Source organism: Streptomyces sp. NPDC006208 (assembly GCF_040613775.1).
Classification (GTDB): domain Bacteria; phylum Actinomycetota; class Actinomycetes; order Streptomycetales; family Streptomycetaceae; genus Streptomyces.
The window spans coordinates 1-46,915 of the sequence record NZ_JBEXSW010000058.1 but is presented as its reverse complement, the minus strand read 5'-3'; the positions used below and the strand labels follow the sequence as shown (position 1 = coordinate 46,915).

Sequence of the window (46,915 nt, the reverse complement as noted above, 5' to 3'; positions counted from 1 at the left end):
TCGCCGACGGCTCCGGATGCCAGGGCGGGGCCGGTGACGACGTCGCGGGCCTCGGAGCCGGCGTCGAGCAGTCCCACTCGCGCAGCGATCGCCCGGGGGCTTGCGGCAAACCTCAAAAAGCCCAGGTCAGAGCCGTCTTGCGGAGGCAGCCGAAAACGCCCCGCCTTCTTTCTCGGAACGCTCAGCGCATCATCGCAGCTCAGAGCTTTGCCGACGGCGAGTTCGGCTTCCGACGAAACGCGCCGGTCCCGACGGCAGCAGCGGATTGGATTCACGATCACGAGCAGTGCCTGCAGCTGCAGGGGCTATCGGCCACGTCGTGCACGGTTCCGGTGGTGTGGAGCAGGACCAGGCCGGTGACTCCCGCCCAGATGGCGTCGCACACGGTGCTTCCGGCGCACCGCACTCCCCCGAGCGGGACTCCCGCGGCAATGATGGGTGCGACCGCCTTGACCAGGGAACAGTCAGGCCGTCCGCAGACCCGGGCGGGGTGCCGGCCGCCGCCCCAGGAGCTCGGCCAGCCCGCGGCGGGTTGCGGCGAGGACGACACGGTCCTCATCGAGCGCGGCAAACAGAAGCACCTTTCGCTCGACCGGGATAGCACCAAGAATCTGGCGGCCCATCATCGCCCCGGCGAACTCGGGCGCGGCAAGTGTGGAAACGCTGCGACTGCGGGTGAGGGCGTTGGGGTGTGCCGCCCGCAAGGTGGACGGCGGTGGCGAAGTCGTCGTCGTAGCTTGGTGGATGCGTTGGCTCTACTTCGGTCGTTCCAGACCTGAACACACGGCGTCCCCGATCCGCATGCGGCGTGAGGGGCCGGTGCGGGGCGGCCTGCCGTCGGATTACAGGTGGGGTGCGATGGCGGGAATGAGGTCTTGGAAGGTGCGGCCGTTGGCAGGTGCGCCGATGGCGGCCATCTGCCAGCCGGTGTCGGAGCGGTGGACCTCGGCCATGATCTGTGCGGTGTCGTTTCCGCCGCCGGCGAGGGTGTAGCGGGCGAGTTCTTGTCCGGTGGTGTCGTCGATCAGGCGGCAGAAGGCGTTGCTCACCTCGGCAAAGGTCTGGCCGGTGAAGGAGCTGACCGTGAAGACGATCTGATCGATGCCCGTGGGGACGCGTTGGAGGTCGACGATGATCGATTCGTCGTCACCACCCTGGCCGGCGCCGCCGGTGAGGTTGTCACCGGTGTGGCGCACGGAGCCGTCGTTGCTGACCAGGTGCTGGAAGTAGACGACGTCGACCGGCTCCTTGTCGGCGTAGAGCACGGCGGAAGCGTCCAGGTCGATCTCGCGGACGATGAGCTTGGCGAGGAATCCCTTGCGGGGGACGGCTTGCCAGCCCAGCCCCATCCGGACGACGCTCAGCGCGCCCCCGCCGGATTTGCTCAGGCTGATCTGCTGGCCCTTGGTCAGGTTGATGGACATGTGCTGCCTCTTTCATAGCGGTTGATGGGTGGCCGCGGCGTCCCCGGCCTGAGGGCGGCAAGTTGACAGAGCGGAACCCATGGGCTGCCTACGGCTCGGGGTAAGCGACTCGCGGCTGAGGTCCACCTGATCCTCGGGGCGGTGGTTCGCCGCCTCGGGAGCAACTGCGTGGTTGGTGTAGACCGATCGGGGTGTTTCGGCCTGCGAAGGACTCGATCGTCCCCCTCAGGGGCAAGAGTGGCGGTTTGTGGGGATCTCTTCCATGAGCGTCATGACCACCGCGGTACGTGCAGTGCACGGGTGTGCGCTGGCGGCATGCGTGGCCTTGCTGATTCTGCTCGGCGAGGGAGTCGGTGCGGCGGAAACGCGGACGATGGACGCCCGGCCTGCCGCCGCGGCGTCCGAGATTGCGGGTGAGCAGCCGTCGGATGCGGCCGAGGAGCGGCGGAGACCGGGGCCAACCGGCCGGTGGCAGCAGCGCAGGACGGTGACTCCCCCTGCCGGTGCGGTGTGTGACGCCAGTTCGCCGAGCCGCATCTGCACGGTGTGCGGGGCCGAGGGGCGTCCCGTCCCTGCGGAGCGTGTGGTGCGTTGTGTGGTGTTGCGCTGCTGAGCGGCGGGGCGCGGTCCACGTCGGCCTGTCGGGCCGTCCAGCTGCCATCCCATCGACTACCACCTCTCGGAGATGCATCATGCCCATCGACGCCTACACAGCCGTGAACGCTCTCGTGCGCGCTGAAGTCGCCCGCTGCTGCACAGATGCGGCGCCGCAGCGAGGCGACCAGGCCCGTGACCCGCAGGACGAGCCCACTGAGGTGCCCGTGGAGCCGGGCAGCGCGGTCGTCGAATAGAACCGGCGGCCGACTCGCCTCCCCGTCGGCGTTGTCCTGGCGGTGGCCCCCCGGGGTGAACCGGGGGGCAACCGATGTCAGATGGCGACGCCGAAGTCGCCGGCGATACCGGCCAGGCCCGAGGCGTACCCCTGGCCGACCGCGCGGAACTTCCACTCCGCACCGCTGCGGTACAGCTCGCCGAAGACCATCGCGGTCTCGGTCGCCGCGTCCTCGGAAAGGTCGTAGCGGGCGATCTCCGTGCCGCCGGCCTGGTTGACCACGCGAATGAAGGCACCTCGGACCTGTCCGAAGCTGTGCCCGCGGTTCTCCGCATCGTGGATCGAGACCGGAAAGACGATCTTGACGATGTCGGCGGGAACGGACGCCAGGTCGACCTTGATGACCTCGTCGTCACCTTCGCCCTCGCCGGTGAGGTTGTCACCGGTGTGCTCGACCGACCCGTCCGGGCTCTTCAGGTTGTTGTAGAAGATGAAGTGCTTGGCGGAGGGCACCTTGCCCGATTCGTTGACCAGCAAGGCGCTGGCGTCCAGGTCGTAGTCGGTGCCGGTGGTCGTACGGACGTCCCAGCCCAGGCCCACCAGCACGGCGGTCAGGCCCGGGGCCTCCTTGCTGAGGGAGACGTTGCCGCCTTTGGCGAGGCTCACGCTCATGTCGCATCCCATTCCATGTCCGAGGACCGGGCGCAAGCGCCCGGTCTGCCGAGTGACAGAAACCGAAATCTACAGCACTGTAGAAGTTATTTCGGGCTCCTTGCGATGGTGCGCCGCTTTCCGGCCGGAGTGGTGGAGGCCCGACCGTATGCCGCTCGGCGTTCACCGGCAGGCGCCGTCTACGAGCGTGACGATGCTGCTGGGCTGCTCGTCCAGAAGCAGATGCCCCGAGCCGTTCAGGACCGGCGGGTCCACACCGAGCCGCCGGCGAGCCACCGGACCGAGAGTCGGCGAGGGGCGGCCTGGCCAGCGGTCCCGCAGGCGAAAGTCTGCCCATCGTTCTGCCCCGTGACGGCACACTTGGCCTGCAGTCGAGACGGGATGGCCGTGACGGTGGTGCACGCGAGCCCCTGGGGACGTTCCTGCACCCGGGGGCGGTGACATCGTGCTGAGTCACGGCGCGCCTCCCCACTTATCTTCTACAGAACTGTAGATTCAGGGAAGTCATCAACGGAGCTGACGGCGACCTCGACAAGGCATGGCCGTCGCCGCGAAGTCTGGGGAGAAAGCCGTCGACACCCGGCGCGCGCCTGCCGCCCCGGCCAACGGCCGCACGTACAGGCCTTCAACCTTCAACGCGGCCCCACCTATCACCGCACCCCCCTAGCCCCGCAAAGGCCAAGGCGCGTAACCCCTTTCAAGCTGCCACATCAGGAGGAACAAGAACTGTGTCCGTGAATCTGTCCAAAGGAAGCAACCTCTCCCTCACGCGCACCGAGCCCGGCATCGCCAGCGTGGTTGTCGGCCTCGGCTGGACCGTGCACAGTGGCCCCGGCGACATCGACCTCGACGCAAGCGCACTCGTACTGGGAGCCGACGGCCGTGTTCTGTCGGACCAGCACTTCGTCTTCTTCAACAACCGCTCGACGCCGGAAAACTCTGTCCGCCACACCGGCGACAACAAGACCGGCCAGGGAGAAGGAGACGACGAGCAGCTCGCCATCGACTTCAACCTGCTGCCCGCACAGGCGGAGTCAGTGGTGTTCGTCGTATCCGTCCACACCGAGGGCCATGGCGCGGCCGGCGCCTTCGGCAGGGTGCGCGATGCCTACATTCGCGTGGTACACCAGGCAACGGGACTGGAGATGTGCCGATTCGAGCTGACCGAGGACGCGCACGACCAGTCCGCGATGGTCTTCGGACAGCTATATCGGCGCGACGGGGAGTGGAAGTTCCGCGCCATCGGCCAGGGCTACACCACTGGTCTCACGGGAATCGCGAAGGAGTACGGCGTCAACGTATAGATGCCACCTCAGAAGGCCGGCCGGTTGCCCGGCTGTTGCCGCAGGCCAGCTCGGTGGCGCCTCCCCGGGCGGGCCCAAAGCGCATGGCAACGGCACGGGCACCGGCCTACCGCTCGATCCTCGTCGCGCCAGCCCTCACGGCACCACCGTCGAAGCGGAGTCAGGGGCTCTTACCGGCCGCCGTTGTCTGGCTGGCTCCCGGCGAGCTGCGATGCCGACGGAGTCTTCTGCGTGATCTCGACTCCTGCACCCTTGCCCGCGTGCTTGAAGCTTGTCACCGCCTTCTCGAACGAGCGGATGTCTGCTTCGCGCACCCGGCCGGTGCGGAGCTTGGAGCCGAGTTTCTTCAACTCCTCCATGCGCATGGTGATTGGGGCCACGGCCTCCGAAAGCAGCGGATCACCCTTCGCGTACCCAGTGGCCGCCTTCAGCCTGTTGTAGGTGAACGCGCCCGCAAGCCCCGCCTTGAAGAGAGCGGTGGTACGCCCATCCGCACCGTCTTTGAACCTGCCCTCGCGATAAGGCTTCACGATCCACTGGTACGTAGCGCCCGCTGCCAGGCCCGCGTTCGCCGCAAACCGCGCCTTGGCGTGCTTCTGCTCCTCCGCCGAAGCGGTACCGACGGGCGTGGCTCCTGAAACTTTACCCTGGTCACTGCGGCATCCCGCCAAGGTTGCCAACAGGGCACAGCACAACAGCAGTACGCCGACACCCTGGCGCGCTGGAGCGGGACTAAGCACGGTTTACCTCCTATTTGGGGTGATATGTTCTGTGGGCTCTGTGTACCCGTCCCCTCTCTCATCGCACCTGTCCGTCCCATGCGCCACTCGCACGGCGGCCAACGGGCAGGCAGATTGGGTGAGTACACCCCCGACATAACCAACGTCCCTCGCATTGCTGCATTCGGCTCGCACGCGCACGAAGAATGCTCACGCGGCGCGTGGACAGTCCTATTCGCGTCGCTACTGGGAGCGGCCTGAAGGCCGCGCTTCATCCTGCACTGGTGCGCGTGCGGGAGCGAGCGGGCTTGCGTGGGGCCGGAAACGGAGGTTTTCGCGGTGCTGTGTGCGGCGTCGGGCCCGGCGGACACGTCGTGGGTACAGGATCAGGTTGATGGCGGCCCGGCATACACGACCCGTGATCACGACCCTGTCCCGACCGCTGGCAAAGGTAGCGGTCACCCGGGAGGAGGCAGGCTGGCGCCTTCCGGTGGTCTCCCACCGCCAATGCACATTCTTGCTGGTCACTGGTGTGACACCGAACGACTCCAGTCCCCGGCTCTGGCACTGACTCACATGAGTGGCCATGAACCACCCACCCGGCAACCTGCCTGGGCAGGCGGCTCAAGGCCCGTGGTCCGCAGAGCCGCGCCGAGGGGCGAGCCGGTTACAGGTCGAAGTCGTGGGGCTGGAGGCCGAGGGCGTAGCAGGCTTCGCGGACGACAGCCTGTTCCGTCTTGTCGAAGTTTCCGTCGGCTCCCCCGATGACGATGCCGATCTGGATGACAGCACGGGCCTCGGCAGGCCTGTTCTTCGCCTTGGCGATGTCCTGCAGAACGCCGGCCCTGCCGAACTCGAAGTCGGCAGACAGCATGATGAGGTTGTCCTCGAAACGCCGGCGCAGGTCGTCAAAGGCGAAGTTCTGCAGCACCTCGTTGGTCGCGATCAACTGAGCCACACGCTGGCGCTCGGCCAGGTCGGGCGTTCCGCCGGCCGCAGCCACGAGCGCGCAACAGCTGGCCAGTGCCGTGGATGTGCCCGTACTCAAGGTCGGCAGACTTGAAATCGAAGCCGCGCTGGCCGAGGGTGTCCAGGACGGCCTCCTGGACAGGCAGGGGGCGAACCGTCAGCGGGTCCAGGTCTCCCCTGTCCTTTACGCCCGCCACGACCAGCTCGGTGCGCACACCGAGCCCGATGCCCAGCGGCTGACCGTACAACTCGGTGATCGGGACCTCCCACGGCAGGGCCGCCCTGAACGGAATGCTGCGCTGCTCGCCCTCGGCGAGGCGGATTCCGCCTGCGACGGTGAACCGTTCGAAGACGATTGCCGCTCCCGACGCCACCCCCACTCGGGCCACCAGTTCCAAAGTAACGTGTTCGATGTCGAAGTCAGCATTGTCGCCCTTGAGGTGGACCTGACCCGTGAGGCTGCCGCCGGGCAATGCGAGACCGGCGTCGCGGGCCGTGTCGACTGTGAGGCCGCCCACGCCGAGCGAGCCGAGCAGCTTCTTGAACACCATCGTGGCGTTCACTCCTTCATGCGCGATGTGCCTGCAGGAGGTGCGGGTGCCACAGACGAGCACCAGCCCACGGAACCGCACGGTGGTGCGAGGTCACATGGCTTCGCAGTTGAGCGCGACCAGTCAGGGCCTTGGGAACAGCAGACGCGCTCCGGCTCAGCCAGCTCTGCCAACGTGGTAACGCCGAAGGCTCCCTTCAGCTCGCCGTCAGGGTCGGACACGCCCTTCAGCGCGGAAGCTGGCGCCGCGAGGAGTCCGGACAGGCCCTTAGCCGCCCACGCCTTGTCCACGCACTTGGATGAGCCGCGCCCAGCCCTCACTACATATCTTCTACATGACTGTAGAATCATAGAGGCCGGTGGGCATGGCGTAAGCCCTATGGGGCCGCCTTGGCGCAAAGAGGCCGAAATTGACTCCATGGCTTGACCTTCAGCCTGGAAGGGCCGGCGACCGGGGTCAGCCAACGGGCAACGGACTGCGCTGGGGAGTCAGCTCACTTTGCGGCTCCGCCGAGCGAAACGAGCGCGAGCACAGGCGGCGAGTCAGTACGATGGGCGCCCGCGGTGGCGGGCGGGATCGGCATCAGGAGGCGGGAGGTTGACGGTATGACGGACCGGGACACGGGCGGTACCGGGCAGTCTCCGCGTCGGCGGGGCCAGGGCGAGCTGGAGGCGCAGGTGCTTGCCGCGCTGCGTCAGGCCCCGGGGCCGGTCACCGCGGCCTGGGTGCAGGACCGTCTGGGCGGTGACCTTGCCTACACCACGGTGATGACGATCCTGACCCGGCTGCACGCCAAAGGGGCGGTTGCCCGGGAGCGGGCAGGCCGGTCGTTCGAGTGGACGGCGGTTGCCGACGAGGCCGGGCTCGCCGCCCTGCGGATGCGGAAGGTCCTGGACGCGGAGGCGGACCGGGAGGCCGTGCTGGCGAGCTTCGTGACCGCGCTGTCGGCGCGGGACGAGCGGCTGCTGCGCGATTTGCTGGCCCAGGAACCCGGAGTTGGGGAACACTGACGTCATGGGGGTCTTCGTCTTCCTGCCGCTGGTCCTGCCCTTAACGGCCTGGCCGATCGCCCGGCTGGCCGAACAGCACCTCCATCCCCGCGCGGCGACCTGGCTGCTGACCGGCGTCGCCGGGGTGCTCGCGGTGTGCAGCACCTTGTGCCTGGCTTTGCTGATGGTGGTCGGGACCGCCCAACTGCCCGGCAATCCGCTGCCGGACGGGTGGTCGGATCCAGAGGTCCGTGAAGCGGTGCCCTACGACGAGGTCGCGGGCAAGGCCGCCATCCCGGCCCTGATCGCCGTGATCGCCTCCTGCGTGAGGGCGGCGTGGCGGCATCACCGTGTACTCCGCCGCGCGGAGCGTGCCCTTGAGGGGCTCCCTGCCACGACGGTGGCGGTGCTGCCTGACGGGATGCCGTACGCGTACGCACTGCCCGGCAAGCGGGACAGGATCGTGGTCACCACCGCGATGCTGGCTGGGCTGAACTCGGTTGAGCGCAGAGCCCTGTTCGCCCACGAGCGAGCCCACCTGACCCACCGGCACCACCGGTTTCTGCTGACCGTACAGCTCGCTGCGCGGGCCAATCCGTTCCTGCGCCCACTGCGTACCGCCGTCACCTACACCGCCGAGCGGTGGGCGGACGAAGACGCGGCCACCCAGGTCGGCAACCGGCGCACCGTTGCGCAGGCGATCGGGAAGTCCGCGCTGATCTCCAGGGACGCGCCGATCGCTACACTCGCGCACTTCGCGACGGCGGGTCCGGTGCCGCGCCGGGTCGCCGCCCTGCTCGCACCGGCCCCCGCCGGACGCATCTGGCCGCCGGTCTTCACCGCAGTGGGCCTGGCCGCCTGGGCGGCCGCCGCGGGCACCACGGCCTCAGCACTGTCCTCGGCGAACTCGGCCATCACCCTGTTCTTCATCCTGCACGCGGCCACCCCGATATAGCCGGGGCACTGCACCAACTGAAGGGCTGCCGCCGCCCACCGGCGACAGCAGCCCCTGCGCTGATTCGATCAGCAGCGCGTCTTGAAACACCCGAGGGCGGCCACACCCACGGCGGCCAGCCCGATCTGGATGAGCCATTCGATCCAGTCAACACCCTTGGTGTCCGCCACCCCCAAGCCGACGGCGATGCCGGTACCGGCCAAGGCAGCGACCATGCCGACGGCGATCGTCCACAGCACGCCGATACGCTGCCGGCCCGGCACAACCAGACGCCCCAGCGTGCCGATGACGATGCCGAACACGACCGCACTGATGATCCCTGAGATCTCCATACACATGCACCTCTCGGTACGCCCCTGGGATGCGGCCTTCCCGCCGCGGCCACCGCCACGCTCGAGGTGGGAGGGTCACGGGATGTCCGGGCGAATGCCTCCCAGATCGTGCCCTGGCCCGGATCGTGGGACCTACAGGTCGAACTCGTGGGGCGGCAGGTCGAGCGTGTAGCAGGCTTCGCGGACCACGGCCTGCTCGTCCTTGTCGAAGTCGCCGTCGGCGCCGCCGATGACGATACCGATCTGGATCACGGCACGGGCCTCGGCAGGCTTCTTCTTCGCCTTGGCGACCTCTTGCAGAACGCTGACCTTCCCGAAGTCGAAGTCAGCAGTCAGCTTGTCGCAGTTGGCCTCGAAGCGACGCTGCAGATCATCGGCCGGAAAGTTCTTTAGCACCTCGTTGGTGGCGATGAGCTGGGCCACCTTGCTGCGCTCGGACGGGTCGATGGTGCCGTCCGCGGCGGCGACCAGCGCGCACATCGCCATGCTGGCGTCCCGGAAGGCGCCGCTCTTGAGGTCGTTCTTCTTGGCATTGAGCTGGGTCTGCATCGTCGATGCGGATTCCTTTATGCGATCCCACAGGGCCATGCCAACTCCGTATGTCGTTGAGGGTTGCCCGGGCCGGAAGGGGGGCCGGCCCGGGCAGACTAATTTCTACAACACTGTAGAATCTAGCAGTCGGGAAGGCGCGCCGTTACGCCTCTTCGCCCTCGCCGTCCTCCCCGTCGCCTTCGAACGCGTCGCCGATCTCGTCGACGACTTCGGCGGCGACCATGCCGCCGACAACGCCGACCGCGAGTCCAGCGGCGCCTCCGGCGACGACGGTGCCCATGCCGGGCCCGGAGCGGTGGTGACCGCCGCTCTGGTCGTCACCACCGTGACCGTGATGATCCTTGTGGGCGTGGCTGCCATGCGGGTCGTGGTGACCTTGGGGGCTGTGGGTGCCGTGGGAAGCGTGATGCTCGACGAGCTGGCTGATCCAGGAGCCGACCACAGCGTTCCAGTCGCGGCGTGCTGCGCCCTCGTGGCTGACGACGTGCCGGTTGAGAGCGTCGTGGCCCCCGGAGTAGAGGCCGCCGCGCTTGTCGGCCTCCAGCACCACCTCCATTTCGCCGGGGTTCGCGAGGAAGGTCAGTTCGATCTCGCTGATCGCGTGCGCGTACTGGGGCGGCGGAGTGAGCTCGATCTCCTGATAGAAGGGCAGTTGCTGGCCGGTGCCGCCGATGCGGCCCAGTTCGAGGTCGGCGGACTTGAAGCCGTAGCCCAGCTGACCGAAGGCTTCGAGGATTGCTTCCTGGACGGGCAGCGGGCGCACGTAGAGCGGGTCGAGGTCACCCTTGTCCTTGGCGCCGTCAACCGCGAGTTCGGTGCGCACTCCGAACACGACACCCAGGCTCTGCCCGTGCAGTTCGGTGATCGGGGTCTCCCAGGGCAGCGTCACGCTGAACGGGATGCTGCGCTGCTCGCCCTGGGCGAGGCGGAAGCCGCCGCCGACGGTGAACCGGTCGAAGACGACGGCACCTACGTGCTCCCCGTCATGCGTCTCGGCCTCGACGCGGGCGACGAGTTCGAGGGTGATGTGCTCGATGTCGAAGCCGACGTCGCCGCCCTTGAGATGGACGTGCCCGGTCAGGGGCCGGCCGGGTGCTGCTGTGCCGTGGTCGAGGACCGTGTCCACAGCGGGGCCGCCCACGCCGAGCGAGCCGAGAAGCCGTTTGAACACCATCGCGGCCTTCACTCCTTCACATGTACGTGTGGTGCTTCAACCGCCGACCGGCAGGCCCCGAACGGGATGAGTCCACCGGCCGACGGGAGACGGTTACTTGGCAGAGATGTCCAGCGCAGCCAGGGCCTGCGCCCAGCGCATGTACTTCAGATCGGCGAGATCGGCGACCGTCTTGACGCCGAACGCCTCCTGAAGGAGCTCGCCGTCCCGGTCCGAAACACCCTTCAGCGCGGACACCGGCGCGGCGAGTATCTCCGGCAGGCTCTTGTCCGCCCACGACTTGTCCAGCACGTTGTTCAGGTCGATCGAAGCCACGACAGCCCTCCCAAGGGAATGAAGACGGATGGCGCGGGCGACACATCGGACGGGCGGCCGCGCCCGACGGCTGGCACTGTGCTCACCGGCGCGCCCCTCCCGGCCAAGTACGGTCGCCTGCGAGGCGGCCAGGAACGTCCCGACCCCCTTCTCGCATTTTCTACACGCATGTAGAAGCATAGAGGTCGGGCGCTCCGCGCGGGCGACATCCGGGCAACTCGCCAGAGAACGTCCGAAAAGCACCGGGGGCGCGCTGCGTGCAGCCCCATCGGGGAGTCTTTGCCGACCCTTTACGATGGGATCGAGGCGCTGCCGCCTCACCGAGTCGCCCAGGATCCGCCCGATCCGACGAGCCGAATAAGGAGTGAGCGACCCGCAATGGGTGAGCCTCCCAGTACCAGCCGTGCCGCTGCCTGCCCGCGCCGTATGAGCGAGGGATCGGGGGTGGCGCGGTGATCGAAGTCCTGTTGCTGCTTGCGGCCCTGGCCTTGACCCTGGCCTGTGCGGTGTTCGTCGCGGCCGAGTTCTCTCTGACCACCGTTGAGCGCGGCGCGCTGGAGCGGGCTGCCGCGGCCGGGGAGCGAGGAGCCGAAGGCGCGCTCAAGGCGGTCCGTCAGCTCACTTTCCAGCTGTCCGGCGCTCAGCTCGGCATCACCGTCACCTCGCTGGTGATCGGCATGCTCGCCGAGCCGTCTCTCGCGGCACTGTTGCGGGGTCCGCTCGAAGCCATCGGCCTGGGCGTGGCCGCCTCCTCCGTCGCCACCGTGCTGGGGGTGGCCGTCTCCACGGTCGTTCTGATGGTCGTCGGCGAGCTGGTGCCGAAGAACTGGGCGATCTCCCGTCCGCTGGCCGTCGCCAAGGTCGTGGCCGGCCCGCAGCGGGGCTTCACCGCCGCCTTCGGCCCGTTCATCCGGCATCTCAACAGTACGGCGAACCGGTTCGTCCGCCGCTTCGGATTGGAGCCCACCGAGGAGCTGGCCTCCGTGCGTACCCCTGCGGAGCTGGTCTCGCTTGTCCGGCATTCGGCTGCCGAGGGTGCCATCGAGGCGGACTCCGCCGAACTGTTCGTCCGGACGCTTCACCTGGCCGAGCTGACCGCCGAGAACGTGATGACTCCGCGGGTCGACGTCCGCGCGCTGGAAGCGCACGCCACCGCGGCCGACGCCGCGAACCTTACCTACGCCACCGGGCTCTCCCGGTTCCCCGTCTACCGGGACAGCCTGGACGAGGTCATCGGCACGGTCCACATCCGCGACGTCCTCGCCATCGCCCCGGACAAGCGAGCCGCAACCCCCGTCACCGACCTGGCGAGCGAGCCGCTGCTGGTGCCCGACACCCTGACCGCGGACCGCCTCCTGGAGCGGCTGCGCGCGCACCGCACGATGGCCGTGATCATCGACGAGTACGGCGGCACCGCCGGCGTGGCGACCGTGGAGGACATCGTCGAGGAGGTCGTCGGCGAGGTCCGAGACGAGCACGACCCCGCCGAAGCCCCCGACCTGCTGCCCGCCCCGCCGACCCCGGACGGCCGCGCCACCTGGGAGGCGGACGGCAGCGTACGCATCGACGAGCTCGCCCGGATAGGACTGATCGCACCCGAAGGTCCCTACGAGACCGTGGCCGGACTGATCGCGACCCGTCTGGCCCGCATCCCGGCCGAAGGCGACACGGTCGTCCTCGACGGATGGCAGCTGGACGTCCTCGACGTCGAGCACCACCGGGCCGACCGCGTCCACATCACCGAACCCGCACGCCTGCCCGGGCAGCAGCGCCACGAGGTTGCCCGATGACCGCCATCCAGCTCGCCATCGGTTTCCTCACCCTGCTGACCAATGCCTTCTTCGTCGGCGCCGAGTTCTCGCTGATCTCGGTGCGCCGTAGCCAGATCGAGCCGTACGCCCGCGACGGCCATGCGCGCGCCCGCCTGACCCTGTGGGGCCTGGAACACCTCTCGCAGATGATGGCCACCGCCCAGCTCGGCATCACCGCCTCCTCACTGGTGCTCGGCGCGGTCGCCGAACCCGCCATCGCCCACCTTCTCGAGCCGGCGTTCGCGGCAGCCCACCTGCCGCACGCCCTGGTGCACCCGGTCGCCTTCGTCATCGCGCTCACCGCAGCGACGTATGCGCACATGCTCATCGGCGAGATGGTCCCGAAGAACATCGCGCTCGCCGCCCCGGTGAAAACGGCCCTGCTGCTCGGCCCGCCGCTGGTGGCCCTCACCCGCGCCCTGCGCCCGGTGATCTTCGGTATCAACGCCTTCGCCAACCTCCTGCTGCGGCTGCTGAAGGTCGAGCCGAAGAACGAGGTCGCCTCCGTCTTCACCGACGACGAGCTCGCCCGGATGGTCCGCGACACCAGCGACGCCGGGCTTCTGTCGCCCGCGGACAGCGAGCGGCTGCGCGATGCCCTCGAGCTCGGCACCCGCCCGGTCGGCGAGATCCTCGTCCCGGCGCAGCAGATGATCACGGTCGACCACCGGATCACCCCGGCCCAGCTGCAGCGCACCGCCGCCGCCGCCGGATTCTCCCGCTTCCCGGTCGCCGGCCCCGCCGGTGCGGTCCTGGGCTACCTCCACATCAAGGACACCCTCGGTGTCGCGGAACGGGACAAGCCGTTCCCGCGGACGTCGCTGCACGCCGTGACCCAGGTGCGTATCGACACCCCGCTGGACGACACCCTGACCGCCCTGCGCGCCGCCGGCAGCCACCTCGCCGTGGTCACCGGCGCCGGGGGCACGGTTCTGGGCTTCGTCACGATGGAGGACGTCCTGGAGGAGCTGGTCGGCCCGGCTGCCGCCTGACAGACCCCAACCGCGCGACCGCCGTACCAGCAGCCTGTTGCCGCATTTCACCGATACTCGGGCCAGGTATCCCCTGCCCCTCACCCTGAGAAGGAGCACCCATCTTGTCCGCCAGACCGACGGACCCCGCCATGCCGGAGCGCAGTCCCCGCCCAACTCGCCGGACTGCCCGTGATCGTGGCATGCGGCGGGGTGGTGCCCGGTGAACGCTGTACTGGGCCTGCTGGCCGTCCTCGTCCTGACCGCCGGTACAGGCTATTTCGTCGCCCAGGAGTTCGCCTACGTCGCCGCCGACCGTCTTGCCCTGGCCCGTGAGGCCGAGGCGGGCGACAAGCGTGCCGCCCGCGCCGTGCAGGTCCTCGGACGGCTCTCCTTCATGCTGTCCGGTGCCCAGCTGGGCATCACGGTCACCGGTCTGGTCGTCGGATTCCTCGCCGAGCCGTCCGTCTCCGCACTGCTCAAGCCCGCGCTGGACGGCCTCGGCCTGTCCGACGGCACCGTCTCGGTCATCTCCGTCGTCCTCGCCTTCGTACTGGCCACGGTGCTGCAGATGGTGCTGGGCGAGCTGGCGCCGAAGAACCTGGCGCTGGCCGTCCCCGAACGCCTCGCCAAATCCCTCGCCTCCTCCACCCTCCTCTACCTGAAGATCGTCGGCCCGGTGGTGCACATCTTCGACGGCGCCGCGAACAAGCTGCTCCGCAAGGTCGGCATCGAACCGGTCGAGGAACTGCACCACGGCGCCACCCTCGAGGAACTCAGCCACCTGATCGGCGAATCCCACGAGCAGGGCCAGCTGCCCGCCGACACCGCCGAACTCCTCGACCACGCCCTGGAGTTCTCCGAGCGCACGCTGGACGAAGTGATGGTGCCGCGCGCGGACGCCGTGTTCGTACGCAAGGACGCCACCCTCGCCGAGGCCGTCGATCTGATCGCCAAGCACGGTCACTCCAACTACCCCGTGTTCGGCGACCACCCGGACGACATCACCGGTGTCCTCGGCGTACGGGACCTCATCCACCAGCCCGCCGCCCGCTTCGAGCACGCCACCGCGAGCGAGGCGGCCCGCCGCCCCCTGCTGCTGCCCGACACGCTCCCGCTGCCCCAGGCGGTCGCGCAGATGCGTGAGCGGGACGACGAGTTCGCGGTCGTCCTCGATGAGCACGGCGGCGTCGCCGGCATCGTCACCTACGAGGACATCGCCGAGGAGCTCGTCGGCGACATCGCCGATGAGACCGACACCGTCATCCATCTCGCGGTCCCGGACGGGGACGGCTGGCTGGTGGACGCCGGCCGCCGCCTCGACGAGGTCGAGGATGCCACCGGCATCGGCCTCCCCGAGGAGGACGACTACGACACCGTTGCCGGCCTGATCATCGACCGCCTCGGACGCTTCCCGGCTATCGGAGACCACCTCACCGTGGACCTCCCGGACAACGGTCAAGCAGGCATCGAGGTCCTTAGCCTCGATCGTCACGTCCCCGAGCGCGTACGCATCGAGCGCCTCACCACCGAGCAGGACCAGGCCCAGAAGCAGGAGCCGCAGGCATGAGTTTCCCGATGGCTCTCTTCGTCACCGTCCTGCTGCTGATCGGCAGCGGCTTCTTCGTCGCCGCCGAATTCGCCCTGGTCGCCGCCAAGCGGCACCGCATGGAGAAGGCCGCTGCCGAGGGGCAGCGCGGTGCCAAGGCCGCACTCGCCGGCATGCGCGAGCTGTCCCTGATGCTCGCCGGCGCCCAGCTCGGCATCACGATCTGCACCCTGGGCCTGGGCTCGATCTCCAAGCCCGCGATCTCCCACCAGGTCGACCCGCTCCTGGCAAAGCTCGGCCTGCCTGCCGGACTGAGCTACGGCATCGCTTTCGCCGTCGCCATGATCATCGTCGTCTTTCTGCACATGACCGTCGGTGAAATGGCGCCCAAGTCCTGGGCGATTGCCCACCCGGAACGCTCGGCGATGCTCCTCACCCCGCCCTTCCGCGCCCTCGTCAACGCCGTACGGCCGCTGATCTGGCAGCTCAACAAGGTCAGCAACGCGCTGGTACGCATGTGCCGCGTGCAGCCCCGCGACGAGCTGACCGCGGTGCACAACCGCGAGCAGCTCACCCACCTGGTCGAGGAATCCGAACGCCTCGGCCTGATCAACACCACCGACTCCGACCTGATCACCCGCTCCCTCACCGAACCGCAGACCCCCGTCGCCGACCTCCAGATCCCGGCACAGGACATCGTGACCGTCCCGGCCGACGCGGACCCCGACACGATCCTCGCCCAAGCCGCAGCCGCCGACCGCTCCCGCCTCCTGGTCCGTGACGGCGATCAGGTCCTCGGCTCGGTCCATGCCCGCGACGCGCTGGTCGCCCGCACCCGCCACCGCGTCCTGAACGCCCGCGACCTCGCCCGCCCCGTCCCTGAGCTGACATCCGGCGACACCGTCTCGCACGCGGTCGAACAGCTCCGCCAGCGCCGCGCCACACTCGCCGTCGTCCGCGACAGCAGCGGCAGGCTCACCGGTCTGGTCAGCCTCGACGACCTCATCGTCCGGCTCATGGGGCCGCAAACGGTGTGATCCCGGCCCATGCCCCGACTACCAGAGGGCCGTGCTCAGGGCGCGGCCGCGCTCTCGCCCTGGGTCTGCTCCTCGTCGCGGCCGCGCGGCTCGCCGTCCAGCACCCAGGCGGATGGTCATCGAAGTGGCACACGACGACGTGATCAGCCCTCCGCCCACCGGCCAGAGCACCCCTCACATGCACCGCGCCCGCTCAGGGAAGACATCCGCCAAGGCCGTCATCAGCTGGATCACTCACGGGATCCTGGCCGAGCGATCGCCGAACTCCTCCGACCTCACCTGGGTCGCGGAGAACACCGCGTGCCACAGACGGCCCAACAAGGTCGGGGAGCGGCCACCGTTTCATGCCGTGTCCTGACCGCAGGCACCCAGCCTGGACAGAGTGCAATCACGTCGCTTTGCCGCCGGGTGACCCTGGCGACGATGTGGATGCCGGGCATCTGCCCAGGATGATCACGTGGGCGGTCAGAATGGGGACGGCCGCTCTGATCCCTGACCGAAGGCAGCGGCCGGGGATCGGAGCGCACGTGGGGACATCACCCTCTCCGCCCCGTTGACCACGGCGGCACAGCGGGGCGCTCCTGGCACTCGCCTCCCTGAAGGGATCCGCAGCCTCTACCCGAAGGTACCCCCGGTCGCTCGTCCCGCCCCCGCAGAACGAGGGCCCGGTGAAGGCCGACATCGGTCGCCCGGGCACCCCGGCTCCACACCCCTGCCTCGGAATGCTGCCGCGTCGGCCTACGTGCCGGTTGAGGGCGGCAAGGGCATGCCAGGTCCACGCTTCTGATATCGCCCAGTGGAACGAAATACTGCAAAATCCCTTATAAGGTTCCGCGCATCGGCGTGGGCCATCGGGAAAGTGACCGGTGTGCTTGAGGTCCCACTCTGGTTGTGGGGGGCGTTCGCCGCGACGGTTGTGGTGTCGCTGGCGGTGGACCTGCTGGCCCACCGCACCGCGCACGTCATCGGCTTCAAAGAAGCAGCCGCCTGGAGCGCCCTGTGGGTGGGCCTCGCCCTGATCTTCGCCGCTGTTGTCTTCCTCGTCCTCGGCACGACAGCCGGCACGGAGTACACCACCGCTTGGCTGTTGGAGAAGAGCCTGTCGGTGGACAACCTCTTCGTCTTCGCCGTGATCTTCGCCTACTTCAAGGTGCCCCGCGCCTACCAGCACCGCGTGCTGTTCTTCGGCGTCATGGGAGCCCTGGTGTTCCGCGGGATCTTCCTCTCCCTCGGCGTCGCCGTGGTCAGCCGCTTCACCGCCGTGCTGTTCGCCTTCGCCGCCGTCCTCTTCTACAGCACCTACAAGCTCCTCAAGGACGAACAGGAGAGCTTCGACCCGGGCAAGAGCTTCGCCGTACGGCTACTGCGCAAAATCATGCCGGTCCGGGACGAATACGCCGGCATGAAGTTCTTCGTCAAGGAAGCCGGCCAACGCGTGGCCACCCCGCTCCTCGCGGTGGTAGCCGCGATCGAGGCAGCCGACCTGGTCTTCGCCGTGGACAGTGTCCCCGCCGTCCTCGCCGTCAGCGACGACGCCTTCATCGTCTACACCAGCAACGCCTTCGCTATCCTCGGCCTGCGAGCCCTGTACTTCATGCTCGCCGGCCTCCTGGACCGCTTCCACTACCTGAACAAGGGCCTGGCGATCATCCTCGCCTTCATCGGCCTCAAGCTCATCCTCCAGGCATCCCACAAGACGATCAGCACCAGCATCCCGGAAATCCCCTCACCGATCAGCCTCGCAGTCATCGTCATCGTGCTGGCCGCATCCGTAGCCCTCAGCCTGCGCCGACCCGCCCCACCCCGTACCGAGCCCGCCGCTCCGAACGACAAGGCAGCCTCCCCGTCCGACGCCGCAACCGCGAACCCCGGACTCGACGGCCACGCTGAGCAGGACCAGGAACCGGATGATCCGCCCCGCCCGGCGAGCTGATCAACGCCGCAGGATGCGCGCAGGTCGGCTATCCCCTTCTCCAACCGCAGAGCCTATTGTTAAAGAATGAGCAAAGCCGAGCATGAGACCAGTCTCCAAAGGACGCTTGTGTGCCCGGTCTGCAAGCACCCTCTGGAGACGACCATCAAGAGACGGCACAAGACTCTCGGAGTCGTTGTGCCGGTGTGGGGCCCGGGCCCCTGCCACAACCCCGACTGCCCCGACCACCTGGAGGAGCCGGTGCCCAACAGCCCCCAGGACACTGACATCAAGCCAGGACACCAGGCCGACGGACGTCGCTCGCGGCCGGGGATATAGCGGCTCGCCAACGACATGCTTTCTTCACCTGCACGGTGGCGGCAGCTCTCCTGGGCGGTCTGCTGCCCGCGCTGGCGTCGGCGGCGGTCGGCTCCCTGCTCCTCAACTACTACTTCACTCCGCCGCTGCACCAGTTGACCATTGCCGACCCCAAGAACATCGTGGCCATCGCGATCTTCGTCAGCGTGGCCGTGTCCGTGGCCTCCGTCGTCGATCTCGCCGCGCGCCGCACCCATCAAGCGGCCCGGCTGCGCGCCGAGTCCGAGGTCCTCTCCTTCCTCGCCGGCAGCATCCTTCGCGGCGAGGACTCCCTCGACGCTCTGCTCGAGCGCCTCCGTGAGACCTTTGGACTCCGTGGCCCTGTTGGAGCGCGCGAGCGAAGTGGATGCCTGGTCGACGACCGCCGCAGTGGGCACCCAACCGGTCACACGGCCTGAAGACGCGGACGTCGACATGCCCGTCAGCGACACCTTGGCACTTGCACTGTCGGGCCGGGCACTCCCCGCCGAGGACCGCCGTGTCCTCGGTGCCTTCGCCGCCCAGGCCGCCGTCGTACTCGACCGTCAGCGGCTCGTCGGTGAGGCGAGGAAGGCCCGCGAGCTCGCCGAAGGCAATCAGATTCCGCACGGCATTGCTCGCCGCCGTCAGCCATGACCTGCGCACCCCTCTCGCCGGGATCAAGGCCGCCGTCACATCACTCCGCTCCGAGGACGTCGAATGGTCCGAGGCGGACCAGAACGAGCTGCTCGCAGGAACCGAGGAGGGTGCCGACCGCCTCGACCACCTCGTGGGCAACTTCCTGGACATGTCCCGCCTCCAGACCGGAACGGTCACCCCGCTCATCCGGGAGACCGACCTCGACGAAGTCGTCCCGATGGCGCTGGGCGGCGTGCCGGAAGGGAGCGTCGACCTCGACATCCCCGAGACCCTGCCGATGGTCGCCGTCGACCGCGGACTGCTCGAACGAGCCGTCGCCAACATCGTTGAGAACGCCGTCAAGTACAGCCCCGATGGCCAGGCCGGCCACGTGGCCGCCAGCGCCCTCGCCAACCGCGTCGAACTGCGGGTCGTCGACCGGGGCCCGGGCGTGCCGGACGAGGCCAAGAACAGCATCTTCGAGCCGTTCCAGCGCTACGGCGACGCTCCACGTGGTGCCGGAGTCGGTCTCGGACTCGCCGTGGCACGCGGCTTCATCGAGGCGATCGGCGGGACTCTGACCGCCGAGGACACGCCCGGCGGGGGCCTCACGATGACGGTCACCCTGCCGACCACTGGCGACTCACAGCCGCCCGTGACCGAGCTCCCTGCGTCGGCCGTCACATGACGGAGCCGCCCGGGCGGGCAGCGCTGGAGTTCTGTCTACGACCGACCATGCCCAGCGTCCGGTGGGGGACGGGGCCTGGTGACCCGATGCGGACCACCGGGACGACGCGGAGCCGCCTGTCCGGGGCGAGCTCGAAATGATCGCGCACACCCCTGCGCACCGACGGGACAGAACGGACATCCCGCTTGGCACTCCCTATCCCGAGCGTGACCCCACCGCGCCTGCGACGGCCCAGATCGTCGCAGGTCAGCGGCCTGACCCCGCTCCCGAGCAATCGTAGTGCCTTATGGGGGCGCACCCCAGCAACACGATCCGCTAGGCCGTCAGCGGTCAGTCGGCTACCGGGTGTGTGCCAGGGAAGGTGTCCGCCAGGACATCCTGCCCATCACGTGCGCATGTCAGCTGACCAGGGCGTTTGACTCGCCGTGACGGGAATCCCCACTGAGGTTTCCGGCACGGTTTCCGTCAAGCCCCGATCGCCCGTGCGGTGGCGGGATGGTCACCGGTGATGAGGAGTGATGCCTACAGCCCGGCAGGCAGCCGGCGTTGCGGTCGCAGCGGCCTTCGGAGGATCGTTCAGCGCCACAAGGCCGAGCAGGCGAAGGTGCGTCTCGGCATCGGGACGTGCACCGGCGGGTCCTCGCGGTTGTGCTGGCACCGATGCCTCCCCTCCGGAGCCTCTCGAGCGCTTGGATGAGTCCGTCTCCCGCAGCCTGCACTCCACGCTGCCACCGCCGCTCATCCCGCGGAAGCCAGGAGTGGCGGTGTCGCGGGAACCGTGGCAGGTGAGCGGTGCGGACGGAGGCGAGCCGGGCCGCCGGGGCGTGGACGGCCGTGGTCGAAAGCATCGGATCGACGTCCCGCGCTGAGGCCAGCGGAGGTTACGGCTCGGAGGTCAGTCATGCGGTACGACAGCGACGGGGGTCGGCGAGTGGTGCAGAACCGCATGGGTGACGGCGCCGATGTGGGTGCCGATCCGTGAGCGGCGGTTTCTGCGGCCCACGACGACCAGCCGGGCACGGTGCGCGGCGTCGATCAGGTCCTGTGCCGGACGCCCTTGTTGGCACTGGCGGACGACGGGCACGGCGGGGTACTTCTTCGTCCAGGGTGTGAGCGCCGCGTCGAGGGCTTGGCCCCAGTCGTTCTCGAGTTCGGCCGTCAGCAGCGGCAAGGCGCCAGCCATGTCGGGGCCGTGCAACAGCGGCATCGCCCAGCTGTAGAGCACCCGCACTCGGCAGCTGTACCGGTCTGCGGTGTCGAAGGTGAAGGCGAGCATCTCGTCGCTGGGCCGGGATGCGTCCAGTCCGAGCAGGATGTAGCCGGCCGGGTCGTGTTCCTGGGGCACGGGGGCGGTCTGGGGGTGGACGAGGACGGCGGGGCGCCGGATGCGGGCCAGTACTGCGAGTGATACGGATCCGGCGAGGAAGCCGGCTATGCCGCTCAGGCCGCGAGAACCCAGCACGAGCAGCTCCGCCTCGTTCCCCGCGGTGCTCAGTGTGTCGACCGGGTCCCCGGGGATCCACGTCGTTTCCACGTGCAGCCCGGGGTGCCTGCGTTGCAGACGGTGCTGTGTGATGTGGAGGGACCTCTCGCCCCATCCACGTGCTGTGTCCAGACCGATGCGGCGGGAGCGGTTGTCGTGGTCGCTGTCCCACGCCGCCAGCAGCCGCAGCGGCAGGCCGCGGCTGAGCGCCTCGCGGGCGGCCCAGTTCGCGGCCGCCAGGCCTTCTCGGGATCCGTCGAGACCTACGGTGACAGTGCTGGACATGCTTCGCTCCTGACGGGGTGTGGTGGGCCGACACCTCTCAGACTGGTCGGCTCGCCCTGTATCCGAGAGGGGCCACAGGGCCCCGGCTCGGGGACGGTCGGCCCTCGGGACCGCCGTTGATGCAGTTGTGTTCCTGGAGGTGTCGTGGCCGAAGGGGGTACGCATGTCGGGCCGAGTGGCCCTCCTCATGCAGCTCCGGCTCGCTCATGCTGGGAAGAGCGGGGCCGGCTGAGTGGCCGTGCCCGTCGAACCCGTATGGAGGAAGCCCCATGAGGCGAGCCGTCGTTGCAGGAGTGGACGGATCCCCGGAGAGCCTGGCCGCGACCGACTGGGCAGCCCGTGAGGCCGCGCTCCGCGGCGTGCCCCTGCGCATCGTGCACGCCTGGCTCTGGCAGCCGCTGGACGTACCGATCGTCCAGGACAGGGAAGTGCAGACCCAGTCGGCCAACACCGTGCTGCGCGAGGCCGAGACACGCGTGTCCGACCGGCATCCCAACCTGTCGGTCACAGCCGAAGTGGTGCCGGATACAGCGGTTTCCGCCCTGCTCGCCGAGGCCGACCGGGCCGGCATGCTGGTCCTGGGATCACGCGGGCACGGGGCCATCGCCGGCTTCCTGCTCGGCTCGTACGGCCAGCAGGTCGTCGCGGCCGCGACATGCCCCGTGGTCTCTGTCCGAGCCCGCGGCACGGTCGCGCGCGAGGCAGAGGATGGCGGCGAGGTGGTGGTGGGCCAGCAGGGCGGGGCGCAGGACAGTGACGCCGTGCTCGATTTCGCCTTCGAGGCGGCTGCCGCACGGGGCGCGACCGTACGAGCGGTGCGGGCCTGGAGCCTGCCGCCCATCTTTGCCTACAGCCCGGGTTCGATGCGCCTTGCCGACGAGGCGGGAGGGCTGGAACCGTTCGAGAGGAAGGCTCTGGAGCAGGCGCTCGCTCCCTGGCGGGAGAAGTTCCCCGCCGTGCCGGTGATCGAGCACGTGGAAATCGGAAGCGCGGGGCAGGTGTTGCTGTCGGCCGCCGCCCGGGCCCAGTTGCTCGTGCTGGGCCGCCGGGTACGCCGCTCCCCCATCGGCACCCGCATCGGATCGGTGGCCCATGCCGCTCTGCACCATGCCCCCTGCCCCGTCGCCGTGGTGCCGCACGCCTGAGAACCGCTCGGCCCGCGCCGGGACGGGACCTCCCGGGAGGTTCTGCAACATCCTCCCGGGCCTGGCCGTCCGACGCCGGCCGGCCCCTGCGTCAGACGGCTGACACCCCGGTGCCGAGAGGAACCGGGGTGTCAGCTACTCGCGCGGGACGCGGACCGGGCACGTCACTTCCGGTGCGCGGCACCTCAGTTGCGTGAGCGGGCCTCATACGCCGGGGAGGCTGAGCCTGCTAGGCCCCCGTTGCCGCCCAGTGCCTGCGTGGCGATGACGGCGGCCTGAACCCGCCGCTCCACACCCAGCTTGGCCAGCAGCCGGGAGATGTTGTTCTTGACCGTCTTCTCCGCCAGGTAGAGCCGCTTGCCGATCTCCCGGTTGGTCAGGCCCTCACCCACGAGCGCCAGGATCTCCCGCTCCCGGTCGGTCAGCGCGGGCAGCCCCCGCTGCTGCTGTTCGTCCTGCGGCGCGCCGCCTCGCAGACGTGCCATCACACGGGCCGTGGCGCCGGGATCCAGCATGGACTGGCCGGCGGCCACTGTCCGTACCGCGGTGACGAGGTCGGTGCCGGTGATCTGCTTGAGGACATAGCCGGACGCCCCGGCCATGATCGCGTCCAGCAGTGCCTCTTCGTCATCGAACGAAGTGAGCATCAGACAGGCCAGATCGGGCATCTGGGAACGCAGCTCGCGGCATACGCTCACGCCGTCCCCGTCCGGAAGCCGCACGTCCAGTATGGCGACCTGCGGGCGCAGCGCGGGCACCCGCACCAGCGCCTGTTCGGCGGTGGCCGCTTCGCCGACCACGGTCAGGTCGGGCTCGGCGTCCAGCAGATCGTGCACACCACGTCGCACCACCTCGTGGTCGTCGAGGAGGAACACCCTGACCGGGTCCTTTTCGTTGAGGCCGCCACTGCTGTCCGTCATCACACACTCCGTATCCGCTGAGTCTTCGTCCGCCGGGGCGGACCTCTGCATGGTGACCTCAAAAGGGCCGAACGGCCAGGGCCGAACGTCCCCACACTGCCCATTGTGCAGGGCCGCTCGGTCGGTCGCGGGGGCCGCTGTCCCTGAGGTCCTGTCACGGCCCGGAAGGCCTTCGGCGGTGGGCGGGGGCCTGGGGGTTCGCCGTCAATGGCGGTCGCATGATGGCCTGTCGGGCTTCGGCCGAGCTGCCAGCCTGTTCGTCCGCGTGCATCAGCGTTGCGTCGCGACGGGCGGACGAACACAGAGCCTCTGGCAGACGGGCCCCGGAGAGGTCCGTTCGGCCCTGTCGCCGCACAGGCCCCTCGGGGACGCTGGCTGTCAGGGCAGCGGGCTGCTTCGAGGCACGATGCAAAGAGCAGAGGGTGGGCATGATGAACAACGAAGCCACGCCGCGGACGGGGACCAGCCGCGCCGTCACGGTGGCGCCCCGGCGTATGACGCGGCTCGACCGTGCCGAGGCTCTGCATCTGCTCGGCACCGTCTCGCTGGGACGCATCGTCTTCACCGAACAGGCCCTGCCCGCTGTCCGCCCCGTCAACCACCTCATGGACGACGAGGACATCATCGTCCAGCTTCACGAAGGCGCGACGCTCACCTCGATCGTGGCGCCCACCGACGAGGCGGGTGTCGTGGTGGCCTACGAAGCCGATGCCATCAACCCTGAAACACATCTGGGTTGGAGCGTCGTCGTCACCGGCTACGCCTGCCGGGTCACCGACGAGGCGGAACTCACCCGATACGCAGCCACGCTTCGCCCGTGGACGGAGCACTCTGCCCTGCCTGCCGCTCTGCGCATCCGGCCGGATCTCGTGACGGGATCACGGCTCAGCGTCTGATCGTTCAGCGTGGCTCCCCGTTCGCCGTCCCACTGGGGACGCTACCCGGTCACGCCCGCGATTCGGCTGCGAGAGGCGCCCGCCAGATGAGTCGGCTGCCGCCCTCGGCCGGCGTGTGGATGTCCAGGGTGCCGCCCACACTGCGCGCGCGTTCGGCGAGGTTGCGCAGGCCGCTGCGCCTGCCATCGGCCGGGATGCCCCTGCCGTTGTCCGTCACAGTAAGGATGACCTCGTCCGCGGTGGCCTGGAGGGACACTTCCACCCGCGTCGCGCGCGCGTGCCGGGCCGCGTTGCTCAGCGTTTCACCGAGGGCTGCCATGGCATGGTCGGCCACCGCCGGTGGTACGTCCGTGTCCAGCAGTCCTTCCATGCTCAGGCGCGGCGGGAAGCCCAGCGTCGTACCCGCTTCGCCGACGGCACGGGCGACGCGGGCGCGCAGACTCGGTCCCGTTTCGTCTTCCCGGGCGCGCAGTCCGAAGATCGTAGAGCGGATGATCTTGATGGTTTCGTCCAGGTCGCCCACGGCCCGCTGGACGCGTTCCGCGGCGCCGGCGTGCTCGACGAGGCGTGCGGCACTTTGCAGGGTCATGCCGGTGGCGAACAGCCGTTGGATGGCCAGGTCGTGCAGATCGCGGGCGATGCGGTCGCGGTCCTCCAGCAGGGCGAGCTGCTCGGCGTCGTTGCGGCGCTCGGCCAGTTCCAGGGCGAGCGCGGCCTGTCCGGCGAAGGCGAGCAGCGGCTGCAGTTCCTCGTCGGTGAAGACCGGGGCTCCAGAGGGGCGCGCCAGCAGCAGGACGCCTCGGGTGTCCTTGGCCGCGGTGCCCAGGGGTACGGCGACTGCCGGCCCGAGGCCTTCGGGGCGCGGCGGCCCTGCTGGGTAGCGGTCATCGTCGGCCAGGCCTGCCGTGCTCACCGGCGTACCCGCTTGGTAGGCGGCTCCCGACAGGGTGCCTTCGGCCGGTATCACCAGCCCCCGGCGCATGCCGTCGTCCGCGCCGATGGCCAGCTCGACGACCAGGTCATCGGTACTGGACAGGGGCACGGAAACATCAGCGACCAGCGCGTCGGTTATCTCCCGGGCGCGTCGGGCGATCAACTCCAGGACTTCCAGCCGGGGTTTGCCGGAGAGCAGGCCGTGGGTGATTTCCGCGTTCGCCTGCAGCCACCGATGCTGGCGCTGCGATGCCTCGTACAGCCGGGCGTTGTCGATGGCCACGCCGGCGGCCACGGACAGGGTGGATATCACCGACTCGTCCTCGGCGTCGAAGTCGTGGCCGCCGCGTTTGTCGGTGAGGTAGAGGTTGCCGAAGACCTGGTCGCGCACCCGGACCGGGACGCCGAGGAATGTGCGCATCGGCGGATGGTGGGCGGGAAAGCCGTACGACGCCGTGTGTGCGCCCAGATCGGTGAGACGCAGCGGCTCGGGGTTGCGGATCAACTCACCCAGCAGGCCGTGCCCGGCGGGCAAAGGGCCGATCTTCGCGACCTCCTCGTCGGTCAGCCCGACTGTCAGGAACTGCGACAGTGTCCGGCCGTCCGGCCCGATGACGCCCAGCGCCGCGTACTGTGCGTCGACCAGCTGCGCCGCAGCCTCCATGATGCGCTGCAGAACCTGCGCGAGGTCCAGCTCGCGGCCCACCGATACCACCGCCTCCAGAAGGCTGTGGACCCGATCCCGCGTTCCACGGGCCGCATTGATGCGGGCTTGCAGCTCCTCCAGCAGCTCATCCAGCCGCATCTGAGGCATCCGCGACAACGGCTCCTGCACGCCCACCGGCCCCCTCCTCCGTCGATCACGCGTACGGGCCAGCCTATCGGCGTACGCAGCGGGCCGAAGGGCCACGGTCCGGCGCAGCAGCCCCGTCCGCAATGACATATCGCACCCGCTACTTCATAAGCGGCTGGAAACTGACTCCGAAGCAGGCCGAGAACTTCGTGTCGCGAGGGAGTCTGCGATGGGAGGCGCTCTGGATCCCTATGCGGCTCTGGCGAGGCTCTTCGTTTCCGGTCGCTTCCGGGGAGATCGACGCACGCGAGTTCGAGTCCAGGTTCCGGGACCTCTTCCAGAACCTGCGGGACATTTCCGAAGAGGACTTCGCAGTGGTGAACGAACTCTTCTACGTGGAGGACTACGTGTCCGACGAGACCGCGCGGGATCCCGGTGCCGTGACGGAGGCCCAGCTGCTCGAGGGCACTCGCCTTCCTCACAGCGTGCCGTAAGTAGCGAGGGCGCCCGGACGTGGCCCGCACGAGCGATGGCGCTTTCTGGTGGTCGCCGCAACACGTGGTCGGTTGTCCGGGCCGCGAGCAGCTTGAGCAAGCGCTCGGCTGGGGTTTCCCAGCCGAGCGCTTGCGTGGGCGGCTGTTGAGTTCGGGGAAGACGTCCTGGAGGGGACTCGTCGGCCCCACCCCCGCGGCACCGTGACCGCTCGGGTACCCAAACGGCCCTGCAAGCAGTGTCGTTCGGCCCTTCGTCCCGCGGCCCAACGGCCCCAGCGGCTGCACCACGGTGCCGGGACAGTGAGAGGCGTCAAGCAGCGCCCCGACGTCCCCACCCTTGAAGGGATCACCAGCATGGCCGTGAACGAGCATCCTCAGGCTCCCCGTCGCCCGGGATTCCGCCTCCCGTCCCTGCGCGGGAACAGGACCGCAACCGCGTCCGCTTCCTTAGCGTCCGCGGATACGAAGGCCCCGCATACCTACGCCTTCGCGTCCCTGCGCCTGCTGACCGGGTTCGTCTTCCTGTGGGCGTTCCTCGACAAGACCTTCGGCTTCGGGTACGCCACCCCGTCCGGCAAGGGCTGGGTCGACGGCGGTTCCCCTGCCGAAGGCTTCCTCGGTCACGTCGCCGCCGGGCCGATGGAGTCCACCTTCCACTCCTGGGCGGGTGACACATGGGCGGACTGGCTTTTCATGCTCGGGCTCCTCGGCATCGGTCTCGCCCTTGTCGCAGGTATCGCGCTGCGCCTCGCCGCGGCCGCCGGCACCGTGATGATGGCTCTGATGTGGGTTGCGCAGTGGCCGCCGGCCCAGTACCTGTCCGACGGCTCCCCGAGCATGTCCACCAACCCGGTCGTGGAGTACCACGTGATCTACGCGGCCGTCCTGATCGCCCTCGCACCGGCCTCGGCCGGGGACACCTGGGGCATCGGCCGGATCTGGGCGAAGTTGCCGGTCGTACGCCGCAACGGCTGGCTGCGCTGACCCGGCGCGGGCGGAGCAACGCAGGAAGGGCGGGCCACCGGTCCCACACCGGGACCGGCGACCGCCTCCCGCCGCCAATCGCGCCCCCGGTCCCGCCCCCCGTGCACCACGCCGCGGCGCCTGTCGCGGTCGTCCCGCACGACTGACCGGCTCCGGCGGGCGACGATCGCGGAAGCCCCAGCCGCCCGTGTCGGCGGCACTCCGCCTGCCCGGTTGTCGTACGCAGCGGGCGTGAGCGGCACTCTCCGTTCACAGGCTTGCCGCGTGGTCGGGGACATAGGTCTGCAGGTCACGCGGCGGGCGTACATAGCCGGTGGAGGGCGGCCTGGACGGTAGTTCAAGGGTCGGCGGGGACACATCGTGGTAGGGAACGGAGGCGAGCAGATGAGCGATCATGTTGATCCGCGCCCGGCGCTTGTCGTCGCTCTCGACGACGTACCACGGCGCCTCCGCGATGTCCGTGTGGACCAGCATCTCGTCCTTCGCCCGGGAGTACGCCTCCCAACGGGTGAGCGATTGAAGATCCATCGGGGAGAGCTTCCACCGCCGTACCGGGTCCTCCAGCCGTCGGCGGAACCGCTCCTCCTGCATGGCGTCGCTCACCGAGAACCAGTACTTGCGCAGCAGGACCCCGTCCTCGACCAGCATCCGCTCGAAGATCGGGCACTGGTGGAGGAACCGCTGGTGCTCCTCCTTGGTGCAGAAGCCCATCACATGCTCGACACCGGCCCGGTTGTACCAGCTCCGGTCGAACAGCGCGATTTCGCCTGCAGCGGGAAGATGCGCGATGTAACGCTGGAAGTACCACTGGGTGCGCTCGCGCTCGGTGGGCTTGGGCAGGGCCACGATCCGAGCGACCCGGGGGTTGAGATGCTCCGCGACCCGTTTGATGGTGCCGCCCTTGCCTGCCGCGTCCCTGCCCTCGAACACCACGACGAGCCGGGCACCCTCGGCCTTCACCCACTCCTGGAGCTTCACCAGCTCCGTCTGCAGCCGCAGCAGCTCCCGCTCGTACTGCGCCCGCGGCAGCCTCTCGCGTTCCGACATGCCGCCTCCACGGTTCGACAACGATGCCCATCGACGACGTTACGGAGTCACCCATGCTCAAGGGCAAGCGCCAGAACAGCACCGTACTGAGCGACCAGGAGCTGCGCACCCTGGACGCCCACTGGCGGGCCGCCAACTATCTGGCGGCGGGCCAGATCTATCTGATGGCCAACCCGCTGCTGACCGAGCCCCTGCGCCCCGAGCACATCAAGCCCCGGCTGCTCGGACACTGGGGCACCTCGCCGGGGCTCAACCTCGTCCACACCCACCTCAACCGCGTCATCAAGGCACGCGGCCAGGACGCCCTGTGCATCTGGGGTCCCGGGCACGGCGGACCGTCAGTGCTCGCCAATTCCTGGCTGGAGGGCAGCTACACCGCGACGTACCCCGACATCACCCGTGACAAGGCGGGCATGGAGCGTCTCTTCCGCCAGTTCTCGTTCCCCGGCGGAGTGCCCAGCCACGTCGCCCCGGAGACCCCGGGCTCCATCCACGAGGGCGGCGAGCTCGGCTACTGTCTCGCCCACGCGTACGGCGCCGCGTACGACAACCCTGGCCTGCTGGTCGCCTGTGTCATCGGCGACGGAGAGGCCGAGACCGGACCGCTCGCCGCCTCCTGGCACTCCAACAAGTTCCTCGACCCTGTGCACGACGGAGCGGTGCTGCCCATCCTGCACCTCAACGGCTACAAGATCGCCAATCCTAGTGTTCTGTCCCGGCTGCCCGAGTCCGAACTCGACGAACTGCTGTGCGGCTACGGCCACGAGCCGATCCATGTCACCGGCGACAACCCGCTCCAGGTCCACCGTGCCATGGCCGAGGCGCTCGACGGGGCGCTGGACCGCATCGGGCAGTTCCAGCGCGCCGCCCGCGAGGACGGCATGAGCGAGCGCCCGCACTGGCCTGTCATCGTGCTCCGTACGCCGAAGGGCTGGACCGGACCCGCCGAAGTCGACGGCCAACCTGTGGAAGGAACCTGGCGCGCGCACCAGGTGCCGCTGGCCAACGTGCGCGAGAACCCCGAACATCTGCGGCAGTTGGAGGCATGGCTGCGCTCGTACCGGCCCGAGGAGCTGTTCGACACCGACGGCCGGCCCCGCGAGCAAGTACTCGCGTGCATGCCCGAGGGCGACCAGCGGCTCGGCGCCACCCCGCACGCCAACGGCGGCCTGCTGGTAAGGGAACTGCCCATCCCGTCCCTCGACCGCTCTGCTGTACCCGTCGACAAACCGGGCGCCACCATGCACGAACCCACCCGGGTCCTCGGCTCGCTCCTCGAACAGATCATGGAGGCCACGCAGACCCGCCGAGACTTCCGGGTGGTCGGCCCCGACGAGACCGACTCCAACCGGCTCGGGGCCGTCTTCGGCGCCACCGGCAAGGCCTGGCAGGCCGAGGTCCTGCCGACGGACCTGCATCTGTCCCGGCACGGCCGGGTCATGGAGATCCTTTCCGAACACCTCTGCCAAGGCTGGCTGGAGGGCTATCTCCTCACCGGACGCCACGGACTGTTCTCCTGCTACGAGGCCTTCGTCCACATCGTCGACTCCATGGTCAACCAGCACATCAAGTGGCTGAAGACCTCCCGGGCCCTCCCCTGGCGCGCCCCCGTCTCCTCCCTCAACTACCTGCTCACCTCACACGTCTGGCGCCAGGACCACAACGGCTTCTCGCACCAGGACCCCGGCTTCGTCGACCACGTGCTCAACAAAAGCCCCGAGGTCGTACGGGTCTACCTCCCGCCGGACGCCAACACCCTCCTGGCCGTCGCCGACCACGCCCTGCGCAGCCGCGACTACGTCAACGTGATCGTCGCGGGAAAGCAGCCCTGCTTCGACTGGCTGCCCCTGGACGAGGCCCGGGTGCACTGCGCACGCGGCGCCGGGATCTGGGACTGGGCCGGCACGGAGAACGGAGGCGAACCGGACGTGGTCCTCGCCTGCGCGGGAGATGTGCCCACCTTGGAGGTGCTGGCCGCGGCCCAGCTGCTCCGCCGTCATCTGCCGGACCTGACTGTCCGGGTCGTCAACGTCGTCGACATCGCCCGGCTGATGCCGCGCGAGGAACACCCGCACGGAATGAGCGACTTCGAGTACGACGGACTGTTCACCCGCGACAAGCCAGTGATCTTCGCCTACCACGGCTACCCGTGGCTGATCCACCGTCTCGCCTACCGCCGCACCGGCCACGCCAACCTCCATGTCCGCGGCTACAAGGAGAGGGGTACCACCACGACCCCCTTCGACATGGTCGTCAGCAACGACATGGACCGCTACCGCCTGGTCATGGACGTCATCGACCGCGTCCCCGGCCTCGCCGTCCGCGCCGCCGCCGTCCGCCAGCGCATGGCCGACACCCGCACCCGGCACCACGCATGGATCCGCGAACACGGCACCGACCTGCCCGAGGTCGCCGACTGGACCTGGACCGACTGAAACCCACCACCTCGACTCATCAGCCGGGAAACGGCAGCCACAGCGAAGTCCCGCAGAGGCAGCACCGCCTGCACACCCACCATCGTGGAGTCGGGCCCTGAAGCTGTGCACGCTTCAGGGCCCGGCGGGCACGCGCCGCCGGGGACGGTGGCAGACGAGCGCCGCCAGGATGAACGACCGACCGGGCAGATAGTCACCTGCTCGCTCCGCGGTCACCGCCCTGCCACGGCGGCATTGCCGTGACGGCCCACAGGCCGGGAATGACCCGGCCGGCTGCGTCCTGGACGAGCGCTGCCGGCCGGTGGCAGGAGACTGCTACTCCATGGGGTCCATGCTCTGTCCACCCCTACGGCAGGTTCGCCCGTCTGGAGCGGGACCTGACCGCCGAGGCAGCAACGGTGCCCGGCCCGCGCAGCCCGAGGGGACAGGCCCCCCGCCCAGGCATGACGCCCACGGTTGAGGAAGAGCGGTGGGGACGTTCTGCTCGGTGGCGGTCTGCTCGTGGGTGCGCACACGCTCCAGCAGGGCCTTCGTCGCCGCGACCGATCCTGCGTGGGCGCGGGCGGCTGCCGCAATAGGCGGGGCTACTGTCCGAGGGTTTCGAGCGTGGCGTTGAGGTCGGTGGTGCGGGGCTGGTTGTGGGGCAGTTTGGCCAGCAGGGCGGCCATGCCGCAGGTGTTGGTGGCGGCTGAGAAGACCAGGCCGCCTCCGATGGCGGCGGACAGCCAGCGGGCGGGCCGGTAGCGGGTACCGAGCGCGAGGCCGGCCATGACGAGGGCTCCGGCGGCGAGGCGAACCTGGCGTTCCATGGGCCAGGCGGCCTTGGCCGTCTCGTCACGCTGGACGGGGTGGCCCTGGCCGGCCCAGGCGGTGGTGCCGCCGGTGAGAGTGGTGGCCGGAACGTCGGCGGCGGCGAGCTGTTCGCAGGCGGTGGCGGAGCGGTTGCCGGAAGCGCAGACCATCAGCAGCTCACCGCGGGCGGCTGCTGCCTCGAGGGCGGGCAGGGCGGCGTGGAGGTGGCCGAGGGGGACGTTGTGGGCGCCGGGAATGTGGCCTGCGGCGTATTCGCCGGGGGTACGCACGTCGACGATGGTGTAGCGCGGCAGGCGCTCGGCAGCCTGGGCGGGGTGGATGGCGGCGGGGGTGCTCATGCGGATGGGGTTCCCTTTCGCTTTCTTCGTCCGGGGCTGGGCGTCCCGAATGGACTAGAATACCCTAGGGGGTATCCATGGAGGAGGAAGTGTGGAGCTGGAGATGGCGGCCGATGAGCTGAAAGGCGTGCTCAACCGGTTGCGGCGGGCGCAGGGGCAGATCGCCGGAATCATCAGGATGATCGAGGACGGCCGGGACTGCGAGGAAGTGATCACGCAGCTCGCGGCGGTCTCCCGGGCGCTGGACCGGGCCGGGTTCGCGATCATCGCGACGGGGTTGCAGCACTGCATGACTGACGGGGAGCAGGCGGCCGGGGACCGGGAGCAGATGCGGGCGAGGCTGGAGAAGCTGTTCCTGTCGCTGGCCTGAGCTGCGGATCATGTGAGGGCGTCGGCGAGCATGAAGGCGGCCACGGCCAGCAGTACAAGGGCAAACAGGCGTTGCAGGCGGGGGCCGGATACCTTTGCGGTGAGGCGTTTGCCGTCCCAGGCGCCCAGGATCGCGGTTGCGGTGAACGGCCCGATGACCGCCCAGTCCAGGTAGACGGCGGCGCCGGAGCGGGTGGCCAGCGAAGCCAGGGAGTTGGCGGAGATGACCAGAAGGCTGGTGCCGACGGCGGCCTGCATCTCGAAGGCCAGGACGGTGACCAGGACCGGGACGGCGAGGAAGCCTCCTCCCACTCCTAGCAGCCCGCACCCAGCCCCGCCCCGGTCCCCGCCGCCTTCCCCGGCCGCACCGCGCGGTCATCGGCCATTGCCGTGGCGGCAGGTCGAAGCATCCGGGTCGCCGCCAAGGCACCGGTGGCGGCGAACGCGATGGTGAGGACGGCCTGGGGCAGCCGGGCGGCGGCGGCTCCGGCCAGGGCCGCGGGCAGGATGCCGGCGGCGGCGAATGCCGCTCCCGCCTTCCAGCGCACATGTCCGGCCCGCGCGTGTGCGTACAGGGCAGTCAGGGAGGTGGCGGTGACGATGAGCAGGCTTGCGGTGGTGGCCGCGGCGGGGGTGAAACCGAGCAGGTAGATCAGCGCCGGCACCGCCAGGACGCTGCCGCCTCCGCCGAGCACACCGAGCGCCAGACCGACCACCGCCCCCGCGATCAGGGCCAGGATCAGGGCGCTCACGCTATCGAGCCGCCCTGCCCGCGCTCGTCAACCACCGGCAGCCCGGCCTTCGCCCAAGCGGTCATGCCGCCGATGACATCGACGACGTCGATGCCGCGCGCGGCCAGGAGCTTGGCGGCCTGCTGCGAGCGGTGACCAGAACGACAGATCGCCACCACCGGCCGGCCCTGCGCTTCGGCGGGTAGGACGGCGCCGGCCAGCAGCCGGGTCAGCGGCAGATGGAGGGCGCCGGGCGCATGCCCGGACTTCCACTCCGGCATCTCGCGCACATCCAACAGCACCACAGTGCCGTCACCAGTGCGCATGCGGGCCCGTTCGGGGGTCAGGCGGTCTTGACCGCGTCGGAAGAGGAACATCACGTGCCTTCGCTTACAGGTGAGGGGTGTCAGGAGCGGGTGACGGTCAAGCCCGCATCGACGGCGGCGTCGAAGCCGTCGTCGACCGCGACGACCCGGCGTCCCGTGGCGTCCAGGAGGGAGGCGGCGATCGCCGCGCGCATCCCGCCGGCGCAGTGCACCCACACCATGCCGCCCGGGACCTCACCGATCCTGCCGTGCAGCTCGTGAATCGGAATGTGCACCGAGCCCTCGACGTAACCTGCGGCGCGTTCGGAATCGCGGCGCACATCAAGCACCACAACCTCCTCGCCCCGCTCGCGCACCGTGGCGAGGTCGGTGAAGGTGGCGCGCCCGAACGAGGCGAGCGCCTCACCCTCGCGGGTCCAACTCGCCGGGTCGCCCGCGGCTGCGGAGGCCGGGCGGTCGATGCCGACCCGTGCCAGCTCCCGCTGCGCATGCGCGATCCGCTCCGGGGTCTCGGCGAGCAGAGTCACGGCCTTGCCCCACTGGATCAGCCAGGCCAGATACGTGGCGAGCTTGCCCTCGCCCTCGAAGTTGAACGACCCGGCCACGTGCCCTTCGGCGTAGGCGACGCGGCTGCGCAGGTCCACCACCCACTCACCTGCGGCCAGCCGCTCGGCAATCCGGTCGGCGTCGGCGGGCTCGGGCGGGGTGAGGTCGACGGGTACGGGGCCGGCGGCGTTGGCCGGGCCCATGTGCGCGTAGTAGGCGGGCACGTCCTCCAGCCCTGCCAGCATCCGTTCCACGAAGGTGTCCGCGTCCAGGGTGAGCGCGTCGTTGGCAGTACGTTCCTTGCCGATTGTGGTGGCGTCCCCCTCGGCCTGCGAGGAGGAGCAGAAGCTGCCGAACCCGTGGGTGGGCAGCACCGGCACCGCGTCGTCCAGCTCGTCGGCGAGACGGTGGGCGGATGCGTGCTGGGCGCGGGCCAGCTGCTCGGTCAGCCTCGGCTCGACCAGATCGGGACGCCCCACCGTGCCGATCAGCAACGAGCCGCCGGTGAAGGCGGCAACCGCCTGACCATCGTCCTCCAGCACGTAGGAGGTGTGGTGCGGGGTGTGACCCGGGGTGGCGATCGCCCGCAACAGCCAGACCCTCATCCACCGCGACCGTCTCGCCGTCAGCGATCGGGGTGCGGGCGAAGGCCACGTTCGCCGCGGCCGGAACCAAGTAGGCGGCGCCGGTGACGCGGGCCAGCTCCAGACCGCCGGTGACGTAGTCGTTGTGCACGTGCGTCTCCGCCACATACGCGATGCGCACCCCACACCTCGCCGCGGCGGCGATGACCTGGCCGATGTCGCGCGGCGGGTCGACCACGACCGCGACGCGGGCGCCGCCTGCCAGATAGCTGCGGTTGCCCAGGCCCTCGAACTCCAGGGTGTCAACGAAGAACACGACTACGGCTCCTCCATAGGAAGGATGTACCCCCGGGGGTATCTGTCATTTACTCTAACAGGAATACCCGGGGGGGTATTCTTAAAGGTGGGACAGCCCGGACCGGCATTGCCTCCATGCCGTCGGGTACCCGGCGGGGTATCAAGAATCCGGTCCTCCGCACCACCGAAGGGTGAGCACCCACCATGTCCTACGACCGCACCGTCAGCCTGGCCACCGTCGACTTCGACACCGCTGTCGCCAGGGTCCGCCAGGCCCTGGCCGAGCAGGGCTTCGGCATCCTCACCGAGATCGACGTGAAGGCCACCTTGAAGGCCAAACTCAGCCACTACATGGAGGACTACCTGATCCTGGGCGCCTGCAACCCGCCTCTGGCCCAACAGGCTCTGGAAGCCGACCGCTCCATCGGCCTGCTCCTGCCCTGCAACGTCGTCGTCCGCCGCGAGAGCGATCATGTCCTCGTCCAGGCTCTGGACCCCAACACCATGGTCGCCCTCACCGGCCTCGACGCCATGAAGCCTGTAGCCGCGGAAGCCACCGCCCGCCTCGATGCCGCCCTGAGCACCCTGGCCCCGGCCGCAGAAGGGCGCTGACAGCCCGTCGGCGCCCGGGTCACAGCCGCCCCGGCATCAGACAACGCCACGCCGCACTCCGCCCCGGTCACCTACGGCTCCGAGATCTGGCAGCCCCCTGCCAAGTGATGCCTGGACGCTCCCCCTGGTCTTCAGCTACGCGCCCTCGATCGACCCCGGCCTCGAGCTGGAAGTGGGCAGAATCGAGCCGGATCCTCGGCGATCTACTGCTGCCATGGCGACACAAGTGTCCCGGGGTGACAGTGGTGGAGAAGTCCGTCATCGGTCCGGCGGCGACACAGCTGCTTTGAGGTGGCAGCGGTTGGCGCAGGTCTGGTGGTCGCCGCGAGACACATCGGGAAGTCGCACCTGGGCCCGCGCATCGGTGACCATCACCCACGCGGTGATGCACCACTCCACCACGCCGGTGGCCGTGGTCGTCGCCCACCACTGACCTGTTTCTGCAGGAGGTTCCCGTGTCTTCACGCCCGCCTGACACGGCAACGGTGGCGGAAGTGGTGGAGGACGCCACGACCGCTCCGTCGATGCACAACGCACAGCCGTGGAGTTTCCGCTTCCTACGCGACAGCGGAGTCCTGCAGCTGCGCGGCGACCCCTCGCGCACCATGCCAGTGGAGGACCCCACGAATCGTGCGCTTCACCTCGGATGCGGCGCCGCCCTGCTCAATCTGCGCGTGGCGGCGGCGCATGCCGGGTGGTCAGCGGTCACCAGCCTGCTCCCCGATCCGGCAGACCCCTGGCTGTTCGCCTCGGTGGACCTCTCCGGGCCCCCTGGAGCCGACGAGGAGCTGGCTCTCCTCCACCCGGCCGTCCGCCGCCGCCACACCAGCCGTTTCCCGTTCACCGATGAGGAGATCCCGGAAGCCCTCATGGACGGGCTGCGGGGTGCCGCTCTGTTGGAAGAGGCGAGATTGACCTTCCCCCACGCCTGGCACGTGAAGTCGTTGCTCGATCTGGTGCACGACGCCGAAGGACGTGAGGCGCTCACCCCCGAGGTCCGCGAGGAAGTGGCCCGCTGGACGCAGACCGCAGACGGAAGCGACGCTACGCGGCCGGAGGGAATTCCTGCCGAGGCGTTCGGTCCCCGTCAGTGGGGCGCGAACGTGCCGGTACGGGATTTCGCCGGACGCCGAGCTGTACCCGGGCGCGAAACTGCCAAGTTCGAGAAGTGGCCCCGTCTCGCGCTGCTGGGCACGTCCACCGACCATCCGATGGACTGGCTCCGGGCAGGTCAGGCCATGGAACGCGTCCTGCTCCAGGCAACCCAGGACGGATTGGTCGCGTCCCTGACCTCCCAGGCACTGGAGTGGCCCGAACTCCGCTGGGCCGTCAGGGACCCGAGCTCGGCGGTGGGCTACGTGCACATGGTGATCCGCCTGGGATACGGGCCTGTCGGTCCGGCCACTCCCCGCCGGCCGGTGGGTGAGGTTCTCGACGTCGTATGACGCCGACCGCCTACGTTGCGGCTTCCGGCCAGCCGTACGGCGACCCGGGGCGGCCGCTGCGGTTCATCGGGTTCACCGACTTGATATCACGGTCCGCCACCTGCATCAGCTGACCGGCGAGATCGCTCATGGCGCGGCCCGCCGCGAGTTCGTCACCGATCTCGGGTATGTCAACGTCCTCCGGGCTGCACCGCGCACTGCCGCGGCCTGTGAGCATCGCATTGCCGGTGTCGAGCGAGGCCCGGGCCTTCGTCGTGCCGTCCTCCTCGAACAGGTACAGGCGGACCTTCCATTCCAGCGTCCGTGTCATCTCGTACCTCCTCGTCGGCGAGCGGTGGCGACCGGCCTCCTCGGCCGGTCCCCACCTCAGGATCCTCCCGTCCGCCCGTGACCGCGCGCCACTCAGACCCCGCCCGAATGAGGCCGGTGCGGCGGGACCGAGAGGAAGCACCTGGCGCGCGCCGGCACAGGGGCCATCAGCCCCCTGGTCGGGCCCGGTCGGCCCTGTCCGCGGCGGCCCTCGAATGCCACGCTCGGAGTCACCAAGCATCTACAGCGGGAAGGAACGGTCAGACGCACCGGGCCGTTGGTGGCGAGGCAATCCACGCGGCGGCCGTCATGAGACGCGACGCCCCAGGCCGCCGAGCGTCGGACCCGCGGTGCACTGGCGCCCGCAGGACGAGGCAAGAACCAACGAGTCCGGATGGTGGCATCGTGTCCGAGAAGCAGTCGGTTACGCAGGCGGAAACAGTGCGCACAGGCTGTGGCCGTACGATCAGCGTCTCCAGGTTCGTGTCCGAGGGGCTCCCTGCCGAGATGGGGCGAGTGGTCCTCGATACCGTGCGCGAACCGTATGACAGAAGTGAGGTCTGGGCTTCCCTGACGCCTGAAGAGGCCAGACGGATAGCCGGACTTCTGCTGTTCCAGGCCGAAGCGGTCGATCGCCCGCCAGCGGGCAGGGCGGGACACGCGGAGGTCACCCCGATCTCCGGCGATGCCTATGAAGTCACGATGCGAGGCCACGTACTGACGGTTGACCAGCCTGTCCCGGACGGTGGTCATGACACGGCGCCGACGCCGGTGGAACTGTTCGTGGCGGCTGTGACGTCGTGCGTCGCGCACTACGCCGGGCGGTTCCTCGACCGCCACGGCATTGCGCGCAAGGGGCTCCGTGTCGCCTGCGACTACACGATGGCTTCAGAACCCCCGCCGCGCGTCGCTTCGCTGAGCATCTGTGTCGACGTCCCCGAGTTGCCACCGTCCCGTGCCGCGGCCATGCAAGCGGTGATCTCACACTGCACCGTCAAGAACACGCTCGAGGCCCCGCCCGAAATCACCTTCACGCTGAGCGGGTACCGGGACCCCGAGTCTGCCGCACGGGAGTCGGGGGTCGGCCTCACGCGGTGACACTCACGCACCGCTGAGGTGGTCGATCACTGCGGTCACGTCGTCGAGAGCCTTGATCTGCGCAAGGAGCCGTGGCACATCGGCCTCCGCCATGTGGCCACTGAGGTCGACCACGCCGTTGCGTACGGTGACCTCCACGGCGCTTGGGGCGGCGGCCGGGAAGTGTTCGGCGAAGATCCTGGACTCGATCTCCTCTCGGATTTCGGCGTCATCACGTATCAGGGCGTTGAGCAGGGCGTTCCTGTGCACCACACCGACGAGGCGTCCGTCGTGGTCCGTCACCGGCAAACGCTTGAGACGGGACAGGGACACCAGCCAGGCCGCTTCGGCGACCGTTTGGCCGGGGTACACAGTGACGGCCGGCGTGGTCATCAGCGTCTCGGCGGTCTCGCCGCGTGCCTTGTCGTGCAGCCGCCGTTCCCTCAACCGTCCGAGCGCGCCCGGACGGTGCTCCGACGCCTCGACGGCGGCTTTGGCCAGCAGATCGGACTCCGACACCACACCCAGCACATGGTGCTCGGCGTCGACCACCGGAAGGCACCCGACGTGTTCACGGGTCAGATGCCGGGCCACGTCCACGAACGGCACGTCTCCGCGCACCGATGCGCCCGGTACGTCCATGACCTCACGGACCAGCAGGGGCGGGGGTTCAGCGCCGGCTGCGTGTGCCGAGGCCTTGCGCGCCGGCTCGGCGGGCACCGCCCCTGAGGCTGTGGGTCGCGGCGCCGCAACCTGTTTCGCGGAAACCGAGGCCACCGCGCCGAGGTAGCGCAGCAGCAGTTCCTCGCGCCGGGGCTCGTCAGCCCTCAGCGCCTTGCCCGGTACCGCCCGGCGGGCTTCGGCTCCTGCCGCGAAGTTCTCGCGCTCAGTCACGACGGGCTCCTCACTCCGGCCGAGTGGCTTACTCTCCTGGTCTCCCGCTGCCGGTTCTCAGCGGTCCTCGTAGGCCGATGGGGGCACGGTGGCCACCGGGCAGACGGCCCTGTGCAGCAGACCGTGCGGAACGGAGCCGAGCCGCATGCCGGTGAAGCCCTCCCGGCCACGGCGGCCGACGACCACGGCGAGGGCATGCTCGGCGGCCTTCGCCAGCGCCTCGACCGGGTGCCCCCGCAGCACCGTATGGCTCAGCGGCACGTCCCGGTAGGCAGCGGATCGCCCCGCGGTTGCTTCGTGCAGCTGCCGGTGGCACGACTCGAGTGCGGCCTGCTCGTCGAGGAATCCCAGCAGCGGGCGTTGCCACGCCCACACCGCGCGTACCGAGGCACCGCGCGAGGCGGCGGCTTCCAGGGCATGGTCCAGGGCTGCGTCGGCCGACGGGCTCCCGTCCACCCCGACCACGAGGTACGGCGGCTCCTCCACCGTGCGCTCGGTGTCCGGCACCACGACCACCGGACAGGCGGCGTTCGCACTCACCGGTACGGCCGTTGAGGCGGCGCTGAGCACCTCCGCCAGCCGGCCCAGTCGACGCGAGCCGAGAACCATCAGCCCCGCGTGCGCGGACTGTCGCACCAGCGCCTGCGCCGGATTGGCGTCCGTGATGAACGTCGTCACCTCAAGATCAGGCTGCCGTTCATGGGAGCGAGCCATGGCCTTGTCGAGTGCCTCGTCACCCAGCTGCCGCAAGGCCTTGTGATGGGCGGTCTCCTCAACGCCGCGCACGTGATGGGTCACCGGCAGCACCGCGTGGACCAACTGCAGTGGCACCCCGCGGCGGGCGGCTTCGTCGATCGCCCAGTCCAGGGCGGCATTCCGGTTTACGGCGTCGACGCCGAAGACGATCGGGAGTACACGGGTAGGTGCCATAGCTCCTCCACCGGTCTGCATCCCAGGTGGCGGCAGCCACCGGCTGCGGCCGGCTCATATCAACACGCTACGCCGGGGAGTTCAGCGCGGCAGGACCGAGTGGTCCCCTCTTCGCGGAGCCGTTCGCCCGTGAATCGGCGAGCCTGGGGACCTTCGGCCCCCGATGCTGCCCGTTCGACCCCTGCGATCTTGAACCTGGTGCGGTGGACTGGACATGCAGTATCCGCGATACCGAGGAGCCTGGTCATGGCTGTACTCGCACGCAAGCAGAAATTCCCGTTTCCCGACCTGCCCGACTGGTTCGAGGCTTTCCCCGCTCGATTCACCATGCCGGCCATGGCGGACCTGTACACGATGAGGCTCGAGGAATACACCGAGGGAAGCCGGTACATCGTCCGTGCCGAACTCCCCGGCATCGACGTCAAGGATCTCGACGTAACCGTCGAGGACGGCGTCCTCACCATCAAGGCCGAGCGCACCGAGCGCGACGTCGACAAGCACCGCAGCGAGATCCGCTACGGATCGATCACCCGCAGTCTCACCCTGCCCAAGAGCACGGACGAGAACGACGTCCGCGCCGAGTACGCCGACGGCATGCTCACCGTCAGCGTCGGCCTCGTCGAAGAGAAGCCGGAACCGAAGCACATCGAAATCACGCACACCACATGACGCGCATCCCTGGACGCCTGGGCGGACTGCGGCACATCCCGCCCAGGCGCCTCCCTGCAGGGAGCTACCTCCTCGTGGTCGTGAGCAGGTTCGTTCGGCCCCCGCGGGCGACTCTCGGCCTCTGCTGTCACCGCGCGCTGCTGGTGACGCTGGGAGGGAAGCCGCACACATGGCCCCGAAGGAGATCAGCACCATGACCCGTCATCTGACCGCCGGCGTGGACGGCTCGCCCGAAAGCCGCTGGGCGGCGGCGTGGGCCGCCGACGAGGCCGCGCTGCGCAGCCTGCCGCTGCGCCTCGTCTACGCCGAGGACTGGCCCGCATCGGTCACCATGCCGGTGACCGGCCCCGAGAAGCAGCAGCGTTGGTCCGACGACATGCTGACCGAGGTCGCGAACGACCTGCGGAAGCGCCATCCCGGGCTGGAGATCACCACCCGGAGGCTCTCCGCACGGCCCCCGGCGGCCCTGTCCGTCGAGGCGGGCGAGGCGGACCTGCTGGTCCTCGGTTCGCGTGGGCTCAGCCGCATCACGGGGTTCCTCATCGGCTCGGTCGGCCTGCCCACGATCAGCGCCACCGAGCGGCCGGTCGTGCTCGTACGAGCGGCCACGCGGGCGGACGACGTGCCGCCGCCCGCCCGTACCGGCCCCTACCGCGACCTGGTCGTCGGTGTGGACGTCCACCAGCCCTGCGACGCGCTCCTGGCCTTCGCCTTCGACGAAGCCGCACGGCGCGACTGCACGCTGCGCGCCGTGTACGGCTGGTCGCTCCCCCTGGTCGTCGCCCAGGATCCCCTGCTCGATCATGGAGTCCGCCGGGAGGCAGCCGCGGAAGTCGACCGCGCGCTCGCCGACCTGCTGATGCCCTGGCGGCAGAAGTTCCCGTCGGTGGACGTCGTCGAGCAGGCCCTTGTGGGCTCTGCTGGAGAACAGCTGATCCACTGCGCCACCGACGCCGATCTCGTGGTCGTCGGCCGGCACATCCGCAAGTCCCCCCTGGGAGCTCACATCGGCCCGATCACCCACGCGGTGACCCACCACTCGCCGGCGCCCGTCGCCATCGTCGCCCACGACTGATCGCCGTGCCCGACAAGAGGGTTTCCTGCGCACGGCACTCGGCACGATCGCCGTGGAATCCGCGGATCCCTCGTGGAGGACACGACGACGGCGGGCACAACACGGCATGCCCCGACCTGCCACGGACCAAGGCCGCATGGGTACACAGCGGGGACCTCCTGGCCCAAGTGCGAGGCGTGCCGCTGACGCAGCCTGGAGGCGTGGACTGCGACCGCGAGCAGGGCAGGCGGTCCCCCTGGGGATCATCCGGCCCGGGCGGAGGTGGGCACGCCGTGTGAAGGTGGAAGCCGTTCCTCATATTCGAGGGCTGCTCCCATGGAGGAAACGGCTGCGAACAACACCACAGCGCGCCGCGACCGGCGGTCCAGACCGGCGGTCCTGACCTTCCTCGGCGGCGTGGGCACCGTCACCGGAAGCAAGTTCCTCGTCGAGAGCGACCACGCCCGCATCCTCGTCGACTGCGGGCTCTTCCAGGGCCTTGCCGACCTGCGGCGCCGCAACTGGCGAACGCTGCCCTGCGATGCCGGGGACATCCACGCCGTGGTCGTCACCCACGCCCATCTCGACCACTGCGGTTACCTGCCCCGGCTCGTCCGCCATGGCTTCCGCGGCCCGATCCTGACCAGTGCGTACACGGCCCGGCTCGCGGAGATCGTGCTGGGACAGCGCGCGCCTCCAGATTGAGCAGGCCCAGCACGCCAATGAACGGGGCTGGTCCAAGCACCGGCCCGCCAAGCCGCTGTACGACGACAATGACGTCGACACCACGCTCAAGTACTTCGATCCGGTGCCGATCGACACCGAGATCGAGATCATGGCCGGGACCCGGCTGACACTGCGCGGTGCCGGCCACATCCTCGGATCGGCCTGGGGCCGCCTCACCCTGGAGGGCGGGCACACCCTGGCCGTCAGCGGCGACCTCGGCCGCCCCGGGCACCCGCTGCTCCGCCCGGCCGAGCCCTTCTCCGGCGCGGACATGCTGCTCATGGAGTCGACGTACGGCAATCGCCGGCACGACGACGAAGCGGGACGCGCCGGTTTCACCGCCGTACTGACCCGTGCGCTCAGCCGCGGCGGCACTGTGATCATCCCCGCCTTCGCCCTCGACCGCACCGAGGTCGTCCTCCACGAACTCGCCGGACTGCGCCGGGCGGGAGTTCTGCCCGCGTCGGTGCCCGTGTACGTGGACAGCCCCATGGCCTTGGCCGCCCTGGACGTCTATCGCGACGCGATCCGGGCGCAGGCGCGAGAGCTACGTCCCGATGTCGCCGCGCACGGCACGGCCGTCCTCAGCCCCGAACCCTTCCTCGCCACCCGCACGGTCCAGGAGTCCATCGAGATCAACCACGCCCAGGGTCCGGCCGTGATCGTCTCCGCGGCCGGCATGGCGACCGGCGGACGCGTGCTGCACCATCTACGGCGTCTGCTGCCCGATTCCCGCAACGCCGTGGTGATCGTGGGATTCGCTGCCGAGGGCACACGGGCTCGGGATCTGGTGGACGGCGCACGCACGCTCTAGATGTTCGGCGAGTACGTGCCCCTGCGCGCCGAGATCGCGAACGTCCCGCACTTCTCGGCGCACGCCGACGCCGGCCAGCTCCTCGACTGGCTTCGCGGGGCTCCCGCACCGCACACGACGTACCTGGTGCACGGCGAGCCCGACGCCGCCGCAACGCTGCGCGAGCGCATTGACCGGGAGCTGGGCTGGACCGCGGTCGTACCCCGCTCCGGTGAGGCGGTCCTCGTCCGCTGAGACGTGCCGCCCGGGAGTGAACACGGTGCGGTCACCAGCGCGCGTGACCGCTTTCCCCAGGGCCGGAATGCATCAGCCACGCCACGGTGCGGCTGATGTCCGATGCGGAGAGGATGCCGATGAGCCAGGTGCCATCCAGCACCAGAACTCGGTGCGCGGCACCCGGCTGCATGCGTGGCAGAAGATCCGTGAGCGCATCGTCCGGCCGTGCCACGGCGACCTGGGACAGGGGCAGCATCACGTCGCCCACCGTCACGACGCTCTGCCGCTCCCCCTGCACCGCTCTGGCAGCGTCCAGTGTCACCAGGCCGACCGGGGCTCCGCCGTCCCCGGTCACCGGGAACGCGGAATGCCGGAACCGGTACAGCGGGTCGGCCAGGAACCTGTCGACGGGGAGACCGGCCGGTACCGAGACCGGATCCGGGGTCATGGCCTGACGCACCGGGACGCCGGCGAGGGTGGCGCGCAGCTCTGCCTGCCTCCCCTCCAAGGTGGCCGCCGCGACGAGGAACCAGCCGATCACGGCCAGCCACAGCCCGGCGAAGGAACCCGTCCTCATCAGGAGAAGCAGTCCCAGCACGGCAAGGAACCAGCCGAAGATCCGACCCGCCGTCGCCGCCCCCGCCGTCGCCCGCAGCCGGTCCCCCGTCCGCCACCACAGGAAGGCCCGCAGCAGCCGCCCTCCGTCGAGCGGCGCTGCGGGAACGGCGTTGAACACGGCGAGCAGCAAATTGATGCCGGCCAGCCACACCATGCCCTCCACGGCAAGACCTGACGCGGATGCCCGGGCGAGCAGCCACGCCCCTGCCGCGAAGAGGCCGCCGAGCACGAGGCTCACGAGGGGGCCGACACCCGCGATGCGCACCTCGGCGGCAGGGCTGGACGCCTCCGACTTGAGCCGGGCCGCTCCGCCGAGAAACCACAGCACGATGTCGTCGACTTCGACGCCGTTGCGGCGAGCCACAACGGCGTGGGCGAGTTCGTGGGCGAGCAGTGAGGCGAAAAAGACCACGGCCGCTGCCAGCCCGGTCAGCCAGTACACGACCGGGGCGTGTCCGGGGTGCGTCTCCGGCAGCCGACCCTGCGCGAGACCGAGCGCGATGATGGCGAAGACGAGGAACACGCTCCAGTGCACTCCGATCCGGACGCCGGCAATGCGTCCCAGCGGAAGCGTCGCGCGCACTGTGTACTCCCAGCTCGACCGTGTCGGCACAGAAACGGCGGGGAGGACCATCCACTTCTCGTGGATCCTGATTGCACGGTGCGCGGTCTCGCTCCGCTGCTCCGTGGCCTCGTCCTGTCCTCCTCGTCAATTCCAGTGAAGCGCCACCGGCCTGTGCGGCACAGGCCCACAAGGGGCACATCGCAGGGACCATTCGGCCCTTCCTGGTGGGGCCGCCCATCCTGGGCCCTAAGGCCTGGCCGCGTATGAAGGCGAACGAGGTCGAGCACCGATGTCCCGCCGTGTGACAGCCGGCCGTGCACGGCCGGAACTGCCGAACCCGCTACGGCCGGCGGCAGGAACGCGGCCACGCCCCCTGCCGGTTCCGGCCGCACTGGCCACGTTGGAGCTCGCGGTCCGCCCGCTGGATCTTCGGCAGGCGGCCAGGCTCTGGGGCATCGACGATTCACGGCTTGCGCTGCTCGTGCACGCTGTCGTGGGAGGAGCCCCCGCATACCGGTACGAGTTCGTCTCCGACGACACCCCGACAGGTCCGGACGACTTCGACGGCTCTTCGACGCATTGGTGGTAGCACCGGACTTCGCCCAGATGTGACGGAACTGGGCTGCGGAATTCGCCGCACCTGACACTTTCGGGGCACCTGCCGGAACCGTGTCCCACGGTTCCATTCCGGGTCCGCAGGGTTCCACGGCATTCGACATCGAGGGGGTCGTGCGCGCTGAGTCGGACCACCGGCCGGGCGCCCTGCTGTCGGTCGGACAAAGCGCACTGGAACGAGATCATGGATCTCGACAACCTGGAACGTCTGCGCCACGTGTTGGCACTATTGCCGACAGCGGCGAAGACGTCGGCCGGGCAAGGCCTGCGTGCTACAGCGGTGCCGGTTTCAGCCCTGAACTACGCGCGGCGGAGGCCCGCGGTGAGGTGCTCCTCGTCGGCCTCGATCGCCTGTACCACGGTGCGTAACCGTAGCGAGCCATCAGCCTTCGACGGGCCGTGTCACGCGGGAATGCGTGCTCGGGAGCCGTGTTCCGCTCCTAGCGGCCTCGCCGTTGGCCGTCACAGCGCCGATCGTCCCCGGCAGGCAGCAACGAGGACTCGGCGCGCCGCCCGGCAGCGGCCCCCAGCCAGTGACTGACATATCTGCGGACCGAAAACGGGTCGGACCTGGTCTTCAAGCGCCGCCCTGACAGGGCCGCATCGCCCCCGATCCTCGTCGCCCGCCCGCACGGGGTGAGGTGCCACACCGGCTGCGGCGCGGAGACCGGACACGTACCGCTGGTGACGTACACGATCGCCGTCTCTTCGAGCAGCATTGGGGCGTCGCCACTGGTGGTCACTTAGCAGAGCAAATGACGGGTGAGGCTTGGGGTGCGGGCGTGCGAGTGAGGGAGGTGCGGTGAGCGGTCTGGTGGTCGTGGGAGTGGATGGCTCGGCGTCAAGTCTTGCCGTGGTGGAGGCGGCGGCGGGAGGGCGGGTTGTGCATGCGTTCATCTGGCCCACGATGCATCTACCCCTGGGGCCGTCGACGCCGGGCAGGCCCGAAGGCGGGTTGCGGAACGTGGTCGAGCAACTGGTGGCCGAGGCGGTGGCGCGCGCCAGGACGGTGACGCCGGAGGTGGACGTCACCCATGCCGTGGTGAACGGTGGTTGACGGTGCTGGAGGCACAGTCGCGCGGAGCGGAGTTGGTGGTCGTCGGGTCCCGGGGCATGGCGAGCAGCAGCCGGGAGATCGACGACGAGATCCTGGACGAGACATTGGGGCTCTTCCCAGGCGCGGTCCAGGTGCATGTGACCAACGGTGTGGTCACGCTCAAA

General features: G+C 69.4%; 44 protein-coding genes and 8 pseudogenes. 28 read left to right on the top strand and 24 right to left on the bottom strand.

The features are described from left to right. From ABZ208_RS34025 to ABZ208_RS34015, 3 genes and pseudogenes are all read right to left on the bottom strand, one after another. Nucleotides 1–281: hypothetical protein (locus tag ABZ208_RS34025; protein WP_356913306.1), on the bottom strand; the 281-nt coding region annotated here is incomplete at its 3' end. A 183-nt stretch (nt 282–464) separates the two neighbouring features. After that, a pseudogene (locus tag ABZ208_RS34020) lies at nt 465–735 on the bottom strand (potassium transporter TrkA); the annotation flags it as partial. Nucleotides 736–842: 107 nt separating this feature from the next. After that, a complete protein-coding gene (locus ABZ208_RS34015) occupies nt 843–1,424 on the bottom strand; it encodes a TerD family protein (RefSeq protein WP_356913305.1) in 582 nt (193 codons plus the stop codon). A 692-nt stretch (nt 1,425–2,116) separates the two neighbouring features. Here ABZ208_RS34015 and ABZ208_RS34010 point away from each other — a divergent pair. Then, nucleotides 2,117–2,275: a hypothetical protein gene (locus tag ABZ208_RS34010; RefSeq protein WP_356913304.1), complete on the top strand. Its 159-nt coding sequence runs from the start codon at nt 2,117–2,119 to the stop codon at nt 2,273–2,275. 77 nt (nt 2,276–2,352) lie between these two features. On the opposite strand, the gene ABZ208_RS34005 is transcribed toward ABZ208_RS34010, so the two are convergent. After that, the gene (locus ABZ208_RS34005) at nt 2,353–2,928 is read right to left on the bottom strand and encodes a TerD family protein (protein ID WP_356913303.1); all 576 of its coding nucleotides are present in this window, start codon (nt 2,926–2,928) and stop codon (nt 2,353–2,355) included. A gap of 728 nt (nt 2,929–3,656) precedes the next feature. On the opposite strand from ABZ208_RS34005, the gene ABZ208_RS34000 reads away from it, so the two are divergent. Further along, entirely contained in the window at nt 3,657–4,232 is a 576-nt protein-coding gene (locus tag ABZ208_RS34000; RefSeq protein ID WP_356913302.1) for a TerD family protein, read from the top strand. A gap of 170 nt (nt 4,233–4,402) precedes the next feature. Here ABZ208_RS34000 and ABZ208_RS33995 read toward each other — a convergent pair whose 3' ends face one another. From ABZ208_RS33995 to ABZ208_RS33980, 4 genes and pseudogenes are all read right to left on the bottom strand, one after another. Then, nucleotides 4,403–4,972 (bottom strand): hypothetical protein, encoded by a 570-nt coding sequence (locus ABZ208_RS33995; RefSeq protein ID WP_356913301.1) that lies wholly within the window; start codon nt 4,970–4,972, stop codon nt 4,403–4,405. A 646-nt stretch (nt 4,973–5,618) separates the two neighbouring features. Then, nucleotides 5,619–5,969: pseudogene (locus tag ABZ208_RS33990) on the bottom strand (TerB family tellurite resistance protein); the annotation flags it as partial. Continuing rightward, nucleotides 5,962–6,471: pseudogene (locus ABZ208_RS33985) on the bottom strand (sporulation protein); the annotation flags it as partial. The pseudogenes ABZ208_RS33985 and ABZ208_RS33990, both read right to left, overlap by 8 nt. 143 nt (nt 6,472–6,614) lie before the next feature. After that, nucleotides 6,615–6,821: pseudogene (locus tag ABZ208_RS33980) on the bottom strand (hypothetical protein); the annotation flags it as partial. A gap of 255 nt (nt 6,822–7,076) precedes the next feature. Here ABZ208_RS33980 and ABZ208_RS33975 point away from each other — a divergent pair. Continuing rightward, the gene (locus ABZ208_RS33975) at nt 7,077–7,481 is read left to right on the top strand and encodes a BlaI/MecI/CopY family transcriptional regulator (RefSeq protein ID WP_356913300.1); all 405 of its coding nucleotides are present in this window, start codon (nt 7,077–7,079) and stop codon (nt 7,479–7,481) included. A 4-nt stretch (nt 7,482–7,485) separates the two neighbouring features. Then, entirely contained in the window at nt 7,486–8,415 is a 930-nt protein-coding gene (locus ABZ208_RS33970) for a M56 family metallopeptidase (RefSeq protein ID WP_356913299.1), read from the top strand. Between the two features lie 68 nt (nt 8,416–8,483). On the opposite strand, the gene ABZ208_RS33965 is transcribed toward ABZ208_RS33970, so the two are convergent. From ABZ208_RS33965 to ABZ208_RS33950, 4 genes are all read right to left on the bottom strand, one after another. Beyond that, a complete protein-coding gene (locus ABZ208_RS33965; protein WP_356913298.1) occupies nt 8,484–8,747 on the bottom strand; it encodes a GlsB/YeaQ/YmgE family stress response membrane protein in 264 nt (87 codons plus the stop codon). Between the two features lie 132 nt (nt 8,748–8,879). Beyond that, nucleotides 8,880–9,335, bottom strand: coding sequence for a TerB family tellurite resistance protein (locus ABZ208_RS33960; RefSeq protein WP_356913297.1), 456 nt, complete (start codon nt 9,333–9,335; stop codon nt 8,880–8,882). Nucleotides 9,336–9,441: 106 nt separating this feature from the next. After that, nucleotides 9,442–10,473 (bottom strand): sporulation protein, encoded by a 1,032-nt coding sequence (locus ABZ208_RS33955; protein ID WP_356913296.1) that lies wholly within the window; start codon nt 10,471–10,473, stop codon nt 9,442–9,444. Between the two features lie 93 nt (nt 10,474–10,566). After that, nucleotides 10,567–10,788 (bottom strand): hypothetical protein, encoded by a 222-nt coding sequence (locus tag ABZ208_RS33950; RefSeq protein ID WP_356913295.1) that lies wholly within the window; start codon nt 10,786–10,788, stop codon nt 10,567–10,569. Nucleotides 10,789–11,240: 452 nt separating this feature from the next. Here ABZ208_RS33950 and ABZ208_RS33945 point away from each other — a divergent pair, with 452 nt between their 5' ends. The 7 genes and pseudogenes from ABZ208_RS33945 to ABZ208_RS33915 form a co-directional block, all read left to right on the top strand. Further along, on the top strand, nt 11,241–12,578 hold the full coding sequence (locus ABZ208_RS33945) for a hemolysin family protein (RefSeq protein WP_356913294.1): 1,338 nt from the start codon (nt 11,241–11,243) through the stop codon (nt 12,576–12,578). Then, entirely contained in the window at nt 12,575–13,591 is a 1,017-nt protein-coding gene (locus tag ABZ208_RS33940; RefSeq protein ID WP_356913293.1) for a hemolysin family protein, read from the top strand. Before ABZ208_RS33945 ends, ABZ208_RS33940 begins: the two co-directional genes overlap by 4 nt. A gap of 202 nt (nt 13,592–13,793) precedes the next feature. After that, a complete protein-coding gene (locus ABZ208_RS33935; protein WP_356913292.1) occupies nt 13,794–15,140 on the top strand; it encodes a hemolysin family protein in 1,347 nt (448 codons plus the stop codon). Further along, on the top strand, nt 15,137–16,156 hold the full coding sequence (locus tag ABZ208_RS33930; RefSeq protein ID WP_356913291.1) for a hemolysin family protein: 1,020 nt from the start codon (nt 15,137–15,139) through the stop codon (nt 16,154–16,156). The genes ABZ208_RS33935 and ABZ208_RS33930 overlap by 4 nt, the downstream gene beginning before the upstream one ends. A 124-nt stretch (nt 16,157–16,280) precedes the next feature. Beyond that, on the top strand, nt 16,281–16,514 hold the full coding sequence (locus ABZ208_RS33925) for a hypothetical protein (protein ID WP_356913290.1): 234 nt from the start codon (nt 16,281–16,283) through the stop codon (nt 16,512–16,514). Between the two features lie 510 nt (nt 16,515–17,024). Next, nucleotides 17,025–18,089: a TerC family protein gene (locus ABZ208_RS33920; RefSeq protein WP_356913289.1), complete on the top strand. Its 1,065-nt coding sequence runs from the start codon at nt 17,025–17,027 to the stop codon at nt 18,087–18,089. A gap of 350 nt (nt 18,090–18,439) precedes the next feature. After that, nucleotides 18,440–19,731: pseudogene (locus ABZ208_RS33915) on the top strand (ATP-binding protein); the annotation flags it as partial. 895 nt (nt 19,732–20,626) lie between these two features. On the opposite strand, the gene ABZ208_RS33910 reads toward ABZ208_RS33915, so the two are convergent. After that, entirely contained in the window at nt 20,627–21,499 is an 873-nt protein-coding gene (locus ABZ208_RS33910; RefSeq protein ID WP_356913288.1) for a universal stress protein, read from the bottom strand. Between the two features lie 269 nt (nt 21,500–21,768). Between ABZ208_RS33910 and ABZ208_RS33905 the strand changes: the two genes are divergently transcribed. Then, on the top strand, nt 21,769–22,644 hold the full coding sequence (locus ABZ208_RS33905; protein ID WP_356913287.1) for a universal stress protein: 876 nt from the start codon (nt 21,769–21,771) through the stop codon (nt 22,642–22,644). Between the two features lie 185 nt (nt 22,645–22,829). On the opposite strand, the gene ABZ208_RS33900 is transcribed toward ABZ208_RS33905, so the two are convergent. Next, nucleotides 22,830–23,564 (bottom strand): response regulator transcription factor, encoded by a 735-nt coding sequence (locus ABZ208_RS33900; RefSeq protein ID WP_356913286.1) that lies wholly within the window; start codon nt 23,562–23,564, stop codon nt 22,830–22,832. 428 nt (nt 23,565–23,992) lie between these two features. Between ABZ208_RS33900 and ABZ208_RS33895 the strand changes: the two genes are divergently transcribed. Beyond that, complete coding sequence (locus ABZ208_RS33895) at nt 23,993–24,460, top strand: pyridoxamine 5'-phosphate oxidase family protein (protein WP_356913285.1); 468 nt, start codon at nt 23,993–23,995, stop codon at nt 24,458–24,460. Between the two features lie 49 nt (nt 24,461–24,509). Here the strand turns inward: ABZ208_RS33895 and ABZ208_RS33890 are convergent, their stop codons facing one another. Beyond that, the gene (locus ABZ208_RS33890) at nt 24,510–26,198 is read right to left on the bottom strand and encodes a GAF domain-containing sensor histidine kinase (RefSeq protein WP_356913307.1); all 1,689 of its coding nucleotides are present in this window, start codon (nt 26,196–26,198) and stop codon (nt 24,510–24,512) included. 131 nt (nt 26,199–26,329) lie between these two features. Here ABZ208_RS33890 and ABZ208_RS33885 point away from each other — a divergent pair, with 131 nt between their 5' ends. Beyond that, nucleotides 26,330–26,680 carry a hypothetical protein gene (locus ABZ208_RS33885; protein WP_356913284.1) on the top strand — a complete coding sequence of 117 codons (351 nt, stop codon included), beginning with the start codon at nt 26,330–26,332 and terminating at the stop codon, nt 26,678–26,680. Between the two features lie 354 nt (nt 26,681–27,034). Further along, a complete protein-coding gene (locus ABZ208_RS33880) occupies nt 27,035–27,664 on the top strand; it encodes a hypothetical protein (RefSeq protein WP_356913283.1) in 630 nt (209 codons plus the stop codon). A gap of 249 nt (nt 27,665–27,913) precedes the next feature. Here the strand turns inward: ABZ208_RS33880 and ppk2 are convergent, their stop codons facing one another. Beyond that, the gene (gene ppk2 / locus ABZ208_RS33875; RefSeq protein WP_356913282.1) at nt 27,914–28,711 is read right to left on the bottom strand and encodes a polyphosphate kinase 2; all 798 of its coding nucleotides are present in this window, start codon (nt 28,709–28,711) and stop codon (nt 27,914–27,916) included. 53 nt (nt 28,712–28,764) lie between these two features. Here ppk2 and ABZ208_RS33870 point away from each other — a divergent pair, with 53 nt between their 5' ends. After that, on the top strand, nt 28,765–31,146 hold the full coding sequence (locus ABZ208_RS33870) for a phosphoketolase family protein (protein ID WP_356913281.1): 2,382 nt from the start codon (nt 28,765–28,767) through the stop codon (nt 31,144–31,146). 584 nt (nt 31,147–31,730) lie between these two features. On the opposite strand, the gene ABZ208_RS33865 is transcribed toward ABZ208_RS33870, so the two are convergent. Then, a complete protein-coding gene (locus tag ABZ208_RS33865; protein ID WP_356913280.1) occupies nt 31,731–32,297 on the bottom strand; it encodes a rhodanese-like domain-containing protein in 567 nt (188 codons plus the stop codon). A 91-nt stretch (nt 32,298–32,388) separates the two neighbouring features. On the opposite strand from ABZ208_RS33865, the gene ABZ208_RS33860 reads away from it, so the two are divergent. Then, nucleotides 32,389–32,667, top strand: coding sequence for a metal-sensitive transcriptional regulator (locus ABZ208_RS33860; protein ID WP_356913279.1), 279 nt, complete (start codon nt 32,389–32,391; stop codon nt 32,665–32,667). Between the two features lie 8 nt (nt 32,668–32,675). Here ABZ208_RS33860 and ABZ208_RS33855 read toward each other — a convergent pair. The 3 genes and pseudogenes from ABZ208_RS33855 to ABZ208_RS33845 all read right to left on the bottom strand — a co-directional run bounded on the left by ABZ208_RS33855 (nt 32,676) and on the right by ABZ208_RS33845 (nt 35,169). Further along, a pseudogene (locus ABZ208_RS33855) lies at nt 32,676–33,418 on the bottom strand (sulfite exporter TauE/SafE family protein). Continuing rightward, nucleotides 33,415–33,774: a rhodanese-like domain-containing protein gene (locus ABZ208_RS33850; RefSeq protein WP_356913278.1), complete on the bottom strand. Its 360-nt coding sequence runs from the start codon at nt 33,772–33,774 to the stop codon at nt 33,415–33,417. The pseudogene ABZ208_RS33855 and the gene ABZ208_RS33850 overlap by 4 nt, the downstream one beginning before the upstream one ends. Before the next feature lie 29 nt (nt 33,775–33,803). Then, nucleotides 33,804–35,169 (bottom strand): annotated as a pseudogene (locus ABZ208_RS33845) (MBL fold metallo-hydrolase). 185 nt (nt 35,170–35,354) lie between these two features. Here ABZ208_RS33845 and ABZ208_RS33840 point away from each other — a divergent pair. From ABZ208_RS33840 to ABZ208_RS33830, 3 genes are all read left to right on the top strand, one after another. After that, nucleotides 35,355–35,762, top strand: a complete 408-nt coding sequence (locus ABZ208_RS33840; protein ID WP_356913277.1) for a DUF302 domain-containing protein — start codon at nt 35,355–35,357, stop codon at nt 35,760–35,762. A 301-nt stretch (nt 35,763–36,063) separates the two neighbouring features. Continuing rightward, the gene (locus tag ABZ208_RS33835; RefSeq protein WP_356913276.1) at nt 36,064–36,195 is read left to right on the top strand and encodes a hypothetical protein; all 132 of its coding nucleotides are present in this window, start codon (nt 36,064–36,066) and stop codon (nt 36,193–36,195) included. Between the two features lie 22 nt (nt 36,196–36,217). Continuing rightward, nucleotides 36,218–37,207, top strand: coding sequence for a nitroreductase (locus tag ABZ208_RS33830; protein WP_356913275.1), 990 nt, complete (start codon nt 36,218–36,220; stop codon nt 37,205–37,207). 10 nt (nt 37,208–37,217) lie between these two features. Here the strand turns inward: ABZ208_RS33830 and ABZ208_RS33825 are convergent, their stop codons facing one another. Further along, the gene (locus tag ABZ208_RS33825; RefSeq protein ID WP_356913274.1) at nt 37,218–37,517 is read right to left on the bottom strand and encodes a DUF1876 domain-containing protein; all 300 of its coding nucleotides are present in this window, start codon (nt 37,515–37,517) and stop codon (nt 37,218–37,220) included. 404 nt (nt 37,518–37,921) lie between these two features. Here ABZ208_RS33825 and ABZ208_RS33820 point away from each other — a divergent pair, with 404 nt between their 5' ends. Further along, on the top strand, nt 37,922–38,614 hold the full coding sequence (locus tag ABZ208_RS33820; protein ID WP_356913273.1) for an OsmC family protein: 693 nt from the start codon (nt 37,922–37,924) through the stop codon (nt 38,612–38,614). Nucleotides 38,615–38,617: 3 nt separating this feature from the next. On the opposite strand, the gene ABZ208_RS33815 is transcribed toward ABZ208_RS33820, so the two are convergent. After that, nucleotides 38,618–39,487, bottom strand: coding sequence for a CBS domain-containing protein (locus ABZ208_RS33815; RefSeq protein ID WP_356913272.1), 870 nt, complete (start codon nt 39,485–39,487; stop codon nt 38,618–38,620). 57 nt (nt 39,488–39,544) lie between these two features. After that, nucleotides 39,545–40,417, bottom strand: coding sequence for a universal stress protein (locus tag ABZ208_RS33810; RefSeq protein WP_356913271.1), 873 nt, complete (start codon nt 40,415–40,417; stop codon nt 39,545–39,547). Between the two features lie 246 nt (nt 40,418–40,663). Here ABZ208_RS33810 and ABZ208_RS33805 point away from each other — a divergent pair, with 246 nt between their 5' ends. The 5 genes from ABZ208_RS33805 to ABZ208_RS33785 all read left to right on the top strand — a co-directional run bounded on the left by ABZ208_RS33805 (nt 40,664) and on the right by ABZ208_RS33785 (nt 43,914). Next, nucleotides 40,664–41,086 carry an Hsp20/alpha crystallin family protein gene (locus ABZ208_RS33805; protein ID WP_356913270.1) on the top strand — a complete coding sequence of 141 codons (423 nt, stop codon included), beginning with the start codon at nt 40,664–40,666 and terminating at the stop codon, nt 41,084–41,086. 193 nt (nt 41,087–41,279) lie between these two features. Then, complete coding sequence (locus tag ABZ208_RS33800) at nt 41,280–42,161, top strand: universal stress protein (RefSeq protein WP_356913269.1); 882 nt, start codon at nt 41,280–41,282, stop codon at nt 42,159–42,161. A 315-nt stretch (nt 42,162–42,476) separates the two neighbouring features. Next, nucleotides 42,477–42,845 carry an MBL fold metallo-hydrolase gene (locus ABZ208_RS33795; RefSeq protein WP_356913268.1) on the top strand — a complete coding sequence of 123 codons (369 nt, stop codon included), beginning with the start codon at nt 42,477–42,479 and terminating at the stop codon, nt 42,843–42,845. Then, a complete protein-coding gene (locus tag ABZ208_RS33790; protein WP_356913267.1) occupies nt 42,787–43,680 on the top strand; it encodes an MBL fold metallo-hydrolase in 894 nt (297 codons plus the stop codon). The genes ABZ208_RS33795 and ABZ208_RS33790 overlap by 59 nt, the downstream gene beginning before the upstream one ends. Continuing rightward, on the top strand, nt 43,681–43,914 hold the full coding sequence (locus tag ABZ208_RS33785) for an MBL fold metallo-hydrolase RNA specificity domain-containing protein (protein WP_356913266.1): 234 nt from the start codon (nt 43,681–43,683) through the stop codon (nt 43,912–43,914). Nucleotides 43,915–43,945: 31 nt separating this feature from the next. Here ABZ208_RS33785 and ABZ208_RS33780 read toward each other — a convergent pair whose 3' ends face one another. Next, nucleotides 43,946–45,097 (bottom strand): site-2 protease family protein, encoded by a 1,152-nt coding sequence (locus tag ABZ208_RS33780; protein ID WP_356913265.1) that lies wholly within the window; start codon nt 45,095–45,097, stop codon nt 43,946–43,948. Nucleotides 45,098–45,368: 271 nt separating this feature from the next. Between ABZ208_RS33780 and ABZ208_RS33775 the strand changes: the two genes are divergently transcribed. Both ABZ208_RS33775 and ABZ208_RS33770 read left to right on the top strand, forming a co-directional pair. Further along, nucleotides 45,369–45,668 carry a hypothetical protein gene (locus ABZ208_RS33775; protein ID WP_356913264.1) on the top strand — a complete coding sequence of 100 codons (300 nt, stop codon included), beginning with the start codon at nt 45,369–45,371 and terminating at the stop codon, nt 45,666–45,668. Nucleotides 45,669–46,496: 828 nt separating this feature from the next. Further along, nucleotides 46,497–46,915, top strand: a pseudogene (locus tag ABZ208_RS33770) (universal stress protein); the annotation flags it as partial.

Coding starts and splice junctions, on each gene's coding strand:
- ABZ208_RS34015 (WP_356913305.1), bottom strand. CDS start 1,424: ATGTCCATCAACCTGACCAAGGGCCAGCAGATCAGCCTGAGCAAATCC.
- ABZ208_RS34010 (WP_356913304.1), top strand. CDS start 2,117: ATGCCCATCGACGCCTACACAGCCGTGAACGCTCTCGTGCGCGCTGAA.
- ABZ208_RS34005 (WP_356913303.1), bottom strand. CDS start 2,928: ATGAGCGTGAGCCTCGCCAAAGGCGGCAACGTCTCCCTCAGCAAGGAG.
- ABZ208_RS33975 (WP_356913300.1), top strand. CDS start 7,077: ATGACGGACCGGGACACGGGCGGTACCGGGCAGTCTCCGCGTCGGCGG.
- ABZ208_RS33970 (WP_356913299.1), top strand. CDS start 7,486: ATGGGGGTCTTCGTCTTCCTGCCGCTGGTCCTGCCCTTAACGGCCTGG.
- ABZ208_RS33965 (WP_356913298.1), bottom strand. CDS start 8,747: ATGGAGATCTCAGGGATCATCAGTGCGGTCGTGTTCGGCATCGTCATC.
- ABZ208_RS33960 (WP_356913297.1), bottom strand. CDS start 9,335: ATGGCCCTGTGGGATCGCATAAAGGAATCCGCATCGACGATGCAGACC.
- ABZ208_RS33955 (WP_356913296.1), bottom strand. CDS start 10,473: ATGGTGTTCAAACGGCTTCTCGGCTCGCTCGGCGTGGGCGGCCCCGCT.
- ABZ208_RS33940 (WP_356913293.1), top strand. CDS start 12,575: ATGACCGCCATCCAGCTCGCCATCGGTTTCCTCACCCTGCTGACCAAT.
- ABZ208_RS33930 (WP_356913291.1), top strand. CDS start 15,137: ATGAGTTTCCCGATGGCTCTCTTCGTCACCGTCCTGCTGCTGATCGGC.
- ABZ208_RS33910 (WP_356913288.1), bottom strand. CDS start 21,499: ATGTCCAGCACTGTCACCGTAGGTCTCGACGGATCCCGAGAAGGCCTG.
- ABZ208_RS33905 (WP_356913287.1), top strand. CDS start 21,769: ATGAGGCGAGCCGTCGTTGCAGGAGTGGACGGATCCCCGGAGAGCCTG.
- ABZ208_RS33900 (WP_356913286.1), bottom strand. CDS start 23,564: ATGACGGACAGCAGTGGCGGCCTCAACGAAAAGGACCCGGTCAGGGTG.
- ABZ208_RS33895 (WP_356913285.1), top strand. CDS start 23,993: ATGATGAACAACGAAGCCACGCCGCGGACGGGGACCAGCCGCGCCGTC.
- ABZ208_RS33890 (WP_356913307.1), bottom strand. CDS start 26,198: ATGCGGCTGGATGAGCTGCTGGAGGAGCTGCAAGCCCGCATCAATGCG.
- ABZ208_RS33885 (WP_356913284.1), top strand. CDS start 26,330: ATGACATATCGCACCCGCTACTTCATAAGCGGCTGGAAACTGACTCCG.
- ABZ208_RS33880 (WP_356913283.1), top strand. CDS start 27,035: ATGGCCGTGAACGAGCATCCTCAGGCTCCCCGTCGCCCGGGATTCCGC.
- ppk2 (WP_356913282.1), bottom strand. CDS start 28,711: ATGTCGGAACGCGAGAGGCTGCCGCGGGCGCAGTACGAGCGGGAGCTG.
- ABZ208_RS33870 (WP_356913281.1), top strand. CDS start 28,765: ATGCTCAAGGGCAAGCGCCAGAACAGCACCGTACTGAGCGACCAGGAG.
- ABZ208_RS33865 (WP_356913280.1), bottom strand. CDS start 32,297: ATGAGCACCCCCGCCGCCATCCACCCCGCCCAGGCTGCCGAGCGCCTG.
- ABZ208_RS33850 (WP_356913278.1), bottom strand. CDS start 33,774: ATGTTCCTCTTCCGACGCGGTCAAGACCGCCTGACCCCCGAACGGGCC.
- ABZ208_RS33840 (WP_356913277.1), top strand. CDS start 35,355: ATGTCCTACGACCGCACCGTCAGCCTGGCCACCGTCGACTTCGACACC.
- ABZ208_RS33825 (WP_356913274.1), bottom strand. CDS start 37,517: ATGACACGGACGCTGGAATGGAAGGTCCGCCTGTACCTGTTCGAGGAG.
- ABZ208_RS33810 (WP_356913271.1), bottom strand. CDS start 40,417: ATGGCACCTACCCGTGTACTCCCGATCGTCTTCGGCGTCGACGCCGTA.
- ABZ208_RS33805 (WP_356913270.1), top strand. CDS start 40,664: ATGGCTGTACTCGCACGCAAGCAGAAATTCCCGTTTCCCGACCTGCCC.
- ABZ208_RS33800 (WP_356913269.1), top strand. CDS start 41,280: ATGACCCGTCATCTGACCGCCGGCGTGGACGGCTCGCCCGAAAGCCGC.
- ABZ208_RS33795 (WP_356913268.1), top strand. CDS start 42,477: ATGGAGGAAACGGCTGCGAACAACACCACAGCGCGCCGCGACCGGCGG.
- ABZ208_RS33785 (WP_356913266.1), top strand. CDS start 43,681: ATGTTCGGCGAGTACGTGCCCCTGCGCGCCGAGATCGCGAACGTCCCG.
- ABZ208_RS33775 (WP_356913264.1), top strand. CDS start 45,369: ATGTCCCGCCGTGTGACAGCCGGCCGTGCACGGCCGGAACTGCCGAAC.